The organism is Cognatilysobacter terrigena (genome assembly GCF_004361065.1).
Classification (GTDB): Bacteria; Pseudomonadota; Gammaproteobacteria; order Xanthomonadales; family Xanthomonadaceae; genus Cognatilysobacter; species Cognatilysobacter terrigena.
Genome location: NZ_SELT01000021.1, coordinates 1 through 55,521, shown reverse-complemented (window position 1 = coordinate 55,521; position 55,521 = coordinate 1). Strand labels below are relative to the sequence as shown.

At 67.3% G+C, this 55,521-nt stretch carries 53 protein-coding genes, 4 tRNA genes and 1 pseudogene (1 of these 58 only partly in view); 36 read left to right on the top strand and 22 right to left on the bottom strand.

The features are described 5' to 3' along the window. Positions 1 to 2,499, bottom strand: a pseudogene (gene uvrA, locus EVS83_RS12140) (excinuclease ABC subunit UvrA); its annotated part reaches 445 nt to the left of the window's first position; the annotation flags it as partial. Positions 2,500 to 2,796: 297 nt separating this feature from the next. Between uvrA and rplU the strand changes: the two are divergent. The 3 genes from rplU (at position 2,797) to cgtA (ending at position 4,615) form a co-directional block, all read left to right on the top strand. Further along, positions 2,797 to 3,117 carry a 50S ribosomal protein L21 gene (rplU, locus tag EVS83_RS12135; protein WP_115646485.1) on the top strand — a complete coding sequence of 107 codons (321 nt, stop codon included), beginning with the start codon at positions 2,797 to 2,799 and terminating at the stop codon, positions 3,115 to 3,117. 12 nt (positions 3,118 to 3,129) lie between these two features. Then, positions 3,130 to 3,390, top strand: a complete 261-nt coding sequence (rpmA, locus tag EVS83_RS12130) for a 50S ribosomal protein L27 (RefSeq protein ID WP_133501301.1) — start codon at positions 3,130 to 3,132, stop codon at positions 3,388 to 3,390. A 133-nt stretch (positions 3,391 to 3,523) separates the two neighbouring features. Next, positions 3,524 to 4,615: an Obg family GTPase CgtA gene (cgtA, locus tag EVS83_RS12125; protein ID WP_133501300.1), complete on the top strand. Its 1,092-nt coding sequence runs from the start codon at positions 3,524 to 3,526 to the stop codon at positions 4,613 to 4,615. A gap of 197 nt (positions 4,616 to 4,812) precedes the next feature. On the opposite strand, the gene rpsT is transcribed toward cgtA, so the two are convergent. Beyond that, entirely contained in the window at positions 4,813 to 5,085 is a 273-nt protein-coding gene (gene rpsT / locus EVS83_RS12120; RefSeq protein ID WP_115646483.1) for a 30S ribosomal protein S20, read from the bottom strand. Between the two features lie 134 nt (positions 5,086 to 5,219). Between rpsT and murJ the strand changes: the two genes are divergently transcribed. The 6 genes from murJ to EVS83_RS12090 all read left to right on the top strand — a co-directional run bounded on the left by murJ (position 5,220) and on the right by EVS83_RS12090 (position 12,350). Beyond that, positions 5,220 to 6,830 carry a murein biosynthesis integral membrane protein MurJ gene (murJ, locus tag EVS83_RS12115; protein ID WP_133501299.1) on the top strand — a complete coding sequence of 537 codons (1,611 nt, stop codon included), beginning with the start codon at positions 5,220 to 5,222 and terminating at the stop codon, positions 6,828 to 6,830. A 37-nt stretch (positions 6,831 to 6,867) separates the two neighbouring features. Next, positions 6,868 to 7,818: a bifunctional riboflavin kinase/FAD synthetase gene (locus EVS83_RS15915; RefSeq protein ID WP_133501298.1), complete on the top strand. Its 951-nt coding sequence runs from the start codon at positions 6,868 to 6,870 to the stop codon at positions 7,816 to 7,818. A 75-nt stretch (positions 7,819 to 7,893) separates the two neighbouring features. Continuing rightward, on the top strand, positions 7,894 to 10,689 hold the full coding sequence (gene ileS, locus EVS83_RS12105) for an isoleucine--tRNA ligase (RefSeq protein WP_213083788.1): 2,796 nt from the start codon (positions 7,894 to 7,896) through the stop codon (positions 10,687 to 10,689). A 48-nt stretch (positions 10,690 to 10,737) separates the two neighbouring features. Further along, a complete protein-coding gene (gene lspA / locus EVS83_RS12100) occupies positions 10,738 to 11,247 on the top strand; it encodes a signal peptidase II (RefSeq protein ID WP_133501296.1) in 510 nt (169 codons plus the stop codon). Positions 11,248 to 11,256: 9 nt separating this feature from the next. Further along, positions 11,257 to 12,207, top strand: a complete 951-nt coding sequence (gene ispH, locus EVS83_RS12095; protein ID WP_133501295.1) for a 4-hydroxy-3-methylbut-2-enyl diphosphate reductase — start codon at positions 11,257 to 11,259, stop codon at positions 12,205 to 12,207. Positions 12,208 to 12,274: 67 nt separating this feature from the next. Continuing rightward, positions 12,275 to 12,350 (top strand) — tRNA-Thr (locus tag EVS83_RS12090). A 138-nt stretch (positions 12,351 to 12,488) separates the two neighbouring features. Here the strand turns inward: EVS83_RS12090 and rfbD are convergent. Genes rfbD through EVS83_RS12075 form a run of 3 tightly spaced genes read right to left on the bottom strand, consistent with a single transcriptional unit; the run spans position 12,489 to position 17,156 of the window. Further along, complete coding sequence (gene rfbD / locus EVS83_RS12085; protein WP_133501294.1) at positions 12,489 to 14,672, bottom strand: dTDP-4-dehydrorhamnose reductase; 2,184 nt, start codon at positions 14,670 to 14,672, stop codon at positions 12,489 to 12,491. 19 nt (positions 14,673 to 14,691) lie between these two features. Continuing rightward, entirely contained in the window at positions 14,692 to 15,873 is a 1,182-nt protein-coding gene (glf, locus tag EVS83_RS12080) for a UDP-galactopyranose mutase (protein WP_133501293.1), read from the bottom strand. Between the two features lie 20 nt (positions 15,874 to 15,893). Next, a complete protein-coding gene (locus EVS83_RS12075) occupies positions 15,894 to 17,156 on the bottom strand; it encodes a glycosyltransferase (RefSeq protein WP_166636892.1) in 1,263 nt (420 codons plus the stop codon). 77 nt (positions 17,157 to 17,233) lie between these two features. Between EVS83_RS12075 and EVS83_RS12070 the strand changes: the two genes are divergently transcribed. From EVS83_RS12070 to EVS83_RS12055, 4 genes are read left to right on the top strand one after another with little or no spacing between them, the layout of a single operon-like run. Next, the gene (locus EVS83_RS12070) at positions 17,234 to 19,066 is read left to right on the top strand and encodes a glycoside hydrolase family 2 TIM barrel-domain containing protein (RefSeq protein WP_133501291.1); all 1,833 of its coding nucleotides are present in this window, start codon (positions 17,234 to 17,236) and stop codon (positions 19,064 to 19,066) included. Further along, the gene (gene galT, locus EVS83_RS12065; protein WP_133501290.1) at positions 19,066 to 20,154 is read left to right on the top strand and encodes a galactose-1-phosphate uridylyltransferase; all 1,089 of its coding nucleotides are present in this window, start codon (positions 19,066 to 19,068) and stop codon (positions 20,152 to 20,154) included. The genes EVS83_RS12070 and galT overlap by 1 nt, the downstream gene beginning before the upstream one ends. Then, positions 20,151 to 21,212, top strand: a complete 1,062-nt coding sequence (gene galK, locus EVS83_RS12060) for a galactokinase (RefSeq protein ID WP_133501289.1) — start codon at positions 20,151 to 20,153, stop codon at positions 21,210 to 21,212. Before galT ends, galK begins: the two co-directional genes overlap by 4 nt. Next, entirely contained in the window at positions 21,209 to 22,177 is a 969-nt protein-coding gene (locus tag EVS83_RS12055; RefSeq protein WP_133501288.1) for an aldose 1-epimerase, read from the top strand. The genes galK and EVS83_RS12055 overlap by 4 nt, the downstream gene beginning before the upstream one ends. A 15-nt stretch (positions 22,178 to 22,192) precedes the next feature. Here the strand turns inward: EVS83_RS12055 and EVS83_RS12050 are convergent, their stop codons facing one another. After that, positions 22,193 to 22,393 carry a hypothetical protein gene (locus EVS83_RS12050; RefSeq protein ID WP_133501287.1) on the bottom strand — a complete coding sequence of 67 codons (201 nt, stop codon included), beginning with the start codon at positions 22,391 to 22,393 and terminating at the stop codon, positions 22,193 to 22,195. 148 nt (positions 22,394 to 22,541) lie between these two features. Here EVS83_RS12050 and radA point away from each other — a divergent pair, with 148 nt between their 5' ends. Then, entirely contained in the window at positions 22,542 to 23,948 is a 1,407-nt protein-coding gene (gene radA, locus EVS83_RS12045) for a DNA repair protein RadA (protein WP_133501286.1), read from the top strand. A 63-nt stretch (positions 23,949 to 24,011) separates the two neighbouring features. Here the strand turns inward: radA and EVS83_RS12040 are convergent, their stop codons facing one another. The 6 genes from EVS83_RS12040 to EVS83_RS12015 form a co-directional block, all read right to left on the bottom strand. After that, positions 24,012 to 25,562, bottom strand: a complete 1,551-nt coding sequence (locus tag EVS83_RS12040) for a DHA2 family efflux MFS transporter permease subunit (protein WP_133501285.1) — start codon at positions 25,560 to 25,562, stop codon at positions 24,012 to 24,014. A 27-nt stretch (positions 25,563 to 25,589) separates the two neighbouring features. Further along, positions 25,590 to 25,961 carry a VOC family protein gene (locus tag EVS83_RS12035; RefSeq protein ID WP_133501284.1) on the bottom strand — a complete coding sequence of 124 codons (372 nt, stop codon included), beginning with the start codon at positions 25,959 to 25,961 and terminating at the stop codon, positions 25,590 to 25,592. Then, a complete protein-coding gene (locus EVS83_RS12030; RefSeq protein WP_133501283.1) occupies positions 25,961 to 27,139 on the bottom strand; it encodes an HlyD/EmrA/EmrK family protein in 1,179 nt (392 codons plus the stop codon). Before EVS83_RS12030 ends, EVS83_RS12035 begins: the two co-directional genes overlap by 1 nt. Beyond that, complete coding sequence (locus EVS83_RS12025; RefSeq protein WP_133501282.1) at positions 27,136 to 28,611, bottom strand: efflux transporter outer membrane subunit; 1,476 nt, start codon at positions 28,609 to 28,611, stop codon at positions 27,136 to 27,138. Before EVS83_RS12025 ends, EVS83_RS12030 begins: the two co-directional genes overlap by 4 nt. A gap of 1 nt (position 28,612) precedes the next feature. Continuing rightward, positions 28,613 to 29,065 carry a MarR family winged helix-turn-helix transcriptional regulator gene (locus EVS83_RS12020; protein WP_133501281.1) on the bottom strand — a complete coding sequence of 151 codons (453 nt, stop codon included), beginning with the start codon at positions 29,063 to 29,065 and terminating at the stop codon, positions 28,613 to 28,615. An 89-nt stretch (positions 29,066 to 29,154) separates the two neighbouring features. Then, positions 29,155 to 29,952 carry a cytochrome C assembly family protein gene (locus EVS83_RS12015; protein ID WP_133501280.1) on the bottom strand — a complete coding sequence of 266 codons (798 nt, stop codon included), beginning with the start codon at positions 29,950 to 29,952 and terminating at the stop codon, positions 29,155 to 29,157. An 85-nt stretch (positions 29,953 to 30,037) separates the two neighbouring features. Between EVS83_RS12015 and ffh the strand changes: the two genes are divergently transcribed. From ffh to EVS83_RS11980, 7 genes are all read left to right on the top strand, one after another. Next, positions 30,038 to 31,405: a signal recognition particle protein gene (gene ffh / locus EVS83_RS12010; RefSeq protein WP_133501279.1), complete on the top strand. Its 1,368-nt coding sequence runs from the start codon at positions 30,038 to 30,040 to the stop codon at positions 31,403 to 31,405. A gap of 109 nt (positions 31,406 to 31,514) precedes the next feature. Beyond that, positions 31,515 to 31,772 (top strand): 30S ribosomal protein S16, encoded by a 258-nt coding sequence (rpsP, locus tag EVS83_RS12005; RefSeq protein WP_115646466.1) that lies wholly within the window; start codon positions 31,515 to 31,517, stop codon positions 31,770 to 31,772. Further along, positions 31,772 to 32,323, top strand: a complete 552-nt coding sequence (gene rimM, locus EVS83_RS12000) for a ribosome maturation factor RimM (RefSeq protein WP_133501278.1) — start codon at positions 31,772 to 31,774, stop codon at positions 32,321 to 32,323. Before rpsP ends, rimM begins: the two co-directional genes overlap by 1 nt. Before the next feature lie 69 nt (positions 32,324 to 32,392). Continuing rightward, positions 32,393 to 33,190, top strand: a complete 798-nt coding sequence (gene trmD, locus EVS83_RS11995; RefSeq protein ID WP_133501277.1) for a tRNA (guanosine(37)-N1)-methyltransferase TrmD — start codon at positions 32,393 to 32,395, stop codon at positions 33,188 to 33,190. Between the two features lie 115 nt (positions 33,191 to 33,305). Beyond that, the gene (rplS, locus tag EVS83_RS11990; protein WP_133501276.1) at positions 33,306 to 33,713 is read left to right on the top strand and encodes a 50S ribosomal protein L19; all 408 of its coding nucleotides are present in this window, start codon (positions 33,306 to 33,308) and stop codon (positions 33,711 to 33,713) included. Positions 33,714 to 33,808: 95 nt separating this feature from the next. Next, complete coding sequence (locus EVS83_RS11985; protein WP_133501275.1) at positions 33,809 to 34,558, top strand: Mut7-C RNAse domain-containing protein; 750 nt, start codon at positions 33,809 to 33,811, stop codon at positions 34,556 to 34,558. Continuing rightward, the gene (locus tag EVS83_RS11980; protein ID WP_133501274.1) at positions 34,555 to 34,953 is read left to right on the top strand and encodes an RNA-binding S4 domain-containing protein; all 399 of its coding nucleotides are present in this window, start codon (positions 34,555 to 34,557) and stop codon (positions 34,951 to 34,953) included. The genes EVS83_RS11985 and EVS83_RS11980 overlap by 4 nt, the downstream gene beginning before the upstream one ends. A 40-nt stretch (positions 34,954 to 34,993) precedes the next feature. Here the strand turns inward: EVS83_RS11980 and EVS83_RS11975 are convergent, their stop codons facing one another. Both EVS83_RS11975 and EVS83_RS11970 read right to left on the bottom strand, forming a co-directional pair. Further along, positions 34,994 to 35,641, bottom strand: coding sequence for a DUF937 domain-containing protein (locus EVS83_RS11975; protein ID WP_133501273.1), 648 nt, complete (start codon positions 35,639 to 35,641; stop codon positions 34,994 to 34,996). A gap of 65 nt (positions 35,642 to 35,706) precedes the next feature. Then, positions 35,707 to 35,877 (bottom strand): DUF3606 domain-containing protein, encoded by a 171-nt coding sequence (locus EVS83_RS11970; RefSeq protein WP_133501272.1) that lies wholly within the window; start codon positions 35,875 to 35,877, stop codon positions 35,707 to 35,709. Between the two features lie 123 nt (positions 35,878 to 36,000). Between EVS83_RS11970 and EVS83_RS11965 the strand changes: the two genes are divergently transcribed. Then, a complete protein-coding gene (locus EVS83_RS11965; protein WP_166636891.1) occupies positions 36,001 to 36,633 on the top strand; it encodes a TMEM175 family protein in 633 nt (210 codons plus the stop codon). A gap of 1 nt (position 36,634) precedes the next feature. Here the strand turns inward: EVS83_RS11965 and mutS are convergent, their stop codons facing one another. Next, positions 36,635 to 39,187, bottom strand: a complete 2,553-nt coding sequence (gene mutS, locus EVS83_RS11960) for a DNA mismatch repair protein MutS (RefSeq protein ID WP_133501270.1) — start codon at positions 39,185 to 39,187, stop codon at positions 36,635 to 36,637. Between the two features lie 133 nt (positions 39,188 to 39,320). Between mutS and EVS83_RS11955 the strand changes: the two genes are divergently transcribed. From EVS83_RS11955 to EVS83_RS11915, 9 genes are all read left to right on the top strand, one after another. After that, positions 39,321 to 39,818 carry a CinA family protein gene (locus tag EVS83_RS11955; RefSeq protein WP_133501308.1) on the top strand — a complete coding sequence of 166 codons (498 nt, stop codon included), beginning with the start codon at positions 39,321 to 39,323 and terminating at the stop codon, positions 39,816 to 39,818. A gap of 45 nt (positions 39,819 to 39,863) precedes the next feature. Further along, on the top strand, positions 39,864 to 40,487 hold the full coding sequence (gene lexA / locus EVS83_RS11950) for a transcriptional repressor LexA (protein ID WP_133501269.1): 624 nt from the start codon (positions 39,864 to 39,866) through the stop codon (positions 40,485 to 40,487). Between the two features lie 8 nt (positions 40,488 to 40,495). Further along, a complete protein-coding gene (locus EVS83_RS11945) occupies positions 40,496 to 40,687 on the top strand; it encodes a YegP family protein (protein ID WP_133501268.1) in 192 nt (63 codons plus the stop codon). Positions 40,688 to 40,841: 154 nt separating this feature from the next. Continuing rightward, the gene (gene recA / locus EVS83_RS11940; protein ID WP_133501267.1) at positions 40,842 to 41,870 is read left to right on the top strand and encodes a recombinase RecA; all 1,029 of its coding nucleotides are present in this window, start codon (positions 40,842 to 40,844) and stop codon (positions 41,868 to 41,870) included. A 540-nt stretch (positions 41,871 to 42,410) separates the two neighbouring features. Further along, on the top strand, positions 42,411 to 42,839 hold the full coding sequence (locus EVS83_RS11935; protein ID WP_246022925.1) for a regulatory protein RecX: 429 nt from the start codon (positions 42,411 to 42,413) through the stop codon (positions 42,837 to 42,839). 125 nt (positions 42,840 to 42,964) lie between these two features. Continuing rightward, entirely contained in the window at positions 42,965 to 45,610 is a 2,646-nt protein-coding gene (gene alaS / locus EVS83_RS11930) for an alanine--tRNA ligase (protein WP_133501266.1), read from the top strand. A gap of 116 nt (positions 45,611 to 45,726) precedes the next feature. After that, positions 45,727 to 45,930 carry a carbon storage regulator CsrA gene (gene csrA, locus EVS83_RS11925; RefSeq protein WP_133501265.1) on the top strand — a complete coding sequence of 68 codons (204 nt, stop codon included), beginning with the start codon at positions 45,727 to 45,729 and terminating at the stop codon, positions 45,928 to 45,930. A 67-nt stretch (positions 45,931 to 45,997) separates the two neighbouring features. After that, positions 45,998 to 46,090 (top strand) — tRNA-Ser (locus tag EVS83_RS11920). A gap of 103 nt (positions 46,091 to 46,193) precedes the next feature. Then, a tRNA-Arg gene (locus EVS83_RS11915) sits at positions 46,194 to 46,270 on the top strand. Positions 46,271 to 46,486: 216 nt separating this feature from the next. Here the strand turns inward: EVS83_RS11915 and EVS83_RS11910 are convergent. The 5 genes from EVS83_RS11910 to EVS83_RS11890 form a co-directional block, all read right to left on the bottom strand. Further along, positions 46,487 to 47,323, bottom strand: coding sequence for an alpha/beta hydrolase family protein (locus tag EVS83_RS11910; protein ID WP_133501264.1), 837 nt, complete (start codon positions 47,321 to 47,323; stop codon positions 46,487 to 46,489). Beyond that, complete coding sequence (gene thiD / locus EVS83_RS11905) at positions 47,320 to 48,114, bottom strand: bifunctional hydroxymethylpyrimidine kinase/phosphomethylpyrimidine kinase (RefSeq protein ID WP_133501263.1); 795 nt, start codon at positions 48,112 to 48,114, stop codon at positions 47,320 to 47,322. Before thiD ends, EVS83_RS11910 begins: the two co-directional genes overlap by 4 nt. Continuing rightward, a complete protein-coding gene (locus tag EVS83_RS11900) occupies positions 48,111 to 49,508 on the bottom strand; it encodes a PhoH family protein (RefSeq protein WP_133501262.1) in 1,398 nt (465 codons plus the stop codon). The genes thiD and EVS83_RS11900 overlap by 4 nt, the downstream gene beginning before the upstream one ends. Positions 49,509 to 49,585: 77 nt before the next feature. Beyond that, a complete protein-coding gene (locus tag EVS83_RS11895) occupies positions 49,586 to 50,059 on the bottom strand; it encodes a peroxiredoxin (RefSeq protein WP_133501261.1) in 474 nt (157 codons plus the stop codon). Positions 50,060 to 50,067: 8 nt separating this feature from the next. Then, entirely contained in the window at positions 50,068 to 50,628 is a 561-nt protein-coding gene (locus tag EVS83_RS11890) for a glycine cleavage system transcriptional repressor (protein WP_133501260.1), read from the bottom strand. Between the two features lie 167 nt (positions 50,629 to 50,795). Between EVS83_RS11890 and dapA the strand changes: the two genes are divergently transcribed. Next, a complete protein-coding gene (gene dapA / locus EVS83_RS11885; RefSeq protein ID WP_133501259.1) occupies positions 50,796 to 51,698 on the top strand; it encodes a 4-hydroxy-tetrahydrodipicolinate synthase in 903 nt (300 codons plus the stop codon). 13 nt (positions 51,699 to 51,711) lie between these two features. Further along, the gene (locus EVS83_RS11880) at positions 51,712 to 52,218 is read left to right on the top strand and encodes a hypothetical protein (protein ID WP_133501258.1); all 507 of its coding nucleotides are present in this window, start codon (positions 51,712 to 51,714) and stop codon (positions 52,216 to 52,218) included. A 69-nt stretch (positions 52,219 to 52,287) separates the two neighbouring features. On the opposite strand, the gene fdxA is transcribed toward EVS83_RS11880, so the two are convergent. Both fdxA and EVS83_RS11870 read right to left on the bottom strand, forming a co-directional pair. Continuing rightward, positions 52,288 to 52,611, bottom strand: coding sequence for a ferredoxin FdxA (gene fdxA, locus EVS83_RS11875; RefSeq protein WP_115646432.1), 324 nt, complete (start codon positions 52,609 to 52,611; stop codon positions 52,288 to 52,290). Positions 52,612 to 52,745: 134 nt separating this feature from the next. Continuing rightward, positions 52,746 to 52,821: transfer RNA gene (locus tag EVS83_RS11870), tRNA-Glu, on the bottom strand. A 66-nt stretch (positions 52,822 to 52,887) separates the two neighbouring features. On the opposite strand from EVS83_RS11870, the gene pcnB reads away from it, so the two are divergent. The 3 genes from pcnB to panB form a co-directional block, all read left to right on the top strand. Then, positions 52,888 to 54,234: a polynucleotide adenylyltransferase PcnB gene (gene pcnB / locus EVS83_RS11865; protein ID WP_133501257.1), complete on the top strand. Its 1,347-nt coding sequence runs from the start codon at positions 52,888 to 52,890 to the stop codon at positions 54,232 to 54,234. Next, positions 54,231 to 54,725 carry a 2-amino-4-hydroxy-6-hydroxymethyldihydropteridine diphosphokinase gene (gene folK, locus EVS83_RS11860; protein WP_133501256.1) on the top strand — a complete coding sequence of 165 codons (495 nt, stop codon included), beginning with the start codon at positions 54,231 to 54,233 and terminating at the stop codon, positions 54,723 to 54,725. Before pcnB ends, folK begins: the two co-directional genes overlap by 4 nt. 4 nt (positions 54,726 to 54,729) lie before the next feature. Beyond that, positions 54,730 to 55,521 (top strand): 3-methyl-2-oxobutanoate hydroxymethyltransferase (gene panB / locus EVS83_RS11855; protein ID WP_133501255.1); only part of this gene is annotated, 792 nt, incomplete at its 3' end.

Sequence of the window (55,521 nt, the reverse complement as noted above, 5' to 3'; positions counted from 1 at the left end):
ACCCGATAGCGTCGTCGCCGACTGGCCGAGCTTGATGTAGCTCAGGCCGACGTCCATCAGCGTTTCGAGCTTGCGCGCGATCGATGGGATCGCATCGAACAGGGGCAGGGCATCCTCGACGGTCATCTCGAGCACGTCGTTGATGTTGTAGCCCTTGTAGCGGATCTCGAGCGTCTCGCGGTTGTAGCGCTTGCCGCCGCAGACGTCGCAGGGCACGTACACGTCCGGAAGGAAGTGCATCTCGACCTTGATGAGGCCGTCGCCCTGGCAGGCTTCGCAGCGTCCACCCTTGACGTTGAAGCTGAAACGGCCCGGGGCGTAGCCGCGCGAACGCGCTTCAGGAACCTGCGCGAAGAGCTCGCGCAGCGGCGTGAAAAGACCGGTGTACGTCGCAGGATTCGAGCGCGGCGTGCGCCCGATCGGCGACTGGTCGATGTCGACGACCTTGTCCCACAGCTCGATGTTGTCGTACGTGTCGTAAGGCGACGGCGACATCGCGGCGCCGTTCAACTCGTTCGCCGCGATCGCGTAGAGCGTGTCGTTGATCAGCGTCGACTTGCCGGACCCCGACACACCGGTCACGCACGTCAGCAGCCCGGCGGGAATCTCCAGGTCGACGTTGCGCAGGTTATTTCCCTTCGCGCCCTTGAGCCGGAACATCATCGACTTGTCGGGCTTGTGGCGCGTTGCGGGCACTTCGATCTTCCGCGCACCGCTGAGGAACTGGCCGGTGACGGACGCCGCGTTCGACATCACGTCCTGCGGCGTGCCCTGCGCGACGATCGCGCCGCCGTGCACACCGGCGCCGGGGCCGATGTCCACCACGTAGTCGGCGAGACGGATCGCGTCCTCGTCGTGCTCGACGACGATGACGGTATTGCCGAGTTCGCGCAGGCGCGTGAGCGTGCCGAGCAGGCGTTCGTTATCGCGCTGATGCAAACCGATCGACGGCTCGTCGAGCACGTACATCACGCCGACGAGGCCCGCGCCGATCTGAGACGCGAGACGGATGCGCTGCGCTTCGCCGCCCGACAGCGTGTCGGCCTTGCGTTCGAGCGTCAGGTAATCGAGGCCGACGTCGACCAGGAAGGTCAGGCGCTCGGCGATTTCCTTGACGATCTTGGTCGCGATTTCACCGCGCCAACCGGGGAGGTCGAGCCCGTGGAAGAGGCGCAACGCCTCGTCGATCGGCAGCACGACGATATGCGCGATGTTGTGCTCGCCGACGAAGACGTTGCGCGCGGCACGATTCAATCGCGCGCCACCGCATTCCGAACAGGGGCGGTCGCTGATGTACTTCGAGAGTTCCTCGCGGACGGCCTGCGATTCGGTCTCGCGATAACGCCGTTCCAGGTTCGGGATCACACCCTCGAAGCGGTGCCGGCGCTGGTAGCGGCCGCCCGAATCGTTGATGTAGGTGAAAGTGATCGCCTCGGTGCCGCTGCCGAACAACACCGCGTTCTTGGCCTTGTCCGACAGCTGGTTCCACGGCATGTCCACGTTGAACGTGTAGTGCCGTGCGAGCGACTGCACGAGCTGGAAGTAGTACGTGTTGCGACGATCCCAGCCGCGCACCGCGCCGGCCGACAGCGACAGATCGGGATGCACCACCACGCGGGTCGGATCGAAGAACTGACTGACGCCCAGGCCGTCGCAGGTCGGGCACGCACCGACTGGCGAGTTGAACGAGAACAGGCGCGGCTCGAGCTCCGGGAGCGAGTAATCGCACACCGGGCAGCTGAACTTGGACGAGAACAGCAGCGGCGCGGCCTTCTCGTCGTCGAGCGATTGCACGACCGCCATGCCGTCGCCGAGCTTGATCGCGGTTTCGAACGATTCGGCAAGGCGCTGCTTCAGATCGTCGCGCGGCCGGAAGCGGTCGATCACCGCCTCGATCGTGTGCTTGCTGCGCAGCGGCAGCTTCGGCACCTCATCGATCTCATAGAGCGCGCCGTTGACGCGCACGCGGACGAAACCCTGCGCGCGCAACTGGTCGAAGATCTGCGCATGCTCGCCCTTGCGCTCGCGGATGACCGGCGCCAGCAGCATGTAGCGCTGCTCGGGATCGAGTGCGATCGCCTGGTCGACCATCTGGCTGATCGTCTGCGCCTCCAGCGGGAAGCCGTGATCGGGGCAGCGCGGCACGCCGACGCGCGCGAACAGCAGGCGCAGGTAGTCGTAGATCTCGGTGATCGTGCCGACGGTCGAGCGCGGGTTGTGCGAGGTCGACTTCTGCTCGATCGAGATCGCCGGCGACAGACCCTCGATATGGTCGACGTCCGGCTTCTCCATGACCGAGAGGAACTGCCGCGCGTACGCGGACAGCGACTCCACGTAACGGCGCTGGCCTTCGGCGTAGATCGTGTCGAACGCCAGGGACGACTTGCCCGAGCCGGAGAGCCCGGTAATGACGATCAGCTTGTCGCGCGGCAGGTCGAGGTCGACGTTCTTCAGGTTGTGCGTCCGCGCGCCACGCACGCGGATGAATTCCATCGCCATCAGGGAAAATCTCGGGACAGGGGGACGCCGTGGGACGGCGAACAGGAGAGCGTATCGGGAGCGGAGGTCCCGGACAATTTGGGGCCCGGCGCCTTGACTGGCGCATGACCGGGCGCGGCGTGGCCGACTTTCTGAACAGGGGTAGCGTGACCGGTCGGCGTCTCGCCGGGTGAGACGGGCGTCGCGCGTCCGGCGGGGGAGGTCGGTTGCGGTAACCCGTTGAGTCGCCTAGAATTCCGCTTCTGTCTGCCCTCGACGGCAGTCAGCGACCACAATAACTACAGAGGAAGTCTGGTCATGTACGCAGTACTGGTCACCGGCGGTAAGCAATACCGCGTGATGGAAGGCGAGACGCTCCGCGTCGAGCTGCTCGACGTCGAAGCGGACAGCGAAATCACGTTCGACAACATCCTGATGCTCGGCGGTAGCGACGGCGTCACCCTGGGCGACGCGCTCAAGGGTGCGACGGTCAAGGCCAAGGTCGTCGGCCACGGCCGCCACGACAAGGTCAAGATCGTGAAGTTCCGCCGACGCAAGCACCATCGCAAGCAGATGGGCCACCGTCAGCACTACACCGAAATCCAGATCACCGGCATCGCCGGTGGCAGCAAGAAGTAAGGAGAAGCCGCCATGGCACATAAAAAGGGCGTAGGTTCCACCCGCAACGGCCGCGACTCCAACCCGAAGTACCTCGGCGTGAAGGTGTTCGGCGGCCAGGCCATCGAGGCCGGCAACATCATCGTGCGTCAGCGCGGCACCCAGTTCCACCCGGGTCCGGGCGTGGGCCTCGGCCGCGACCACACGCTGTTCGCGCTCGTCGACGGCAAGGTCGAGTTCTCGGTCAAGGGTCCGGCCAAGCGCCGCACCGTCAGCGTCGTCGACGCCGCCTAAGCGGAGTCCGATGCAGCGACGAGCCCCGCTTCGGCGGGGCTTTTCGTTTGCGGGGACGGCGCATCGCGCGTCGTCCGCCGTCTATCGTTCACAATGCCCGGCCGGCTGCGCGCCGGGCCACGCAGGTCTTTCCATGAAGCTCGTCGACGAAGCCGAAATCCAGGTCATCGCAGGTAATGGCGGCAACGGCTGCGTGGGGTTCCGTCGCGAGAAGTTCATTCCGCTCGGCGGCCCGGACGGCGGCGACGGCGGCGACGGTGGCAGCGTCTGGCTCGTCGCGGACGAGAATCTCAACACGCTCGTCGACTTCCGCCATCAGCGCATGTTCAAAGCGCAGCGCGGCGAGAACGGCATGGGGCGCCAGATGTACGGCAAGGCCGGCGACGACCTGGTCGTGACCGTGCCGGTCGGCACCGTGGTCACGAACGTCGAGACCGACGAAGTCATCGGCGACCTGACGCGCCACGGGCAGCGCCTGCTGGTCGCGCAGGGCGGCAAGGGCGGCCTCGGCAACATGCATTTCAAGAGTTCGGTGAACCGTGCGCCGCGCAAGGCGCTGCCGGGACTGCCGGGTGAGGAGCGCGCGCTCAAGCTCGAACTCAAGCTGCTCGCCGATGTCGGGCTTCTCGGCTTCCCGAACGCAGGCAAGAGCACGTTCATTCGCGCGGTGTCGGCGGCAACGCCGAAGGTCGCCGACTATCCGTTCACCACGCTCTATCCGAACCTGGGCGTGGTCAGTGTCGAGCCGCACCGGAGCTTCGTGATCGCCGACATTCCGGGGCTGATCGAGGGTGCCGCAGAGGGCGCGGGCCTCGGCGCGCAGTTCCTGCGTCATCTGCAGCGCACGCGACTGTTGCTGCACCTCGTCGACATCGCGCCGATGGAAGGCGGCGTCGAAGGCGTGTCGCCGGCGGAGCAGGTTCGCGCGATCGAGCACGAACTCGGCAAGCACGATCAGGAGTTGCTCGAGAAACCGCGTTGGCTCGTGCTCAACAAGGCTGATCTGTTGCTCGACGAGGAGCGCGACGAGCTCGTGCAGTCGATCATCAGCGAACTCGGCTGGACCGATCGTTCGTACGTGGTCTCCGCGATCGGTCGCGAGGGCACATGGCCGATCATGAAGGACGTCATGGCGTTCTTCGATCGCCAGCGCGAGGACGCCCTCGAAGCGGCCCGCGAGGATGCCCATCGGCACGGTGGCGACGCGAGCGCGCCGTCGGCTTGATGCAGGGACGCGCCGTCATGTTGGCTGCGTCTGTATGCGAACCGGCGCTTGCGGCTGCGACATCCGTAAGCGCTGATGCGTCGCGTATCGCGAGCCGTGGTCTCGCATTCGGCCGCGATGCGCATAACGCCGATCGCTTGCTCGAGACACAAAAAAACCCGGCCGGAGCCGGGTTTCTTCGTCACACCGCAGAGGACTCAGGCAGCAGCCTTGAGCGCCTTGATGCGGGCGTTGAGGCGGCTCTTGTGGCGAGCGGCCTTGTTCTTGTGGATCAGGCCACGCGAGCTGAAGCGGTCGAGCAGCGGCTGGGCCTGCGCGAAAGCGGCTTCGGCACCGGCGGCGTCATTGGCGTGAAGGGCCTTGAGGACCTTCTTGACGGACGTGCGGAGCATCGAGCGCTGGCTGGCGTTGCGCATGTTGCGCACGATCGTCTGCTTGGCGCGCTTCTTGGCGGACTTGATGTTGGCCACGGCGGTTTCCTGGAAGTCTTGATGGAGCGGCTGTCCGGGAGACAGCACGTTAGGGAGGGAAAGGTGGGGACAGCTAGACCGGAAAGTATGGCGGTTTCAATGGGTTGCGTCAACGCGGCGTGGAGGCGGGTGGCATGAGCAAGCCCCGCATGCTCCGCGGACTGCTGTCGTTCAGCAGCATGACGATGGTCAGCCGCGTCTTCGGTCTGGTACGCGACATCACGATCAGCTCCGTGTTCGGCGTCTCGGCCGCCACCGACGCCTTCATGATCGCGTTCCGGGTCCCCAACTTCATGCGCCGGCTGTTTGCCGAGGGCTCGTTCTCCACGGCGTTCGTCCCGGTCTTCACCGAGTTCAAGGAGAAGCGGACCCACGCCGAGCTGAAAGAGCTGACGTCCCGAGTCGCCGGCACGCTCGCCGGCGTCCTGATGCTGATCACCGCGCTCGGGCTGATCTTCACGCCGCAGGTGGCCTGGCTTTTCAACCTCGGCGAGTCGGGGATAGCGCCCGGCAAGTATCAGCTCACGATCGACCTCCTGCGCCTGACGTTCCCCTTCATCCTGTTCGTTTCGCTGACGGCGTTGGCGGGCGGGGCGCTGAACGCCTTCCACCGGTTCGGCATGCCGGCGCTGACGCCGGTCATCCTCAACCTCTGCATGATCGCCGCGGCCCTGTGGGTGGCGCCGCATCTGGAGGTGCCGATCATGGCGCTCGGCTGGGCCGTGCTGTTCGCCGGCATCCTCCAGCTGCTGTTCCAGTTGCCCGCGCTGGCCAAACTCGACCTGCTCGTCCTGCCGCGATGGGGCTGGTCCCACCCGGGCGTGCGCAAGGTGATGACGCTGATGGTGCCGACGCTGTTCGGCGCATCGGTTGCGCAGATCAACCTGCTCTTCGACACGGTCGTCGCGGCGCGGCTCTACGTAGGTTCGCAGACGTGGCTGTCGCTGGCTGACCGCTTCCTCGAACTTCCACTCGGCGTGTTCGGCGTCGCGCTGGGGACGGTGATCCTGCCGTCGCTGTCGGCGCACCACGTCCGTGACGATCGCGCCGGGTTCTCGAAGGCGTTCGACTGGGGCCTGCGCACCACGCTGCTGATCTCCGTGCCGGCTGCGGTCGGCCTCATGTTGCTGTCGAAAGCGCTGGTCGCCACGGTGTTCCAGCACGGGCATTTCCAAGCGTCGGACAGCGCAATGACAGCCATGTCGGTCTTCGGCCTGAGCTTCGGGCTGCCGTCGTTCGCGCTGCTCAAGATCGTCCTGCCGGCGTTTTACGCGCGGCAGGATACGAAGACGCCGGTCCGGGCGGGCGTCGCGGCGTTGATCGCCAACATGGTCTTCAGCGCGATCCTGATCGCGGTCCTCTATTCGATGTGGGCAACGCCTGCCGCTCGCAGTGCCGGCTTCGTTAACGCGCTGGCGCACACTCGCGGCCTGCACCTAGCGCTGGGCCTCGCGAGCACCGCGGCGAGCTATCTCACCCTCGGTCTGCTGTGGTTCTGGCTGCGCCGTTCGGGCGCCTACGACCGCCAGCCCGGCTGGTCGTCATTCGTCGTCCGAATCGCCCTCGCATGCGGTGTGATGGCCGCTGCGGTCGCGCTGGGCCTGTATCTCATGCCCGAGTTCACCGTCGCTCCGGCCCGCGTTCGCGTCGTCAACCTCCTCGTGCTCGTGTGCGCGGGCGGTTTGACGTACGTGCTGGCGCTGCTCGCGCTCGGCTTCCGGCCGCGCGATTTCCGTGAACACTGAGCGGGGTGTGGGTGAGCGGCTGGCTATACTTCGGCGGATGAGCAGGCTGTTCCGAGACGTCGACCGCGGGGTGCTGATCCCGCAGGGAAGCGTGGTCTGCATCGGCGCATTCGACGGCCTGCACCTGGGGCATCAGGCGCTGGTGCGCCGCGCCGTTTCGCGCGCGCGCGAACTCGGCCTGCCGGCCGTCGCAGTGACGTTCGATCCGCTGCCGCGCGAGTTCTTCGCGCGTGACGTTGCGCCGGCGCGCCTGATGTCGACGCGTTCGCGCATCGACGCGCTGTACGCGCAGGGCGTCGATGCCGTCCTCCTGCTGCGCTTCGACGCGCGCCTGAGCGGCATGTCGCCGGACGAATTCGTCGAGCGCGTGCTCGCCGAGGCGTTGCGCGCGCGCGAGGTCTGGGTCGGCCCGGATTTCCGCTTCGGCCGCTCGCGCGCCGGGGACCTCGCCGTCCTGAGTGAGATTGGCGCCCGCTTCGGCCTCGACGCGCACTCGATCGAGCCGATCGACGCCGCGGGCTCGCGCGCGTCCAGCACCCGCATCCGCGACGCGCTGGCGGAAGGTCGGTTCGACGCCGCGGCCGACTCGCTCGGTCGCCCGTACCTGATCGAGGGCCGCGTCGTCCGTGGCAAGCAGCTCGGCCGCACGCTCGGCTATCCGACGGCGAACCTCCGCCTGCCGCAGGGCCGGCCGGCGCTTTCCGGCATTTTCGCCACCCGCGTGCATGGCCTCGGCGCCACGCCGCTCGCCTCCGTGTCCAGCCTTGGCACGCGCCCCCCGGTCGGCGGAGTTGAGCCGCTGCTGGAAACCCATATCTTTGATTTCGATGCGGACCTCTACACGCGCCGCATCGGCATCGAATTCGTCGCCAAACTGCGCGACGAGCTCAAGTTCGACGGACTTCCCGCCCTGGTCGCGCAGATGGATCGCGACGCAGCCCAGGCGCGCGAGATCCTGTCGCCCACGCATACCCGACGGACCGCCTGACCCGTGACCGACCGCGACACCCCCGAAGCCAACCCGTACAAGGCCACGCTGCATCTGCCGGCGACGGACTTCCCCATGCGCGGCGACCTGCCCAAGCGCGAGCCGCAGACGCTCGCGCGCTGGGAGTCGGAGAACCTGTATGCGCGAATCCGCGAGCAGGTCGGCGGTCGCGACAAGTCCTTCGTACTGCACGACGGCCCGCCGTACGCGAACGGCGTGATCCACATCGGCCACGCGGTCAACAAGGTGCTGAAGGACGTCGTCGTGAAGTCGCGCCTGCTCGACGGCTACGACGCGCCGTACGTGCCGGGTTGGGATTGCCACGGCCTGCCGATCGAAGTCGCCGTCGAGAAGAAGCACGGCAAGGTGGGCGACAAGCTCGACGCCGCGCAGTTCCGCCAGAAGTGCCGCGAATACGCCGCCGAGCAGATCGATCTGCAGCGTCGCGACTTCAAGCGCCTCGGCGTGCTCGGCGACTGGGACAAGCCGTATCGAACGATGGATTTCCGCTACGAGGCGGACATGCTGCGTTCGCTCGCGAAGATCGTCGAGCGCGGTCATCTGGTGCGTGGCGCGAAGCCGGTGCATTGGTGCTTCGATTGCGGCTCGGCGCTCGCCGAAGCCGAGATCGAATACACGGACAAGAAGTCGCCGGCGATCGACGTCGCGTATCTCGCGCGTGATCCGCAGGCGCTCGCGCGCGTGTTCGGGGTCGATGTCGCGCCCGGCACCGAAGTCGCCGTGCCGATCTGGACGACCACGCCGTGGACGCTGCCGGCATCGCTCGCGGTGTCGATCGGTCCGGACCTCGAGTATTCGCTGGTCGAAGGGCCGGTCGGACCGAACGGGCCACGCTTGCTGGTGATCGCAAGCGCGCTCGTGGAGCGCGCGCTCAAGCGGTATGGCGTCGAGGACGTGCGCGTGCTCGGCACGTCGGTGGGCGCGCCGATGGAAGGGATGGTGCTTGCACATCCGTTCTACACGCGCGACATCCCGCTGCTGCTCGGCGATCACGTGTCGGCGGAAGACGGTACGGGCGCGGTGCACACGGCGCCGGGCCACGGCCAGGAAGACTTCGCGGTCAGCCAGAAGTACGGCCTCATCGACAAGTACAGCGCGGCGGAAATGAATCCCGTCGACGCGCGCGGTCGCTACCTGCCGGGCACGCCGGCTGCGGGGCGGAACGAGATCGCGGGCGTGCATCTCTGGAAGGCGAACGACCTGATCGTCGATGCCGTGCGCGACGCCGGCCTGCTGCTGGCGGCACACGTCGTCGAGCACAGCTATCCGCACTGCTGGCGCCACAAGACGCCGGTGGTGTTCCGTGCCACGCCGCAGTGGTTCATCTCGATGGAGCAGGCGAACCTGCGTCGCGATGCGCTCGAGGCGATCAAGAGCGTCGGCTGGTTCCCGGACTGGGGCGAGGCGCGCATCGCCGGCATGATCGAAGGACGTCCCGACTGGTGCATCAGCCGCCAGCGCACATGGGGCGTGCCGATCGCGCTGTTCGTGAATCGCCAGACGCATGAGCCGCATCCGCGCTCGGCAGAGCTGATGCGTGAAGTCGCGAAGCGCGTGGAAGCCGCGGGCGTCGACGCGTGGTACGACTGCGACGCCACGGAACTCCTTGGCGCCGATGCCGCGGACTACGAGAAGGTCACCGACATCCTCGACGTCTGGTTCGACTCCGGCGTCACCCACGAGTGCGTGCTCGCGCAGCGCCCGGAAGACGGGCTGCACAAGCCGGCCGATCTTTATCTCGAAGGCTCCGACCAGCATCGCGGCTGGTTCCAGTCGTCGCTGCTGACCGGCGTCGCGATGGATGGTGCTGCGCCGTACAAGCAGGTCCTGACGCATGGCTTTACCGTCGATGCGCAGGGCAAGAAGATGTCGAAGTCGATCGGCAACACGGTCGAGCCGCAGAAGGTCATCGACCAGATGGGCGCCGACGTGCTGCGCCTGTGGATCGCGTCGACGGACTATCGCGGCGAGATCGCGGTGTCGGACGAGATCCTCAAGCGTTCGGGCGACGTGTACCGCCGTCTGCGCAACACCGCGCGCTTCCTGCTCGCGAACCTCGACGGGTTCGATCCGGCGACGCATGTGCAGCCGCTCGCGTCGATGGTCGCGCTCGACCAGTGGATCGTGCATCGCGCGTACGAGCTCCAGCAGAAGCTCGCGGCCGCGTACACGCGCTACGACTTCGCCGAAGTGGTGCAGTCGCTCGCGAACTTCTGCAGCGTGGACCTCGGCTCGCTGTATCTCGACGTCACCAAGGACCGCGTCTACACGATGCCGGAAGATTCGGCGGGTCGACGCTCGGCGCAGACCGCGATGTATCACATCGCCGAAGCCTTCGTTCGCTGGATCGCGCCCGTCCTGACGTTCACCGCGGACGAGATGTGGCGCTTCCTGCCGGCCGTCACGCCCACCGGCGCCCGTGCGGGCAATGTCCTGTTCGCCACGTGGTACGACGGCCTGGCGCCGCTGCCGGCGGATGCGCCGATCGATGTCGCGCGCTTCGATCGACTGCTCGCGCTGCGCGAGCAGGTGAGCCGTACGCTGGAGCCGATGCGTGCTGCGGGTGAGATCGGCGCGGCATTGGAAGCGGAAATCGCCGTCGCGGCGACGCCGGAGGATGCGGGCTGGTTGCGCGAGCTGCAGGACGAGCTGCGCTTCCTCTTCATCAGCGGCGACGTCACGGTGGGCGAGGGCAGCGGGGACGTCACGGCACGCAAGTCCGACAAGCCCAAGTGCGCGCGTTGCTGGCATTACCGTGCGGACGTCGGATCGGTGCTCGCGCACCCGACCATCTGCGCGCGCTGCGCCGGCAACGTCGACGGGCAGGCCGAAATCCGCCGCTGGTTCTGATCGCGGTCACCGCCGCTGCACGCCGCGCTGCGGCCGAACGGAGTTCCGATGCGTCATCGCACCAACTCCAACGCGCTCGCCTGGCTGCTGCTGTCGGCCGCGATCATCGGCGTCGACCAGTGGTCCAAGGCATGGGTGCTGCGCGCGCTGCCGGAATACACCGCCGTGCCGGTCGTGCCCGGCTTCTGGAACTGGTTCCGCACCTACAACGAAGGCGCGGCGTTCAGCTTCCTCAGTGATGCCGGCGGCTGGCAGAAGTACCTGTTCATGCTCCTCGCGGTGGGTATCAGCGTCGGCCTGACGGTCGCGCTGGCCCGGATGCCGCGTGCGGCGTGGAAGACGGCCGTGCCGTATGCGCTGATCATCGGCGGCGCGATCGGCAACGTGATCGACCGGCTGCTGCACGGCCACGTCGTGGATTTCATCCAGTGGTACGCCGGCCGCTACTACTGGCCCTCGTTCAACGTGGCGGACGCGGCCATCTGCGTGGGCGTCGCCGGGATCCTGCTGGCGGGCCTGTTGCCCGCGCGTCAGGCGCGGCAGGGGCTCGGGCGGTAGCATTCGCGCATGGACATCCTCCTCGCCAACCCGCGCGGCTTCTGCGCGGGCGTCGACCGCGCCATCGAGATCGTCAAGCGCGCGATCGAACTGCTCGGTGCGCCGATCTACGTGCGCCACGAGGTGGTGCACAACCGCTTCGTCGTCGACGACCTCCGCCAGCGCGGCGCGATCTTCGTCGAGGAACTCGATGAGGTTCCCGACGGCGCGACGGTGATCTTCAGCGCCCACGGCGTGTCGAAGGCAGTGCGTGCCGAAGCCGACCGTCGCGGCCTGCGCGTGTTCGACGCGACGTGCCCGCTGGTGACGAAGGTGCACCTTGAGGTCTCGCGCCATTGCCGCGCGGGCCGCGACGTGGTGCTGATCGGCCACGAAGGCCACCCTGAAGTCGAAGGCACGATGGGGCAGTGGCTGCGCGAAGGCGCGACCGGCAGCATCTATCTCGTCGAGGACGAGGAGGACGTCGCACACCTCGACGTCGCGCAGCCCGACAACCTCGCGTACACGACGCAGACGACGCTCTCCGTCGACGACACGCGTGCCGTCATCGACGCGTTGCGTGCGAAGTTCCCGGCCATCCAGGGCCCGCGCAACGACGACATCTGCTATGCCACGCAGAACCGGCAGGACGCGGTGCGCGAGCTGGCGGAGCGCTGCGACCTAGTGCTCGTCGTCGGCTCGGTAAACAGTTCGAATTCGAACCGGCTGCGCGAACTGGCGGAGCGGCAGGGAGTCGAGGCCTACCTCATCGACGGTGCCGCCGAGATCGACCCGCGCTGGGTCGAGGGCAAGCGCGCCATCGGCGTGACGGCCGGCGCCTCCGCACCGGACGTGCTGGTGCGCGGCGTGATCGACCGCCTACGCGAGCTCGGTGCGTCCGGCGTGCGCGAGCTCGACGGCGAGCCCGAGAGCATGGTCTTCGCGCTGCCGAAGGCGCTGCGGCTCCAGCTCGTCGACTGAACGTCGGCGTTGACCCGCCCGGCACGGCCGCCTAGAATTCCACGCCTTGCCGCCCCGCGCGGCAATCGCCGGAATAGCTCAGTTGGTAGAGCGGCGCATTCGTAATGCGTAGGTCGTAGGTTCGATTCCTATTTCCGGCACCAACTTCAAGGCCTGCAGTGCATCGCGCTGCAGGCCTTTTCTTTTGGCATTTCGCGCCAGTGGTCGCTAGCGGACCGCCCACCTGACTTCAGGGCGCTTTCCGCGCACCGTCGCTCCGTGCGTGGCGCCCGGTCTGACGCCTACTGCAGCGTCGAATCCCGCACGTACCGACCGAGCGCGTCGTCCAGGCTGGGGAGCGGAAACGCGCGGCGGCTGCTCAATGCGCTGTAACGAGGGCGACGCGCCGGCAGCTGCGCGTGCTGGTCGCGGATGATCTCGAGTCGGCTCGCGTCGACGCCCGCAAACTCGGCCGCGCGTAGGGCGAGATCCGCCCAGGTGATCTCGCCTTCGTTGGTCAGATGCCAGATGCCGGACTCGCGATCGATCAGCAGATCGATGCAGGCATGCACGAGGTCGGGCACGTAGGTCGGCGACACCGTCACATCACCGGCGGCGTGGAACGCGTCCCCGCGTCGAAGTGCACCGAGCGCGACTGTAATGAAGTTGTGGGCGTCCCACGGGCCGAAGAACGAACTCGTGCGCACGACGAGCGCGTCCGGATTCGCGTCGAGCACGAGCTTCTCTGCACGCGCCTTGCTCTCGCCGTAGACATTGAGCGGGCGCGTCGAATCGGTTTCGACGTACGGGGAATCACGCTCGCCATCGAACACAAGGTCGGACGAGAACGTCACCAGGCGCAACGCGTGCCGCTCGCACGCGGCGGCGAGGTTCGCTGGACCGAGGGTGTTCTCGCGGAAGCAGCGTTCGGCATCGTGTTCGGCGTCATCGACGCGCACGTAGCCCGCCGCGTTGATGATGGCCCATGGCTTGTGCAGGTCGATCGCGCGCTCGATGGAGTCGGGATCGCCGATATCCATCTCCGCGCGGCTCAGCACGCGGCAGCGGAGATCGCGTTCCGCGCAGATTCGCGCGAAGGCGCGACCAAGCGTGCCCGTCGCGCCGGTGATGAGGATCGGCGCGCGGTTCGCGCCGGTGTCGGGTCGCGTGGGAAACACGAGGCCTCGCACGCTGACCGGGCGCGCGAAGAAGCGGTCGTCGCGCTGCCACCAACCCTTGCCCGCAAGTACCGGATGCGGCGGAACGGCGCCGGCCGACAGGTCGCGCATCAGGTGAGCGACAGCCGTCGGGCGTGGCGTTCCACTGCGCACGTCGAATGCACCCGACTCGTAGTAGTCGCGCACATCGGTGAGCAGGCAGTTCCAGTCGTACAGGCCGAGCATGCCCCAGACCGTGACGCCGCGAACGTCGATACCCTCATCGATGCACTCTTCGCAGGCACGCCAGATCTCTGCGAGCCAGCGCAGCTGGTCCTCGCGACGCGCATCGATGTGCGCTTCCGTCACCGCGATGGGCAACCCGAAACGCGCCCAGCACTCCTTGAGCAGCGGCTTGATGCCACCGGTCGGTGACGCGAGCACACGCGCCGCTTCGACGTCGGCGTAGCGGTGCACGCCGTTCCCGCCGCGATGGTGTTCGGGATACGCGTCGATGTCGTCGTCGAGGAATCGCTCGCTGGTGATGTAGTGGTTGACGCCCATGACGTCCGGCGCGCGCGTGTTGTCGCGGAACCAGAGGATTTCATCGGGCGTCGCCTTGCAGCGCTCGATGAGCCACTTCCACAGGTAGTGCGAGCGGTCGACGCGGCCGCAGATCAGGTCCCAACCGAGCCACCGCAGCTCGTTGTTGAAGTAGGCCTGGTAGTCGAGCAGTGGCGTGCTGTAGGTCTTGCCGAGGTCGTCCGTCTGCACGAGCTTCGCCGACGGATTAACGGCCTCGATCGCGCGCATCGCGAGGATCACGCCGCGGCACTCGTTGAACAGGCAGTCCTTGAACGTCTTCTCGTCGCGGCCGTGCGGATACCAGAGGCCATACAGGCCCGAGAAGCGTGCGGTCGTCAGCGGCTCATTGACGGGCGTCCAGTCTTCGACCCACGGATAGCGTTCGGCAACGGCGCGCGCGTATGCCGCGAGTTTCTCCGGAAATGCCGGATCCACCAGGCTGGTATCGATCGGACCGCTGCCGTGATGCACGAGTCCGACGATGGGCCGAACTTTCAATTCGCGCAGGCGCGCGAGGCGCTCGTCGGGCCGGCTCCAGTCGGCGGAGGCCAGCCCGAACGGCGCGATCTCTTCCCACAGCACCGGATAGCGGATCGCACGGATCCCCAGCGACGCGAAGCGGTCGAGGTCGTCCGGGCGATCCCAGTGCGCGTTGCGTCCCAGCTGCTCGATGTAGCGGTCACCCACGCGGTTGACCGTACATTCGACGCCACCCCACAACTCCAGACCACCCTTCGACCGCATCGTCACCGCCTTCAACCCATCAACGCTTCGCAGCGATCAGCGGCGCCGGGTTCGACTGCACGTGCGCAGCGATGAGCTCGACCGGCGCACGCTCGACGTCCGCACCCATCTTGTCGAGGATGTAGTCGACCGCCTTGAGCGCCGCGCCCACGCACTGGTCCATGTTGTAGTAGCGGTACTGCGCGAGGCGGCCGACGAACGTGACGTTCTCTTCCTGCTCGGCGAGCGCTTCGTACTTCTTGAACAGCAGCTCGTTCTCCGGACGCGGCACCGGATAGTACGGGTCGCCCTCGGCCGTCGGGAACTCGCGCACGAGCGACGTGCCCCGATGCTGCTGGCCGGTGAGATGCTTGAACTCGGTGGTGCGCGTGTAGTCGTAATCGTTCGGGAAATTCACCGTGCCGACCGACTGGTACCACTCGGTGTCCGCCAGATGCTCGTGTTCGAAGCGCAGCGAGCGGTAGGGCAGCTTGCCGTAGCAGTGCGCGTAGAACGCATCGATCGGGCCGGTATAGACGATATGCGTCGCCTCGACGCGATCGCGCATTTCGAAGAAGTCCACGCCGAGTTCGACCTTGATCGACGGATGGTCGAGCATGCGCTCGAACATCTTGGTATAGCCCTCGGCCGGCATCTTCTGGAACTTGTCGGTGAAGTAGCGATCGTCGCGGTTGGTGCGCGTCGGCACGCGCGCGGCGACGGATGCATTGAGCTCCGACGGATCCAGGCCCCACTGCTTACGGGTGTAGCCGCGGAAGAACTTCTCGTAGAGGTCCTGGCCGACGGCGTTGATCACCACGTCCTCGGACGTGCGGATCTTGTCGCGTGGCTCGCGGACGGAATCGTAGAAGCCCTGTATCGTGTCCTCGTCGAGATCGAGGCCGTAGAGGGCGTTGACCGTGTCGATGTTGATCGGAATGGGAACGAGCTTCTCGTCGACCTTCGCGAGCACGCGGTGCTCGTACGGGCGCCACTGGGTGAACTGCGAAAGATATTCGGCGATGCGGTCCGCGTTCGTGTGGAAGATGTGCGGGCCGTACGGGTGGATCAGGATGCCGTGCGCATCGGTGCGGTCGTAGGCATTGCCGCCGATATGGTCGCGCTTGTCGATGACGAGCACTTCATAGCCGCGTTCGGCGAGTTCACGGGCCACCACTGCGCCCGAGAACCCGGCACCTACGATCAGAACATCGGTCTTCATGTTTGAGTTGCTCCTTGGATTCAGGCTGCGGCCTGGGTCGGGACCGCGGACCACACGGCCTGCTGCACGTCGTTGCGCATGGACTCGACGGTGGCGTCCCATGACGAGCCCGCGGCGCGCTCGATGCCCTGCGCGATCAGGTTCGCGTTCGGCTCCCGCCACGCACGATCGACCGCATCGAGGAACTCGTCCTGCGAATAGGCGACGTCCACGATCGGCGTGAAGTTGCGCACGACGTCCGCCACCGCGGTCGATACGATCGGCTTGCCACCCGCCATGTATTCGAGCGTCTTGGTCGGATTGATGTACTTCGTCGCCTCGTTGAGCGCGAAGGGCATCAGGCAGACGTCGAAGCCCTTCACGATCGCCGGAAGGTCTTCGTAGCGCTGCTGGCCGAGCCAGTGGATGTTCGCCTGCTTCGGCAGATCGTTCGGGTCGACCTTCGCGAGCGGGCCGGCCATCACGATCGATGCGTCCGGGAAGCGATCGGCCAGCGCGCTGATCAGTTCGTAGTCGAGACGTTCGTCGATCACGCCGAAGTAGCCGAACCGCGGGCCCGGCGCCGCGGCAACCGCAGCCGGAATTTCGGTCTTCTCGTCGCGCGCCTTGGAGTAATGCTCGACGTCGACGCCGCAACCGTAGACGTGCACGTTGTCGTGGTGCTTCGACTTCGCGTCGAAGAGCTGGTAGCCGCCAGTGAACACGACATCGGCATTCGACATGACGAAGCGCTCGCGGTCGGCGATGTCCGGCGGCGCGAAGCGGAAATTGGCAAGCTCGTCCATGCAGTCGTACACGACACCCGCTGCGCCGAACTGGCCCATGTAGCCCGGCGCGGGCATGGGGGAATAGAACCAGTGCACCGGCGATTCGAAGCGACCGGCGAGCAGCGGATGCGTGCGCAGCGCCTCCTTGATCTGCGGCAGGAAGATCTCGGCATCCTTATCGGCATTGACCGCGAGGTGCTGCGGGATCTGCGGAACGATGCGCACGAGGTTCGGATAGGGCTCGTCGATCGCGAGGTGCGGTTCGCCTTCGGCGATCACGGGGTCTTCGATGAAGAGCACGCGGTGGTTCTTCGCGAGCCGCGAAAAGATCTGCTGCGGGCGCTGCCACACGAAATCCCATCGCAGATGGCAGTGCACGATGATCGGGAAGTCGTCGCGCCCATCGCGCAACGCGCCAGCGACCGCCGCGGAAGCGGCATTGGACGCCGTGGCGTGAACATCCGTGATCGTTGCGGCCGAGTCTTCGATGCCCGACGTATACCGTTCCTTTGACATGGCGCTCTCGCTGAATTGGTTAGACATTAGGTTCCGGTGAACGACTTCCCGACCACAGATAGCCCGGAGGCCGATCGATGACTCCACTTGCCGACGCAGCGCAGTTCTGCGACGACGAGGCGTATCCCCGCCCGCAGCTGCGACGCGCGCATTGGCAGTCGCTCGACGGACCGTGGCGCTTCGTCTTCGACGACGAGAAGCAGTACGCCCACCCGCGAGACATCGAACAATGGCCGTTGCAGATCGTCGTGCCGTTTCCGATCGAATCGAAACGCAGCGGCATCGGAGATCGCGGGTTTCACAAAGCTTGCTGGTATCAGCGTGATTTCGACGTAGAGAGCGACGGCGACTCACGCGTGATCCTTCATTTCGGTGCAATCGATTACGCCGCGAAGGTGTGGGTGAACGATCACTACGTCGCGAGCCACGAAGGCGGCCATACGCCGTTCAACGCGGATGTCACCGAGGCGCTGAATGCTTCAGGCCCGAACGTGGTCACTGTTTACGTCGAGGACGATCCGCACGAGCTCAATAAACCCCGCGGAAAACAGGACTGGCAGCTCGAGCCGCATTCGATCTGGTATCCGCGCACGACCGGCATCTGGCAGACCGTCTGGCTCGAGCGTGTCGCGCGCACGCATATCCAGAAGATCCGCTGGACGCCGCATGTCGAAGGATTCGCACTGACGTTCGAAGCGCGCGTCAATGGCGACGCCGACGGTACGTCGATCGAAGTGCAGATCCGTCATCGCGGCAAGCTGCTGGCGGATGATCGTTACCTGGTGATCGACGGCGAGGTCGACCGTCGCATCATCCTGTCCGATCCCGGCATCGACGACTTCCGCAACGAGCTGCTGTGGAGCCCGCAGAAACCGACGCTGCTCGACGCGACGATCCGGCTCAAGCGTGGCGACACCGTGCTCGACGAAGTCCGTTCTTACACGGCGCTGCGGTCGGTCGGCACGTTGCGCGACCGCTTCATGCTCAACGGTCGGCCGTTCCTGTTGAAGCTGGTGCTCGACCAGGGCTACTGGACGGACACGCTGCTTGCCGCGCCGGACGACGCCGCGCTCCGTCGCGATGTCGAGCTCGCAAAGGCGATGGGCTTCAACGGCGTGCGCAAGCACCAGAAGATCGAAAACCCCCGCTATCTCTATTGGGCCGATCGCCTTGGACTGCTCGTCTGGGAAGAGATGCCGTCGTGCTATCGCTTCACGCGCACCGCGATCAAGCGGCTTGTGCGTGAATGGGCGGAGGCCATCGAACGCGATTTCAGCCACCCCTGCATCATCACGTGGGTGCCGTTCAACGAATCCTGGGGCGTGCCCGAACTCACGTCCGTGGGTGCGCACCAGCATGCCGTGGCCGCGCTGTACCACCTGACGAAGACGCTCGATCCCACGCGTCCCGTCATCGGTAACGACGGCTGGGAAAGCAGTGCGACCGACATCATCGGCATCCACGACTACGACGCGAACGTCGACCACATCCGCCAGCGCTACGGTCCCGAAGTCAGCACCGAGCAACTGTTCGACCGGCGGCGCCCTGGCGGACGCATCCTCACGCTGGATGGCTTTCCGCATCGCGGCCAGCCCATCGTGCTTACGGAATTCGGCGGCATCGCGTTCGATACGCGCAAGCTTGCGCCGCAGCCCGAATCGCCGCACGAAAGCGAGGTCTGGGGTTATTCGGTCGCCGGTGCCGCCGACGAATTCGCGCGCAAGTTCTCCGACCTGATCGAGGCCGTCACGTACACCGCGCTCTTCAGTGGGTACTGCTATACCCAGTTCGCCGACACGTTCCAGGAAGCGAACGGCCTGTTGACGGAGGACCGCGTGCCGAAGATCCCGCTCGAGCAGATCCGCAAGGCGGTCGAGATGTCTCGCACGCATATCCAGGGCGCCGCGTGATGCACGTGCTCGAGCTCACCAAGCCGGACGGTCGCTCGCTCACGCTCTATGCGCGCGAGCCGATCGGCGAGGTCGGCGAAGCGCCGAGTCCGTTCCGCGATCCGCTCGGGCGCAGCCCGCACCTGCGCCGGCATCCGCTGCGCGACGAATGGATCACCTACGCGGCATACCGGCAGGACCGCACCTTCCTGCCGCCACCCGAGTACAACCCGCTCGCAGTGACGACCGATCCCGAGGCGCCGACGGAACTGCCGGTCGGTGCGTGGGACGTCGCGGTGTTCGACAACCGCTTCCCGTCGCTGAGCCTCGGCGCGGACGAAGTGCCGGCGTCCGTCGTCGATACCGCGCCCGGTATAGGCAAGTGTGAAGTGGTGGTGTTCACGCAGGACCGGCTGTCGTCGCTCGGCCGCCTGCCGCTGTCGCATGTCGAGTTGCTGCTGCAGGTCTGGGCGGATCGCACCGCACGGCTCGCGGCGCGCGACGACATCGCCTACGTGCTGCCGTTCGAGAATCGCGGCGCGGAAGTCGGGGTGACGCTGCATCATCCGCACGGTCAGATCTACGCGTATCCGTCGGTGCCGCCGGTGCCGGCGCGCATGCAGCAGGTCGCGGAGGCGTATCACGCGCGTACCGGCCGCGGCGTGTTGCAGGATCACATCGCGAAGGAACTCGACGACGGCGCCCGCATCGTCTATCGCGGCGAGCATGCGGTCGCGTTCGTACCCGCTGCGGCACGCTATCCCTATGAAGTGTGGGTCGCGACGATCGAGCCGGTCGCGACCTTCTGCGATCTCGACGACGCACAACGCGCCGATCTGGCGCGCGCACTGAAGACGGTCCTGATGAAGTACGACGCGCTGTGGGACCGGCCATTTCCCTACCTGATGGCGTGGTACCAGGCGCCCGTCGACGGCCGTCCGCATCCCGAATCCCACCTGCACGCCGAGTTCTATCCGCCGTACCGCACGCGCGACCGGCTGAAGTACCTCGCGGGCACGGAACTCGCGGCGGGCTGGTTCGCGATGGACGCGCTACCGGAAGACAAGGCGCGCGAGTTGCAGCAGATCGACGTGGATATCGACGCATGAGTTTCGAAAACATCTTCGGTTTTCCGCCGGCTGTGACTGCGTCCGCGCCCGGTCGCGTCAACCTGCTCGGCGAGCACACGGACTACAACGACGGCTACGTATTGCCGACGGCGATCCCGCAGAAGACGACCGTGTCGATGCGTCCGAACAGCGGTGGCGAGTTCGTGGTGCACGCCGCAGACCTCGCAAGCGAGTCGCGCTTCGAGCGCGAAGCAAAGCCCGGCGATCATTTCGCCGCCTACGTCTACGGTTGCATTCGCGGCGCCATGGCCACGGGCGCGGAGATCCCGTACCTCGACATCTACGTGGAGTCCGACGTACCGATGGGCGTCGGCCTGTCGTCCAGCGCCGCGCTCGAAGTCGCCACGCTGCGTGCGCTACGCGAACTGCTGAAACTTGATCTGGACGACGTGCGCATCGCGCAGATGGCGCAACGGGCGGAGATCGACTTCGCGGGCGTCAACTGCGGAATCATGGACCAGATGGCGTCGAGCCTCGCCGATCCGAAGCAGATGCTGTTTCTCGACACGCGCACGTTGGAACGTCGACTGGTGCCACGCCCGCCGAGTACCGAGGTGCTGGTGGTCGATTCCGGCCTGAGCCGCTCGCTCGCGACGAGCGCGTACAACGAGCGACGTCACGAGTGCGAGCGGGCGTCGGCGTCGCTGGGCGTGGCCGCGCTTCGCGACATCGGCGACGTTTCGCGCGTCGAGTCGTTGGATGAACCCATGCGTCGCCGCGCACGCCATGTCGTCAGCGAGAACGCCCGCGTGCTGCGCGCAGTGGCGGGCGTGGACGCACGCGAGTTCGGGGAGTTGATGAACGCATCGCACGCGAGTCTGCGCGACGACTACGAAGTCTCGGTGCCGGAGCTCGATCGGCTCGTCGAGCTGCTGCAGCAGCAGCCCGATGTCTACGGTGCCCGCCTCACGGGAGCGGGCTTCGGGGGTGCCTGCGTGGCGTTGTGTCGCGAAGGCACGGCGGCAGGGGTTGGGCGTGACGTCGTCGACCAGTACGGTTCGAAGGGCAGGGTGCTCGTGCCGGAGGCGACCTCATGACCACGCACGAGACGCCGCAAACGGGCGCTGTGAGCGCGACGCCGCAGGCCCAGTCGGTGCGCACCCATACTTTGGCCGCGGGCGAGCTGCTTGCGGTGTTCCGTCCCGAGCAGGGCATGATCTGCACGTCGCTCAAGCATCGCGGGCAGGAAATCCTGCGACGCCTCGACGAGATGGATGAGGCGCTCGCGACCGGCATGTCGATCGGCATTCCGCTCAACTATCCGTATGCGAACCGCATCCGCGGCACGTCGTACGAGTTCGACGGCGAGCGCGTCGAGCTCGACAAGGCGTCGCCGTGGATCATGAAGGACTGGAACGACACGATCATCCACGGCGTGCCCTGGCCGAAGTTGGCGTGGCAGGTGGAAGAGGTGACGGACCGCCGGCTCCGCAGCCGCCTGAAGTGGAATCGCCCCGAGCTGCTGCAGGTGTTTCCGTTCGAGCACGAGGTCGAGATGACGGCGACGCTCGACGGCCTCGGCCTCACGATCGAAACGGCCGTGCTCGCCAATGCGGGCGGGCGCGTGCCGGTGAGCTTCGGCTTCCATCCGTACTTCGGCATTCCCGGAATCCGCCGCGCACAGTGGGAGCTGACCTTGCCGGCGATGGACGGGATCATCCTCGACGAACTGCTGCTGCCGGTCGGCGAACGCACGCACCTGCCGCCGTACGACGACCGCCTCGCCGATCTCGACTTCGATCACGGCTTCGCGTTCGTGTCGCCCGGTGCAACGATGTCGATCACCGGCAACGGCCGACGGGTCAGCGTCGATTTCCTCGAGAACTTCCGCTACGCGCAGATCTACGCGCCGTCGACGCACGACTACATCTCGCTGGAGCCGATGACGGCGCCGGCCGATGCGTTGCGGTCGCACGAGGACCTGCCGGTGGTCGAGCCGGGCGGCCGATTCGCGGCGACCTTCCGGCTGCGCGTCGAAGCGACGGAAAACGCGCTGCACTAGGCAGTGCGTCGGGCATCAGGGCGTGCCGGATTCCGGTGCGCGGCTCGGGTCGTCCTTGGCGCGACCGTCGTCCTCGGAGGAGGAACGCACGCTGCGCTGATCCTGCGTGCGCCGGTCGCCGCCGCGATCGAGCAGGTCGCGCCGCTGGTTGTCGTTGACGCCCGCAAGGCCCTGGCCGCGGTTCTTGCCGGTGTCGTGCTCGTCGCGATCGGTCATGGCGTTCTCCTCGATGAGAAGCCAAACGGAGACGGCGCGGTGTGCGGCGGATTTCAGCGGCCGCGCCCGGCGCCGCATCGGAATCGCGCGAAACGTCTTAGCGGCTGCGACCTGACCCGTTTACCCTTCCGCGATACGGGAGGGTTCGATGATCGGGAAGTCCGGAAAATCCAGCGCGCGCCGCGCGACGGCCTACGTCTGCAGCGACTGCGGCTCCGAGCACAGCAAGTGGCAGGGGCAGTGCACCGACTGCGGCCGCTGGAACACGCTGAGCGAGATCGCGCTGGAATCGGCGATGCCCGAGAAGTCCGGCGTCGCGCAGAGCCGTCGCAGCGGCTGGGCCGGCAAGGTCGATCCACCGGCGATCACGGCGCTGAAGGACGTCACCGTCTCCGAGGAATCGCGCGAGACCACGCACATCGGCGAACTCGATCGCGTGCTGGGCGGCGGCCTCGTGCACGGCTCGGTCGTGCTCGTCGGTGGCGATCCCGGCATCGGCAAGTCCACGTTGCTTCTGCAGGCCGTCACGCAGATGGCGCAGACCATGCCGGGTCTGTACGTCACCGGCGAAGAGTCGCTGACGCAGGTCGCAGGGCGCGCGGTGCGACTGGGCCTGCCGCTCGAAGGCGTGCACGCGCTCGCGGAAACGTGCATCGAACGCATCCTCGAACAGGCCGCGCCGATGGGACCGCGCCTGATCGTCGCCGACTCGATCCAGACGCTGTGGACGGAAACGCTCACGGCCGCGCCGGGTTCGGTCAGCCAGGTGCGCGAGAGCGCCGCACGGCTCGTGCGCTACGCGAAGGAGACGGGCACGGCGGTGTTCCTCGTCGGGCACGTCACGAAGGAAGGCGGCATCGCCGGTCCGCGCGTGCTCGAGCACATGGTCGACGCCGTTCTGTATTTCGAAGGCGAGTCGGGCAGCCGCTTCCGCGTGCTGCGCGCCTTCAAGAACCGCTTCGGTGCGGTGAACGAACTCGGCGTGTTCGCGATGGGCGACAAAGGCCTGCGCGAAGTGCCGAACCCGTCGGCGATCTTTCTCTCCGGACACCGTGGCCCGCAGCCGGGCAGCTGCGTGATGGTCACGCGCGAAGGCACGCGGCCGCTGATGGTCGAGGTGCAGGCGCTGGTCGACCATTCGCCGCTGTCGAATCCGCGTCGCGTTGCCGTCGGCATGGAAGGCAATCGACTGGCGATGCTGCTGGCGGTGCTGCATCGCCATGGCGGCGTGGCGGTCGGCGACCAGGACGTCTTCGTCAACGTCGTCGGCGGTATTCGCGTGCAGGAGACGGCGGTCGACCTGCCGTTGCTGCTCGCGGTGCTGTCGTCGCTGCGCGATCGACCGCTCGGCGAGCAGACCGTGGCGTTCGGCGAAGTCGGTCTCTCTGGCGAGATCCGCCCGGTGCCGAACGGCGAGGAGCGTTTGAAAGAAGCGGCGACGCACGGGTTCAAGCGCGCGATCGTGCCGAAGGCGAACGCGCCGAAGTCCGGCAAGGTCGCCGGGATGGACGTGATCGCGGTCGAGCGACTGGCGGACGCACTCGAGCACGCCTGAGGCGAAACCCGCACACCCGAATGCAAAGAAGCCGGCGCAACGCCGGCTTCTTCGTTTGCGTCGTCAGTGGCCCCCAGCGGCGGCCGGTCCGGCCTTCGCCGTGAACGGCGGCTTGGCGATCCACACGAACAGGATCACGACGAGGAAGATGATGCCGAGCACGTGGAAGATCTCGTTGAAGCCGATCTGCACCGCTTGCTGCGAAATCATGCGCTCGAGCACAACCGCACCGCGCTGGATGTCGCCTTGGCCGAGTTGCTGCGCCGTCTGCTGGATCGCTGGATCGTAGGCGTCGATCGCTTCGGTCAGATGCGCATGGTGGATCGTGCCGCGCTGGTTCCAGGCCCACGTCGTCAGCGATGCCGCGAAGCTGCCGCCGAGTGTTCGCATGAACGTCGCGAGGCCCGAACCAGCCGCGATCTCATGCGGTTCCAGGTCCGACAGCAGGATCGTGAGCACCGGCATGAAGAACAGCGCGACGCCCAGGCCCTGCCACAGCTGCACCATTGCGACGCGCTGGAAGTCGACGTCGAGGTTGAAGCCGGAGCGGATGAAGCTGGTCGTCGCCATCACCACGAACGCGAAGCTCGCGAGGATGCGCAGGTCGAATCGCGATGCGTACTTGCCCACGAACGGCGTCAGGATCACCGGCAGCACGCCGATCGGCGCACTCGCGAAACCCGCCCAGATTGCGGTGTAGCCGAGGTTGCGCTGCAGCCACAGCGGCACCAGTAGGCCGACGCTGAAGAACGCCGCGTACGCCATCACCATGGCGGCCGTGCCCGCGCTGAAATTGCGGTGGCGGAACAGGCGCAGGTTGACGATCGGATCCTTGTCGGTGAGTTCCCAGATCACGAACACGGCGAGCGAAATCGCAGCGACGATCGCGAGGATCACGATGCGCGTCGAGTTGAACCAGTCCTCGTCGTTGCCGAGGTCGAGCAGCGTCTGTAGTGCGCCGACGCCGAGCACCAGTGTCGCGAGACCGATGTAGTCCATCTTCGGCTTCTCGAGGCGCTCCGGCCGGCCCTTCAACTGACGGCCGACGACGAAGCTCGAGAAAATGCCGATCGGCACGTTGATGAAGAAGATCCACTGCCAGCTGTAGTTGTCGGTGATCCAGCCGCCGAGGATCGGGCCCGCAATAGGCGCGACGACGGTCACCATCGCCAGCAGTGCGATGGCTTGCCCACGCTTTTGCGGTGGGTAGATCGACAGCAGCAGCGCCTGCGTCACCGGGTACATCGGGCCGCAGACGAAGCCCTGCAGCGCGCGCGCCACCACGAGGAAGCCCATCGAGTTCGCTAGGCCGCAGAGCAGCGACGCGACGACGAACGCGAGCGTCGCCAACGTGAACAGGCGCAGCTCGCCGAAACGGCGCGTCAGGTAGCCGGTGAGCGGCAACGCAATCGCGTTGCTCACCGCGAACGACGTGATGACCCACGTCGCCTGGTTCGAACTCGCGCCGAGGTTGCCGGCGATGGTGGGCAGCGACACGTTGGCGATCGTCGTGTCGAGCACCTGCATGAACGACGCGAGCGCGAGGCCCAGCGTCGTCAGCGCCATGTTCGGCGGACGGAAGCCAGCAGCGGGGGCGGGAGCGGCAGCGGCCATGGAGCCTTCGGTTACGTGGACGGCGGTTCAGTCGAACTGCCGGAAGACGATGCAGACGTCGGTGGGATCCCGCAGCGCGACTTCGCGCGCGCCCCACGGCTGAAGCCTCACGTCGGGAAGGTTGGGATGGAGCAGGTCGGGTCGACGCGCCCCGATGTCGGCGTGCAGCGCATCGATCGCATCGGTCTCGATGGCGAGTTCCGGGCGATCCTTCGCTGCGAACTCGGCACTCGCGACGATGTACGCCTTCGCGCCGAACCGCTCGACGACCGCGAGATCGTCATCGCGATACTTCACCTCGAACCCGAGGGCGTCGACGAAGAGGTCGAGGCCCTCGGCAAGCGTGTCGAAGAACACCTTCGGCACGAGGGTGAAGCGCGTCGGCGCGACGTCCGGCATCAGCCGCGGCCTGCAAGGTTCTCGCGGATCACCTGGTCGATGCGGTCCTGCGCCGCGTGCATCTGGCGCTCGTACGCCGACGTCGTGAACAGCGGCTTCTGCGGCGGCGCAGCGGCGAGCACGGCGCCCGACTGGTCGTGCAGGTCGACATCGGCGCTCATCGACAGGCCGATGCGCAGCGGATGCTTGACCAGCTGGTCGCGCGGGACTTCCACGCGCACCGGCACGCGCTGCACGATCTTGATCCAGTTGCCGCTCGCGTTCTGCGCGGGCAGCAGCGAGAACGCGCTACCGGTGCCGAGGCCGAGGCTCACGAGGCGACCCTTGAACGTCACGTCCTTGCCGTACAGATCGGAATGCAGCTCGACCGGCTGGCCGATGCGCATCTTCGCGAGCTGCGTTTCCTTGAAGTTCGCTTCGACCCACACCTGTTCGAGCGGGATCACCGTCATCAGCGTCTGGCCCGGCTGCACGCGCTGGCCCAGCTGCACGGTGCGCTTGGCGACGTAGCCGGTGACCGGTGCGACGATCGCGCCGCGCTGCATCGCGAGATACGCCTGTCGCACCTGCGCAGCGGCGGCCTGCACCTGCGGCTGGTTGCGCACGGTCGTGGCGTCCACCAGTGCCTGGTTGCGCGACAGGTTGCCGCGCGACGTCGCGAGCGCGGCTTCGGCGGCGGCGAGGTCGTCGCGTGCATGCGCGAGTTCTTCGGCCGACACGGCGCCAGTGGCGACGAGCCCGTTACGACGCGCGACGTCCGCACGCAGCTTGGCGACCTGCGCCTCGCGTGCACGGATTTCCGCCTGCGACGAACTCACGCTGCTGTACAGGCCGCGCACGGTGCGCACGGTGTTCGCGAGGTTGGCGATCGACTGCTCGTATGCGACCTGCGCATCCGTCGCGTCGAGCTGCACCAGCACCTGGCCGGCTTCGACGCGCATGCCGTCGTCGGCGGTGATGCCGGTGACGGTGCCGACGGTCTGCGGCGTGATCGTGACGATGTTGCCCTGCACGTAGGCGTCGTCGGTGTCTTCGTGCCAGCGCCCGACGAGGAAGTGGTAGAGCAGCCAGGCGATGCCGCCGATCACGACGACGAGCGCGAGGATGATCAACGCACGGCGACGCTTGCTGCTGCCCTTCGCCGGTGCGGGTTCTGCGGTAGTGGTAGGTGTGCTCATCGGGCGGCGGTCGCGGAATCGGAGATGGAATCGGAAGAGGGCGCGGTCAGTGCGAGCCCGCCACCCAGCGCCTGGTCGAGATCGACCACGGCGAGGAGGCGTTGCGCGCGCAGCGCGGCGAGTTGCTGGTCGAGCTGCAGCAGCGGACGTTGTGCATTGAGCACGTCGATCTGCGTCGACAGCCCGGCCTTGTAACGCGTGTTGGCGAGCGACAGCGCGGCCTGCGCGGCGTCACGGGCCTGGCGCACCGACGCGATCTGCGCGTCGAGCGCGCGGGCGTTGTCGAGCGCATCGGCGACTTCGCGCATGCCGCCGACGAGCGTGCCGTTGTACGCGGCGACGGCGAGGTCGTAGTCGGCATCGGACTTCGCGAGGTTGGAACGCAGGCGTCCACCGTCGAAGATCGGCAGCGAAACCGCGGGACCGCCCTGCGTCAGCAATGCATTGGTCGAGAACAGATCGCCGAGGCTGACCGCAGCAAGTCCGACCAGCGCCGACAGGTTCACCGACGGATAGAACTGCGTCTTCGCGGCGCGGATGTTGCGGCTCGCGGCCTCCGCACGCCAACGCGCGGCGACGACATCGGGGCGCGCACCGAGCAGATCACTCGGGATGACGCTCGGGATGCCGGGCGACGGTGCGACGAGCAGCTTCGGACGCGTGATCGCATCGCCACGATCCGGGCCCTTGCCGAGCAACGCAGCGATCGCGTGCTTCGCGGTGTCGATCTGTTGTTGTGCGGCTTCGGCCTGCTGATCCGCGGATGCGACCAGCGTTTCGGCGTTGCGCAGCTGCATCTGGTTGTCGATGCCCGCCTTGACGCGCTGGCGGCCGAGGCCGAGCAGCTTCTGTGAGCGCGACTTCTCGTTGTGCGCGACGTCGAGCGCGTCGTAGGCCTGCGCGAGGCCGACGTAAGCGCGTGTGATGTTCGATGCGAGCGTCAGGCGCGCGGATTGCGCTTCGACGTCCTGCGCACGCAGCTGGCCGACGGCGGCTTCGTAACGCGCGCGATCGCCACCCCAAAGATCGGGCGCCCACTTGATGTTGAGACCGAGCAGGATCACGCCGGTGTAGTGCCCGCCGAGCGGATCGGGCGCGACCGTCGTCGGAATCTGCAGGCCGGAGTACTGCGCGGTCGCACCGACGGTCGGCTTGCGCGCGGCATCGGCGAGGCCCGCCTGCGCGGCGGCCTGGAGAACGCGTGCGTCGGCCGCAGCGAGACTCGGTTGCCCGGCGAGCGCTTCGTCGACGAGCGCGTCGAGCTGGGGATCGCCGAACGCGCGCCACCAGTCACGGGCGAGCGGCGCGGAGATGCGCGCGTCGGCCAGCGTCTTCGACGCAGCCACCGCGTTCGCATCCATCGGACGCTCCTGCGGTTCCAGCCCGTGCATGCTGGCACAGCCCGCGAGTGCGAGCGCGAGGAACAACGGTGCGAGGCGCCGGGTCTGCGGCGCGACGGAACGTGGGGTCATGTCAGTCGAGATCCGAAGAAAGGTTGTCGCGGACGCGAACCAGCAGGTTCATGAGATGCGCCTGTTCCGCATCGTCCAGACCCTGCATGGCGCGCGCGTGTACACGGCGGCCGATGTCGCTAACGGCTTGCCACATCTCGCGACCGCTGTCGGTCAGGTCGATATGGAGAGCGCGGCGATCCTGCGGGTCGACGACGCGGGCGACGAGACCCTGCGCCTCAAGCTTGTCCAGTAGGCGTGTCATGGCACCGGGATGCAGCTGCGCCGCACGGGCGAGCTCGCTGACGCCAGCACGCCCATCGTTACCGAGTGTCTTGAGCGTGATGTACTGGCTGAAGGTCAGCTCGTGGCCGGCATCCGCCAGCTCGCGCTCGGCGCGCGCCCACATCGCGTCGCGGACCTGCCGGAACATCAGTCCCAGCGAGGAGCCGTTGCAGGGTGGGTGGTTCGTCATGGCGGCGCACTTTAGGTGCCCGCGCAATAGTTGTCAATGCAAATATTGCGTCGACGAGTAGTTACCCAGCGTTCCGCATCCGGAACGATTCAGACGACCGAGCGGAGGATCAGTTCGAGGACTGCCTTGCTGCCGAAATAGGCCAGCACCAGCAGGGCCATGGCCGCGAGCGTCCAGCGGACGGCCTTCGCCCCACGCCAGCCGTAGCGACGACGGCCGTAGAGCAGGGCGCCGAACGCGAGCCAGGACAGCAGGCTCAGCACCGTCTTGTGCACGAGGTGCTGGGCGAACAGGTTCTGCACGAACAGCACGCCGGTGAGCAGCGTCGCCGTCAGAAGCGCGAATCCGACCGCGATCGTTCGGAACATCAGCGATTCGAGCTGGATCAGCGGCGGCAGCGCACGTCGCCAGCCGTGGAATTCGCGGCGGCGCAGCGCGCGTTCCTGCGCCCACAGCGTCACGGCGAGAAGCGCGGCGACGGCGAGCGTCGCGTAGGCCAGCAATGCGAGCGCCGCATGCAGCTGCTGCTGCCAATCGAGCGCCATCGACATCGAGTGGCCGTAAGCTCGATACGCGACGAGCAGCGCGGCCGCGAGCGGTAGCGCGACGATCGCGAGCGCGGCGACCCGCTCGCGACGTGCGACGAACGTCGTCATCGCCGCCATGCCCAGCCCGACCAGCGAGAGCGCGGCGAAGAAGTGCAGGTCCGGCCCGCGCACCTCGGTCCACGCGACGATGTGCGTGGCCGCGTGCAGGGCGAGCGCGAGCGCCGACGGCACGCGCCAGCCGTCCGCCGGCGACGACGGATCGACGCGCAGCGCCGCGGCGAGCATGCCGGTGGCGACGAGGTAGAGGAGGACGGAGGCGATCACGAGCGCGAGCGTCATGCTTTGAAGTGTCGCACAGCCGTTCGGCGGGCCGCAGGCGTGCGCCCGCTATACTTCGCGACCGTTTTTCGCGTCGGCACCGTCCATGTTCGAGTCCCTCTCCCAGCGTCTTTCCGGCACGATCGAGCGCCTGCGCGGCCGCGGTCGCCTGACCGAGGAGAACATCCGCGAGTCGCTGCGCGAAGTGCGCATCGCGCTGCTCGAGGCGGACGTGGCGCTGCCGGTGGTGCAGGGTCTGATCGAGCGCATCAAGGTGCGCGCGGTCGGTCAGGAAGTGCTGAAGTCGCTGACGCCCGGCCAAGCGCTGATCAAGGTCGTGCGCGACGAGATGTCGGCGGTGATGGGCGCGCAGGCGTCCGACCTCAATCTCAACGTGCCGGCGCCGGCGGTCATTCTGATGGCCGGCCTGCAGGGCGCGGGCAAGACGACCACCGTCGGCAAGCTCGCCAAGCATCTCAAGGAAAAGCGCAAGAAGAAGGTGATGGTGGTGTCGGCCGACGTCTATCGTCCGGCCGCGATCGAACAGCTGCGCCAGCTCGCGCAGCAGGTCGACGTGATCTTCTTCCCGTCCGATCCGTCGCAGAAGCCCGAAGCGATCGTGCGCGCGGCGATCGACGATGCGCGCAAGTCGTACGTCGACGTGCTGATCGTCGACACCGCAGGTCGCCTCGCCATCGACGAAGCGATGATGGCGGAGATCAAGACGCTGCACGGCGCGGTCACTCCGGTCGAAACGCTGTTCGTCGTCGACTCGATGACAGGCCAGGACGCCGCGGTCACCGCGAAGGCCTTCGCGGAAGCGCTGCCGCTCACCGGCGTCGTGCTGACGAAGACGGACGGCGACGCGCGCGGTGGTGCGGCGCTCTCGGTGCGTTACATCACCGGACGCCCGATCAAGTTCATCGGTACCGGCGAGAAGCCTGAAGGCCTCGACGTCTTCCATCCGGACCGCATCGCCAGCCGCATCCTCGACATGGGCGACGTCCTGTCGCTGGTCGAGCAGGTCGAAGCGCAGGTCGACAAGGACAAGGCGGCCAAGCTCGCCGAGAAGGTCGTCAAGGGCAAGAAATTCGACCTCAACGACATGCGCGACCAGCTCGAGCAGATGCAGAACATGGGCGGCCTGCACGGACTCATGGACAAGCTGCCCGGCATCGGCCAGGTGCCCGCGCACCTCAAGGACCAGATCACCGGCAAGGAAGTGCCGCGGATGATCGCGATCATCAATTCGATGACGAAGAAGGAGCGTCGCAATCCCGCGCTTCTGAACGGCTCGCGCCGCGCGCGCATCGCCAAGGGCGCGGGGCTGACCCCGGCCGACGTCAACAAGGTGATGAAGCAGTACCAGCAGATGGAAAAAATGATGTCGAAGCTGGCCGGCGGCGGCATGAAGGGGCTCATGCGCGGCATGAAGGGCATGATGGGCGGGCGCGGCGGGATGCCGTTCCGTTGAGCCCCACCTCACGGCCGCTTGGGCGGCCGGGTTTACCCTGACGCAGGCTTCACGCTAAAATCGTCGGCTTACCCTGCCATTCCGGCAGCTGGGCAACACCGAGAAACCAATGGTCAAGATCCGCCTGACGCGTGGCGGCGCCAAGAAGCGCCCCTTCTACCACATCATCGTCACCGACAGCCGCAGCGCCCGCGACGGCCGCAACATCGAGCGCGTCGGTTACTACAACCCGGTCGCTTCGGGTAACGACAAGCCGGTCGAACTCAACGTCGAGCGCATCCAGCACTGGATCGGCCACGGCGCGCAGATGACCGACAAGGTCGCCGACCTCTACAAGGCGGCGGTCAAGGCGCAGGCCGCGGCCTGATGTCCTCGCCCGTGCCTGGCGCGGGCGGTAGCAGCACGAACAACCCGGGGCGCCGCATCCTTGTTGGAAGGGTGGTCGGCGCCTTCGGCGTTCGTGGGGAAGTGAAACTCGAGAGCTGGACCGAGCCGCGCTCGGCGCTCTTCGGCTACCGGCCCTGGATCCTGCGCGACGCTCGCGGCGTCGAGCGCGAGCTGATGGGCGTGCGCGGTCGGATCGTCGGCAAGAGCCTCGCCGCCGAGATTCCGGGCGTCGAGGATCGGGACGCCGCCGAGGCCATGCGCGGCACCGAGGTCTACGTCCCGCGGTCCGCGCTGCCCAAGGCGGCGGAGGGCGAGTTCTACTGGGCCGACCTCGAAGGCCTCGAGGTGGTCAATGTCGAGGGACAGGCGATGGGTCGGGTCTCGCACCTGTTCTCCACCGGCGCGAACGACGTGCTGGTCACCCGCGACGGCGACCGGGAATGGATGATCCCGTTCGTGCGTCCGCAGTTCGTCACCGCGATCGATTTGGACGCGGGCCGCATCACGGTCGACTGGGACCCGGATTTCTAGTTCTGCCGCGCGGATCCGGGCATTTGCGCCGCAATCCGCGCCACCGACGCTACCACGAGCCGTTCCGCCATGCGCATCGACGTCGTCAGCCTGTTCCCCGAATTCGTCGCGCAGTGCGCGGCGTTCGGCGTGGTCGGGCGGGCGGTCGAGCGCGGCCTGCTGTCGATCCACGGCACCAATCCGCGCGACCACGCCGAAGGCAACTACCGTCGTGTCGACGATCGCCCATTCGGCGGCGGCCCCGGCATGGTGATGCTGATCGACCCGCTGCGTCGTGCGATCGAGGCCGCGAGGTCGGCGGCCGAAGGCCCGGTACGGGTGGTCTACATGAGCCCGCAGGGGCGGCGCCTCGATCAGGAGACGGTTCGCCGTCTGGCGGCCGAGCCGCGCCTGATCCTGCTCTGCGGCCGCTACGAAGGCATCGACGAACGCCTGACCCGGGCGGAGGTCGACGAGGAAATCTCCATCGGCGACTACGTGCTGTCGGGTGGGGAGCTGGCCGCCGCGGTCGTCATCGATGCGATCGCCCGTCTTCAGGACGGCGCGCTCAACGACGCCGAATCCGCGGTGCAGGACAGCTTCGAGGACGGCCTGCTGGATTGCCCGCACTTCACCCGGCCCGTCGAGCACGAGCTGGGCGCCGTCCCGGAGATCCTGCTGTCGGGCGACCACGCGAAAATCGCCCGGTGGCGGCGGATGCAGTCGCTGGGCCGGACCGCCGAGCGCCGGCCCGACCTCCTCAAGGGACGGGAGCTATCCAAGGCGGACGCGGCGCTGCTTCGGCAGTACCGTGAAGCGTCGATGTCGACGCCGGAAACCGTGGCCGACGCCACGGAGCCGGCCGCCGCCGGTCCGGAAACCGGCTAACCCCTAGTCACGCAAGGAAAAATCCCGCTAGAATTGCGGGCTTCGCTCCACCGATGCCGGCACGCGGGTCCACGCGCACTCGCGGCTCTACAACGACACCAACAGGCCCAAGCCAATGAACAAGCCGTCCCTCAATACGCTGCTCCAGAATTTCGAAGCCGAGCAGATCACCCGCAAGCTTCCCGACTTCAGCCAGGGCGACACCGTCGTCGTCAACGTGAAGGTCAAGGAAGGCAACCGCGAGCGCGTCCAGGCGTACGAAGGCGTGGTCATCGGCATCAAGAGCGCCGGCCTGAACTCGTCGTTCACGGTCCGCAAGATTTCGCACGGCTTCGGCGTCGAGCGCGTGTTCCAGACGCACTCCGCCACGATCGACTCGGTCGAAGTGAAGCGTCGCGGCAAGGTGCGCGCGGGCAAGCTGTACTACCTGCGTGGCCTCGAGGGCAAGAAGGCGCGTATCAAGGAAGATCTGGCCGCTTACGCCAAGGCGAAGGCCGCTGCCGCTGCTGCCTCGCAGCAGTAATCGCGCAGCGCTTCGTGCGACGGCCGCCTTCGGGCGGCCGTTTGCATTTGAGCGTCTGTATCGGCTGTCGACGCGGGACGTTGCAGCCTGACGCCATGCGTGATGTCGATCGTCCGAAATGCCGGATGCGCGTGCACGGACGGCTCGCGCGGTTCGTCGCCTGGGATCGCCGCGATCGCAGCTTCGAGCTCGCATTCGATGGAACACCGGCGATCAAGGATCCGATCGAGTCGACCGGTGTTCCGCACACCGAGGTCGGTGGCCTGCTGGTCGATGGTGCGAGCACGACGATGGCGCAGCGCGTGCGCGGTGGCGAGTCCGTCGACGTTTGGCCGCTGGATCGGCAATCGGCCGGCACGCCGCCGCGATTCGTGCTCGACGTGCATCTGGGACGCCTCGCGAGCTATCTGCGGTTGCTCGGCATCGACACCGCGTGGCGCAACGATGCGGACGATGACGCGCTCGTCGCGACGTCGAACACCGAGCGCCGCACGCTTCTGACGCGCGACGTCGCGTTGCTCAAGCAAAGCGACGTCGACGCTGGCGCGTTCGTCTACGCGATGCAGCCGCTGGAGCAGCTGGTCGAGATCGAGGCGCGTTTCGCGTTGGCGCCGTGGTTCGCGGCGCTCAGCCGCTGCTCGCATTGCAATTCCCGGGTCGAGCCCGCAGATCCGGAGCAACTGGGCGACGCCGTGCCGCCGCGCGCACGGGCGAGCGCCACGTCCTTCAGCCGATGCACAGGGTGCGGACGTGCCTACTGGCTCGGCAGTCACGCACCGCGATTGTTCGACCGCCTGGCCCGCGCCGGCATTCATCTTCCATCGATCCGTACCGACGACGCATGACCGACATCATCCCGACCGTTCGACTCGATCAGTGGCTCTGGGCCGCGCGCTTCTTCCGTACGCGTTCGCTCGCGAAGCAGGCGATCGAGACCGGGCGAGTCGAGATCGATGGCCAGCGCGCGAAGGCATCGCGCGGCGTTCGCGTGGGCGATCGACTGGGCGTCACGCGGGGCGAGGAGCGTTTCGACGTCGACGTGCTGGGGCTCAGTACGGAGCGCGGCGCCGCGCCGATCGCGCAGCTGCTGTATGCGGAGACGGACGAGTCGAAGCAGCGTCGCGAGCAGGCGCGTGCAGAGCGGACCGCGATGCGGGACGGCTATCGGGCGCCCGAACAGCGCCCCGACAAACGCGCACGCCGCCTGATCCGCGCACTCGGCGACATCGACGCCACCTGATCGTGATGCGCGAGTTCGAAACGGCTCGCGTAAATGCCGATCAGATCCGCGGGCGCGGACTGCGCATCTCTGCCGTCTGTACCGGCAGCGCGCTGGCGTCGCCCGACGTGAAGTCCTGCAGGTCGACGTCACCATCGTGGTCGCGGTCCAGGAACGACAGCAAACCTTGATGCGTTTCGCCGCTGCTGCGAAGCGAGTCGACTTCCTGCGAAAGCGCGGTCCGAAGACCTTCGGGTGAGGCCTGCGGCGTCGAGGCGCCGTCGGCGGCCTGCGGCGTGAATAGGCGACGGGCCACGTAGGCCATGACGACGGGAGCCAGGACGCGAAGGAGCGTCGATGCGCGATCACTGTCGAGCCCGGTCGCATTGCCTACCGCGCTGGCCGCCGTGGTGCTGTGGTCGCCAAGCAGATGCCCGAGGATCGCGCCGCCGGCGCCGCCGCCCGCGAGCGCGGTGCCGAGCGCATTGGCGGGGTCGACGCCCCGATGATCGAAGTCGAGCGCGGAAAGCAGCGCCTCGGCGCCATCGGGTCCGCGCGCGTTGCGGTGCATCGCACCGAACAGCACGGGAAGCGCGGTGGCCGCGGCCTGCAGCGCGCCTGCGGAGGAGAGGCCGAGGCGATCGCCGAGCTGGCGGGCCGGCGTGCCGCGGAGCTGGTCGAGAAGGTCGTCGTAGAGCGGGCCGTTCATGGGCGTTCTCCGGAGCGGACAGGCAAAGTCAGCCACGCGATCGATTCACGCGCCGTGACGGCCGCTCAGCGCACCTGCGACAGGTGCATCCGCACGTTCGTCACGTCAACGCCGACCGCGCTCACCGCCTCGCGCAGCGTGTCGGCATCGGCGTCGAGTTCGTCGCACCAGTACGCGAGTTCCTGCTCGTCGTTGACGTTGACGCGCGCTTCGTCGTTCGGGATTCGATGGCTCATGGGCGGCTCCGTGGAGAGGCATAGTCGAGCACTGCGCGTGTCGACACCCGGCCAACGCGTCGCGACACCCGCCTCTTGCCGCACCGCCGAAGGATCGAAACAATGCGGCGAAAGGGGGAATCCATGAGCCAGACGACCGACCACGCGCTCGAACGCACGGTCTTCTTTTCCGACGCCGTATTCGCCATCGCGATCACGTTGCTGGTGATCGAGGTGCACGTGCCTCACGTCGAGCGTGCTGGCGGCGACATGGCGTTCTGGTATGCGCTCGGCCACTTGATGCCGAATCTCGTCGGCTTCTTCGTGAGCTTCAGCGTGATCGGCGCGTTCTGGATGGGCCACCACCGCGCGTTCTCGCTGGCGTCGCGCTACTCGCCGCGCATTCTCGGGTGGAACCTGACGCTGCTGGGCGCGATCGCGTTCATGCCGTTCCTCACCGCGTTCATGGCGGAGTACGCCGGCGCGCGCGTCCCGGCGTCGTTGTACTGGGGCTGGATGCTGGTCACCGCGCTGCTCAACCTGCGCGTCAACACGATTGCCGTCGGGCCCGACATGCGCGGGCCGGACACGACGCCGGACGACGTGCGCTACATCCGCGGGCGCGGCCTCAGCACGATCTGCGCGTCGATCGTCGCGCTGGCGATCGCGCAGTTCGCGCCGTTCTTCGGCCCGCTCGGCATGCTGACGCTGCCCGTGTTCCGCCGCGTGTTCTGCCGTCCGGGTGCGGCGTCGATCGCCACGTCGCCCGCGGGCTGATTCAGACCAGTGACCGCAGGCGGTAGAGCGCTTCGAGCGCCTGCTTCGGCGTCAATTCGTCCGGATCGATGCCGGCCAGCGCTTCGAGTGCGGCCGATGAGGGCGCAAACAGGCTGAATTGCTGCGGCGATTCGAGCGTCGATGCGGTCATCGGGGCGCGGGCGTCGTCGGGTCGCTGCTGCTCGAGTTCCGCGAGGCGAGCGCGCGCCTGTGCGACCACCGTCTTCGGCAGACCCGCGAGCGCGGCAACCTGCAGGCCGAAGCTGCGATCCGCGGGGCCGTCTTTCACCGCGTGCATGAAGACGAGCTTGTCGCCGTGCTCGACCGCATCGAGGTGCACATTCGCGATGCCGCTGCCCGGCTCGGCGAGACGGGTCAGTTCGAAGTAGTGCGTCGCGAACAGCGTGTAGGCGCGGTTGCTCTGCGCGAGATGGCGAGCGCAGGCCTCCGCGAGCGCGAGGCCGTCGTAGGTCGACGTTCCGCGTCCGATTTCGTCCATCAGCACGAGCGAGCGGTCGGTGGCGTGGTGGAGGATGTAGCTCGTCTCCGCCATCTCCACCATGAACGTCGATTGGCCGCGTGCAAGGTCGTCGCCAGCGCCGATGCGCGTAAGGATGCGGTCGATCGGTCCGATCACTGCCTTTGACGCGGGCACGAAGCTGCCGATGTGCGCGAGCAGCACGATCAGCGCGTTCTGCCGCATGTACGTCGACTTGCCGCCCATGTTCGGGCCGGTGATGACGAGCATGCGGCGACCGACGTGGTCGGGCGCGCAGTCGAGAATCAGGTCGTTCGGCTCGAACGGGGCGTCGCGCACCGCTTCGACGACCGGATGGCGACCGCGCTCGATGCGGATACCCGGGTGCTCGGCAAGTTCCGGCTGCGACCAGTCCAGCGCTTGCGCGCGCTCGGCGAATGCGGCGAGAACGTCGAGTTCGGCGAGCGCAGCGGCGCAGCGCTTGAGCGGCTCGAGCTGCTCATTCAGCACGTCGAGCATCTGCTCGTACAGCAGGCGCTCGCGCGACAGCGAACGCTCGCGCGCGGACAGCACCTTGTCCTCGAACTGCTTCAGCTCTTCGGTGATGTAGCGCTCCGCGCCGGTCAGGGTCTGGCGTCGCGTGTAGTGCGTCGGTGCGCGGCCGGCTTGGCCCTTGCTGATCTCGATGTAATAACCGTGGACACGGTTGTAGCCGACTTTGAGCGTCGGAATGCCGGTCGCCTCGCGCTCGCGCGCTTCGAGGTCGATCAGGAACTGATCCGCGTTCGTCGACAGCCGACGCAGTTCGTCGAGCTCGGCGTCGTAGCCTTCCGCGAACACGCCGCCGTCGCGTGCGAGAACCGGCGGCTGCGGGACGATTGCCTCGGCGAGGTGCGCGGCAATCGCGTCGTGCTCGCCGAGTTCATCACGCAGCGCCTGCAGACGCGGTGCGTCGAGAGGTGCGAGGAGTTCGCGAAGCGCGGGCGCCATGGCGAGGGCGTCGCGGAGTGTCGACAGGTCGCGTGGACGCGCGCTGCGCAGGGCGACGCGCGCGAGGATGCGTTCGACGTCGCCGACTGCGCGCAGGTGCTCGCACAGGTCGTCGCCGACGCGGCTGTCGATCAGCGTCGCCACGGCGTTGTGCCGGAGACGCAGCACCTCGCGATCGCGCAACGGACGATGCAGCCAGCGGCGAAGCAGGCGACCGCCCATCGGCGTCACCGTCGAATCCAGCACGCCGAGCAGCGTGTGGCGCGTATCGCCGTCGACGCGGGTATCGAGTTCGAGATGGCGGCGCGTCGCCGCGTTCATCGCGATCGCGCCGTCGCCGGACTCGACCGCGATCGATGTCAGGTGCGGCAGTCGCTGCTTCTGCGTCTCTTCGACGTAGCCGAGCAGCGCAGCCGCAGCGGCGATCGCGAGCGGACGATCGTCGATGCCGAAGCCGGTGAGGTCGTGCAGGTCGAAGAAGCGCAGCAGCTGGCGACGGCCGCTGTCGAGGTCGAACAGCCACGGCGCACGGCGGCGCAGTCCGGTGCGCGTGGCCACGCAGGCGGGCAGGGGATCTTCGTCGGGATACAGCACTTCGGCGGGATCGAGCCGCGCGATCTCCGCTTCGAGCTGGTCTTCGTTGCCGACCTCGTTGCAGAGGAAGCGGCCCGCGGCGAGATCGGCCCACGCCAGGCCCCAGCCGTTCTTTCCGCGCGCGACCGCGAGCAGCAGCGTGTCGCGGCGCTGGTCGAGCAGCGCTTCGTCGGTGACGGTGCCGGGCGTCACGATGCGGACTACCTTGCGTTCGACGATGCCCTTGGCGAGCGCCGGATCGCCGATCTGCTCGCAGATGGCGACCGATTCGCCGAGTGCGACGAGGCGTGCGAGATAGCCTTCCGCCGAATGGTGCGGCACACCGGCCATCGGGATCGGCTGTCCGGCAGACGAGCCGCGCTGCGTCAGGGTGATATCGAGCAGCCGCGCCGCCTTGCGCGCGTCGTCGTAGAACAGCTCGTAGAAGTCGCCCATCCGGAAGAACAGCAGCACGTCCGGATGCTCCGCCTTGGCCGCGAAGAACTGGCGCATGAGCGGGGTATGGGCGTCGGCGGAAGCGCCGTCGGCGCGGACGGAAGACACGGGCGTCAGGACGATGTGCGAAGCGGGCGCAGGCGCCGGCGGGGCGACAGTATGCCGCGCGGCCGCCGTCCATAATGGCCGCATGCACAGCCCCACCGACGACGACCTCCGCCGCCTCGGCGAAACCCTCGCCACTGCGGCGATCGACCGCCGCCTGACCGTGGTGACCGCCGAAAGCTGCACCGGCGGGTGGATCGCAAAGACGTTGACCGATCTCGCCGGTTCGTCGGCGTGGTTCGACTGCGGCATGGTCGTCTACAGCTACGAGGCCAAGCAGGCGATGCTCGGGGTCAACCCGCACACGCTCGAGGAGCACGGCGCTGTGAGCCGGGAGACGGTGGTCGAGATGGTCTCCGGCGCGCTGGTGCACTCGGCGGCGACGCTCGCCGTAGCGGTGACCGGCATTGCCGGGCCCACGGGCGGGACCGCCGACAAGCCGGTCGGCACCGTGTGGATCGCCTGGAAGCGCCGCGGGGGCTATCCCCACGCGTCCATCCACCACTTCGAAGGCGACCGCGAGGCAGTACGCCGGCAGACGGTGGCGGCCGCCCTGGGCGGGTTGATCGAGCTCGCCAGCTGACGAACGGTCTTGCGAGCGGCGGCGCGGTTAGTAGTATTGCTACTAATGAACCTCACCGACACCCAGCAGGCGATCCTCGAAATGATCGCCGAGCGCATCGAGGCCGACGGCGTCCCGCCGTCCCAGACGGAGATCGCCCAGGTCTTCGGTTTCAGCAGCGTCCGGGCGGCCCAGTACCACCTGCAGGCCCTCGAGCAGGCCGGTGCGATCCGCCGGGTGCCGGGGCAGGCACGGGGCATTCGCCTCGTCGCGACGCCGAACCGGCCGGCCGCCAACGCCTCCGACATGCTGCACCTGCCGGTGCTCGGCCAGGTCGCGGCGGGTCTGCCGATCGGTGCCGACATCGGCTCGGACGACATGGTGCTGCTCGACAAGAACCTGTTCGCGCCGTCGCCCGACTACCTGTTGCGGGTCAAGGGCGATTCGATGCGCGACGAGGGCATCTTCGACGGCGACCTGATCGGCGTGCACCGCACGAACGAAGCGCGCTCCGGGCAGATCGTCGTCGCGCGTATCGATGACGCGATCACGGTGAAGCTTCTGAAGATCGCGAAGGACCGCATCCGCCTGCTGCCGCGCAATCCCGACTTCGATCCGATCGAAGTGATGCCCGATCAGGACTTCTCCATCGAAGGCCTGTACTGCGGCCTCGTGCGTCCGAACCGGTGAGGTGTCCGATGAAGTTCGAAATCTACAGCTCCAGCCCGTCGTTGCTCGCGTTCCAGTGGCGTTGGCGTCTCGTCGCGGAGAACGGCGAAGTCATTGCCGACAGTTCGGAAGGCTACGTCAGCAAGTACGACTGCGAATACGCGATCGGCCTCGTCAAGGCGACGACGCCGACGACGCCGGTCGTCGAGGCGTTCGACTGATCGCGCGGCAAATTCCTACGGCCGCTGCACGCCTCATCCGATCGTCGCGCGTTGCCGCTCATCGCACAGTTCAGGTGCGGATGTCACTGTCTCAGCCCCTGCGATATCCGCCCCACACAATCTCACTACACCAATGAACACCAGGAACCCGTCAATGGATGAGAACAAGAAGCGCGCACTTGCAGCGGCTCTCGGCCAGATCGAGAAGCAGTTCGGCAAGGGCTCGGTCATGCGCATGGGCGACCGCGCCGTGGAAGCCGTGGAAATCGTCGGCACGGGTTCGCTGATGCTCGATATCGCGCTCGGCATCGGCGGCCTGCCGCGCGGCCGCGTGGTCGAAATCTATGGCCCGGAGTCGTCGGGCAAGACCACGCTCACGCTGCAGGCGATCGCCGAGTGCCAGAAGAAGGGCGGCACCGCGGCCTTCATCGACGCCGAGCACGCGCTCGATCCGATCTACGCGGCGAAGCTGGGCGTCAATGTCGACGACCTGCTGCTCTCGCAGCCGGACACCGGCGAACAGGCGCTCGAAATCGCCGACATGCTCGTGCGCTCGAACGCGGTCGACATGGTCGTCGTCGACTCGGTCGCCGCGCTGACGCCGAAGGCCGAAATCGAAGGCGAGATGGGCGATCAGCTGCCGGGTCTGCAGGCCCGACTGATGTCGCAGGCGCTGCGCAAGCTCACCGGCAACATCAAGCGTTCGAACACGCTGGTGATCTTCATCAACCAGCTGCGCATGAAGATCGGCATCATGATGCCGGGCCAGAGCCCCGAAACCACCACCGGTGGTAACGCGCTGAAGTTCTACGCGTCGGTCCGTCTCGACATCCGTCGTATCGGTTCGATCAAGAAGGGCGACGAGATCATCGGCAACCAGACCCGCATCAAGGTCGTCAAGAACAAGCTGGCGCCTCCGTTCAAGCAGGTCGTCACCGAGATCCTGTACGGCGAAGGCATTTCGCGCGAGGGCGAGCTGATCGACATGGGCGTCGACGCCAAGCTCGTCGAGAAGTCGGGCGCGTGGTACAGCTGCGACGGCGAGCGCATCGGGCAGGGCAAGGAAAACGCCCGCCAGTTCCTCAAGGAGAACCCGGCGATGGCGACGAAGCTCGAAGCCGCTCTCCGCGAGAAGTTCGTGCCGCAGGAAATCAACCCGGCCGAAGCCGAGGCGGACGCGTAATCGGCGGAAATGGCACGGTCACGACCTCCACGTGATCGCGATGCGGCCCCGGGTGATGAGCCCGGGGCCGAGTCGTTTTCGCGCGACGGTGGGCGGGAGCGGCAGGGCATCGTCCGGCTCTCGGATCTTGTCGCGAATATGGCGGTGGATGCGCCTCGCCGTGAGGTGCACGATTCCGTAAACGCATGGGCGCCGCCAGAGAATTGGGAGGGAGCGGCGGACATCGCGTGCGAAGACCGGAGCCGCCGCCACACGCGTGACACGTCGCCGACCTGTTCAGATGGCCGCGCTCGTCGCACCGCGACGACACGCCACACGGCCGAGCAGGCTCGACCGCGCACCGCTCCTATGAACCAAGAGCATTTCGACAGGCCGCACGGCGCGCCGGCAGGCGTCCGCGATGACTCCAATGCGTCCGATCGATCGATCGACGATCCGTCGTTAGCATCGACCGACGACGGCCCCGCCTACGAAAGCCTCTTCGGCCCCGCAAGCGACACCACCCGCAAACCGCGTCGTGAGCGCAAACCCGCCACCGCCTTGCAACGCGCACTCGGCCTGCTGACGCGCCGCGAGCATTCCCGCAAGGAACTGACCCGCAAGCTCGTATCGCGAGGCGTGGACGCGGCCGAGGTCGAAACGGCTGTCGGCAAGCTCATTGACGCCGGCTGGCAGGACGACCGCCGCTTCGCCGAGAGCCTCGTCCGCAGCCGAGCCTCGAGCGGCTACGGCCCGCTGCACATCCGCGCCGAGCTCGGCACGCACGATCTGTCGGCGGAAATCCGCCAGGCCGCGCTCGATGATTTCGAGGGTGACTGGACCGAGATCGCCCGCGACCTCGTCGCCCGGCGCTTCGGTCGCATCGAAGACGCCCGCACCCGAGAGCGCAAGGCGTCCGACTACCTGATCCGACGCGGGTTCCCGGGCGACATCGTCCGCGCCGCCGTACGGTTCACGACCGAAGACTGACCGGTCCATTCGCGTCCGCATCGGACGCCGCCCCGCCTGCTACTCTTCAGGGTTCTCCCAGTGCCTGTTGGCCGCCCTCCGGCGGCCATCGGCTGCACGGTCTCCTTTTCGACGCGCGCCTCCGCATGAAAACCACGTCCGAAATCCGCAGCGATTTCATCGAATTCTTCCGCAGCAAGGGCCACACGATCGTTCCGTCGGCCCCGCTCGTGCCCGCCAACGACCCGACGCTGCTGTTCACCAACTCGGGCATGGTGCAGTTCAAGAACGTGTTCCTCGGCAGCGAAAAGCCGGGCTACGTGCGCGCGGCCGACGTGCAGCGCTGCCTGCGCGCCGGCGGCAAGCACAACGACCTCGACCAGGTCGGCTACACCGCGCGCCACCACACGTTCTTCGAGATGCTCGGCAACTGGTCGTTCGGCGATTACTTCAAGAAGGAAGCCATCGCCTGGGCGTGGGAGCTGCTGACGCAGGTCTGGAAGCTGCCGCCGGAGCGCCTGCTCGTCACCGTCTATCACACCGACGACGAAGCCTTCGACATCTGGCACAACGACATCGGCCTGCCGCCCGAGCGCATCGTGCGCATCGGCGACAACAAGGGCGCGCCGTTCGCGTCGGACAACTTCTGGCAGATGGCCGACACCGGCCCCTGCGGCCCGTGCACCGAGATCTTCTACGACCATGGCCCCGACGTGCCGGGCGGTCCTCCGGGTTCGCCGGACGAAGACGGCGATCGCTACATCGAGATCTGGAACAACGTCTTCATGCAGTTCGACCGCCAGCCCAACGGCACGCTCGTGCCGCTGCCGGCGCCGTGCGTCGATACCGGCATGGGCCTCGAACGCATCGCGGCGGTGCTGCAGCACGCGCACAGCAACTACGAGATCGACCTGTTCGTGCGCCTCATCCGCGAAGCCGCGGCCGCGACCGGCACGTCGGACCTCGAGAACAAGTCGCTGCGCGTGATTGCCGACCACATCCGCGCGTGCTCGTTCCTGATCGTCGACGGCGTGCTGCCGTCGAACGAAGGTCGCGGCTACGTGCTCCGCCGCATCATCCGCCGCGCGCTGCGCCACGGCTGGAAGCTCGGCCAGAAGGGCCCGTTCTTCCACAAGCTCGTCGCGCCGCTCGCCGAGCTGATGGGCGACGCCTACCCGGAACTGCCGGCGAAGCGTGAACTCGTCGAGCGCGCGCTTCTGGGCGAGGAAGAGCGCTTCGCCGAGACGCTCGAATCCGGCATGCGTATCTTCGACGACGTCGCCGCGCGCTCAAAGGGCGTGATCCCGGGCGTCGAAGCCTTCCGTCTCTACGACACCTACGGCTTCCCGGTCGACCTCACGGCCGACATCGCGCGCGAGCGCGGCCTCACCGTCGACATGGACGGCTTCGAAGCCGCGATGAACCAGCAGCGCGAGACCGCGCGCGCGTCGGGCAAGTTCGGCAATGCGACCACGCTGCCGGCCGAACTCGCCGCGCAACTGCCGGCGACGCAGTTCCTCGGCTACGACAAGCTCGTCGACGGCGGCCTCGAAGTCGTCGCGATCCTCAAGGACGGGCGTCCGGTCGATTCGATCGAAGCGGGCGACGAAGCCGTCGTCATCCTCGATCGAACGCCGTTCTACGCCGAGAGTGGCGGCCAGGTCGGCGATGCGGGCGAGCTCGACGAGAAGGGCACGCGCTTCGTGGTGCGCGACACGCTGAAGTTCGCCGGCCAGTTCCATGGCCACCTCGGCACGCTTCAGTCTGGGCGTCTTTCGCGCGGCGATCATCTGATGGGTTCGGTCGACGGCGCGCGTCGCGCGGCGACGGTGCTCAATCATTCCGCGACGCATCTTCTCCACGCAGCGCTGCGCCGTCTGCTCGGCGAGCACGTGCAGCAGAAGGGTTCGCTCGTCGCTCCGGATCGGCTGCGTTTCGACTTCTCGCACTTCGAGCCGGTCACGGCCGATCAGCTCGCGGAGATCGAGCGTCAGGTCAACGCCGAGATCCGTGCGAATCACGGCGTCGACGTGCACCACATGGGCATGCAGGAAGCGATCGACTTCGGTGCGCTCGCGCTGTTCGGCGAGAAGTACGGCGATCGCGTGCGCGTGCTGCGCATGGGCGAAGCGTCGACGGAACTCTGCGGCGGCACGCACGTGTCGCGCACGGGCGACATCGGTCTCTTCAAGATCCTTTCGGAAGGCGGCGTCTCCGCGGGCGTGCGCCGCATCGAGGCGGTGACGGGGCAGGGCGCGCTCGATTACGTGGCCTCCGAGCTGCAGCGTCTCGACGAGGCGGCGCGCCTCGTCGGCTCGCCGCGTAGCGAAGTGTCGGACAAGGTGCGTTCGCTGCTCGACCGCCAGCGTCGCCTCGAGCGCGAGCTCGAATCGTTGAAGGCCAAGGCCGCGTCCGGTGCCACGGCGGACCTCGCCGGGGCGGCGATCGACGTCGATGGCATCAAGGTCGTCACGGCCCGTCTGGAAGGCTTCGACGCCAAGGCACTGCGCGATGCCGTCGATCGCCTCAAGCAACAGCTGGTCGATGCCGTTGTTGTTCTTGCGGGCGTGCAAGACGGCAAGGCGTCGCTCGTGGCGGGTGTGGGCGGGCGTGCGCTCGGACCGGTGAAGGCGGGTGATCTGCTTGGGCAGGTCGCGCGTCAGATCAACGGCAAGGGCGGCGGTCGACCGGACATGGCGCAGGGCGGTGGCGATGACGGCCCGGCGCTGCAGTCCGCGTTGGCCGGCGTCGCCGAGCTGGTGAAAGAACGTAGCGCCGCTGCGGGAGTGTGAACCGCTTCCTTGCGGCATGAAATGGCCGCTCGCTACCATGGCGGGCGTTTGTGTCCAAATATCGTGCGCGGCAGAGGCCGCGCGCCCGGCGGAGATGCCGGATCAAGGAGGTCGTAATGCTCATCCTGACGCGTCGCGTCGGCGAAACCCTGATGATCGGCGACTCGGTGTCCGTCACCGTGCTCGGCGTGAAGGGGAATCAGGTGCGGATCGGTATCACTGCACCGAAGGACGTCGCGGTTCACCGCGAAGAGATCTACCAGCGAATCCAGCGTGGCGGCGACGCGCGCGAAGAATCGAACGACGGCACGCAGGGCTGACGATTGCCGCAATGCGGTCGGGGCGTTAACATCCCCGGCCTCGCAGCGACTGTTGCGAGCACTACCCGGAGACGTGCCCGAGAGGCCGAAGGGGCTCCCCTGCTAAGGGAGTATGGGGTCAAAAGCTCCATCGAGGGTTCGAATCCCTCCGTCTCCGCCAGTTGTACCGCCGCGCATGCGGCATCGATCGCGGGAAACATCGGCGATCACCACCGAAAAAGCGTTGACGAGCAGTCGATCGAACGTCATAATTTTTCGACTACGCGCCCGTAGCTCAGCTGGATAGAGCACCAGGCTACGAACTTGGGGGTCGGAGGTTCGAATCCTTCCGGGCGCGCCAAACAACGAAGAGACCGACGGGAAACCGTCGGTCTTTTTGTTTGTGCGTTTGGTTACGCCGTGCGCGCGCCAAGTGCGTCGGAATGACGCGTTTTCGCAGCAACGTTTCGTCTCGCGCCGATGGCACGGCAATCAGCGTCCGCGTCGGTTGGCAGGTCGTTACGTCTGGCGCGCGAGCGACTGCGCCTACGGCGCAACCGCGACTCGGTCTGTCGCGCTAGAGACGACCGGCCAGCGCGTCCGCGACAGCACCCGGCGTCTTCATCCACGCGAAATGATCGTCGTGCGTGCCGAGCGTCGACGCATCCAGCAGCGCGACGTCCACCTTCTCCGGCCGCATCTTGCCGATCAGATAGTCCAGCGACGAACGCGGCGCCAGCAAGTCGTGCGCGAACAGCACGCCGCGCACGAGCGACGTCACTGTTGCAAGGTGCGGTTCGATGTCGCCCACGTGCGGTGCCACGTAGCGCCCGCTGAGCCCCGTGCGCGACCAGTCGCGGATCACCCCGCGCGCTTCCGTTCCGCCGAAACCGATGCGGCGGCCGGGGAGGGCACCGAACGTCCGTGCGAGACCGTGGAGTAGCCGATAGGCGAGCGGCAAGCCGAAACGCAGCGGGCGCGGAAACACGCGCCAATAAGGCGAACCGCTGGCGACCAGCCAGAGTTCGTCGGCCTTCGCATCCGTCAGCGCCTGCGTACAGCTCGCAAGCTGGCCGCCCAGGCTGTGGCCACCGATGACGTGCATCCGTCCGAACGTCGACCGCGCGAGGTGGAGCGTGGCGGGGACGTCGACCCGCAACAACTCGCGATACGCCCAGTCCGCCGTGCGCGATGCACGCAGCGAGCTGCTACCGAAGCCGCGCCATTCATGCACAACCGTCGCGACGCCGCGCGCCGCAAGTTCACGCGCGAACGGCTCATAGCTGCGTGCCGGTACGCCGAGCGCCGGCAACCATACGAGGCAGCGATCGACGCATTCGCCGCGAACGACCAGCGCTTCCCAGCGATGCCCGTCCGCCGCGGTCACCGGCGTCCAGCGCACGTCGATCGTCATTGCGCGGCGCCGAAGTGGTCGATGACCGTGACGTCGCTACGCCCCGGCCGATAGCCCAATGCGAGCCCACGGTGGACGTAGTCGGTCGCGCGTCTGCAGGCGGTGGCGAGCGAATGACCGACGGCGAGACCAGCGGCGATCGCCGACGCCAGCGTGCAACCGGTGCCATGGGCGCGAACGTCGAGACGCGCGTGTTCGAAACGTTCGACGCGTCCACCGGGCATGGCGAGCGTGTCGATCACGGGGCCATCGCCGCGCAGGTGTCCGCCCTTGAGCAGCACGCCGCGTGCACCGCGCGCGATCAGCCGCTGCGCAGCGTCGAGCGCGTCGTCGGCGTCGATGATGTGGCGCGCGAGCAGCACTTCGGCTTCCGGCACGTTCGGCGTAATGACGGCGGCGATGGGCAGCAGACGGTCGAGCAACGCGCTTACGGCGGACGGATCCAGGAGTGATGCACCGGACGTCGCGACCATCACCGGGTCGACGACGATCGGGACCGGGTGATGGCGCTCGAGCGCATCGGCGACGGCGTGGATGACGTCCGTGTTCGCCAGCATCCCGAGCTTCACCGCGGCGATGTCGAAGTCGGCGAAGCAGGCGTCGATCTGTTCCGCGATGAACGCGGGTTCCGTGACGGCGACGCCCGTGACACCGCGCGTGTTCTGCGCGGTGAGCGCGGCGATCGCGCTCAGGCCGTGCACGCGATGCGCGGCGAACGTCTTGAGGTCGGCCTGGATGCCGGCGCCGCCGCCGGAATCCGAGCCGGCGATCGTCAGAACCGAAACCGTCACAGCACGTCGGACGCGAAGTCGGCCAGGCGCGACCGCTCGCCACGGCGCAGCGTGATGTGCGCGCTATGCGGCCAGGACTTGAAGCGATCGACGACGTAGGTCAGGCCGGACGTCGTCTCGGTGAGATACGGCGTGTCGATCTGCTCGAGGTTGCCGAGGCAGACGATCTTCGTGCCGGGGCCGGCGCGCGTGATCAGTGTCTTCATCTGCTTGGGTGTGAGGTTCTGCGCTTCATCGAGGATCACGTAGCGCGACAGGAACGTGCGACCGCGCATGAAGTTCATCGAGCGGATCTTGATGCGCGATGCGAGCAGGTCATTCGTCGCGGCGCGGCCCCAGCTGCCACCTTCCTGGTTGCTCGTCAGCACTTCCAGGTTGTCGGTGAGGGCGCCCATCCACGGCGTCATCTTTTCTTCCTCGGTGCCGGGCAGGAAGCCGATGTCCTCGCCGACGCTCACCGTCGCGCGCGTCATGATGATTTCGCGATAGATCTGCTGGTCCATCGTTTGCGCGAGGCCTGCGGCGAGCGCGAGCAGCGTCTTGCCCGTGCCGGCCGTGCCGAGCAGCGAGACGAAATCGATCTCGGGATTCATCAACGCATTGAGCGCGAAGTTCTGTTCGCGGTTGCGTGCATGGATGCCCCACACGGCGTGTTGCGGGGTGCGGAAGTCGTCGACGATCTGCAGGCGCACGCGCTGCTCGTCGACATCGACGACGCGCAGCTCCGCGTCCTCGTCGCCCGGCAGGTGCAGGAACTGGTTGGCGTACCAGTCGTCGCCCTCGACCCGCGCGACTTCGTAGTACGTACGGCCGCGCTCGGTCCACGAACGCATGCCCTTGCCGTGCGTCGACCAGAAATCCTCCGGCAGCGCGGTCACGCCGGTGTAGAGCAGGTCGAGATCCGACAGCGCGCGGTCGTTCTCGTAGTCCTCCGAAATCAGGCCGGCGATCGCGGCCTTGATGCGGAGGTTGATGTCCTTGGAAACCAGGACGACTTCGACGCCGGGCTCCCGCGTCTGCAGGGCTTCGACGGCGCCGAGGATCGCGTTGTCGGGAATGACGGCGCCGAAGCGGGGCGTGATCTCGTCCTGCTGGGTCTGGAAGCGCAGGCGGCCGATGCTCTGCGCGCCGCGAAGGTTGAGGCCTTCGGGCTGGACCAGCGGAATCCCCGCCGTCAGCGCTTCGTGGCCGTGCGACTGGATCAGCTCGTTGAGGTAGCGGCTCGCCTGGCGGGCGTTACGGCTGGCTTCGGAGGTGCCCTTCTTGCCCCGGTCCAGCTCCTCGATGACCGTCATCGGGAGGTAGACGTCGTGCTCCTCGAACCTGAACAACGCGGTCGGGTCGTGCATCAGGACGTTGGTGTCCAGCACGTAGATCCGCTTGCCTGCCGTCATCTGCCGCTCCGTGATGCGCGCCGGTCGCGCGCGGACGGCCCCACATTAGCGCCCGTCGGGTGACGGTTGGAAGCAGGTCAGGCGGACTGGAGTTCGCGGAGCGTGGCGAGCACCGCGTCGGCGTGGCCGGGCACCTTCACCGGGCGCCAGACATGGACGACGCGGCCGTCCGGGTCGATCAGGAACGTGCTGCGTTCGATGCCGACGTACTCGCGGCCGTAGAGCTTCTTGGGCTTGATGACGTCGAACGCATCGCAGAGCGCGCCGTCGGTATCGCTGGCGAGATCGAAGCGGAAGCCCTGCTTGGCGCAGAAGTTCTTGTGCGACTTGAGCGAGTCGCGCGACACGCCGATGACCGTGGCCTTGGCGCGTTCGAAGTCCTTGAGCAGCGCGTTGAAGTCGAGGCCTTCGGTCGTGCAGCCCGGCGTGCTGTCCTTCGGATAGAAGTAGAGCACCAGCCAACGCCCGCGATAGTCAGCCAGCGTGCGTGTCGCGTCGCTGGACAGCGCGAGCGGAAGATCCGGAACGATGTCGCCGACGTCGATCGCCATGTCGTGCCTCAGAACTTCATCGGATCCATGATCGCGTCGAGGTTCAGGTGGTCGCAGAACTCGAGGAAATCGTCGCGCAGCGCCGCGATGTGCATGCTCGACGGCACGCCGATCGTGAGCTGCGCCGAGAACATGTCGGCGCCGGTTTGCATGGCGCGATAGCGCGAGCAGTGCAGCGTCTCGATCGTGATGCCCTGGCGGTCGAAGAAGTCGGCGAGCTGGAAGAGGATGCCGGCCTTGTCGGCGGCGACGACTTCCACGACGTACGGCAACAGGCTCGACTGCACCGGCTTGGGCCCGGTGCGGTACCACACGAGCTTCAGGCCTTCTTCGCGTTCCAGGCGGGTCAGCATTGCTTCGAGCTTGGCGACGGCATCCCACGAGCCGACGGCGAGCGCGGTGACCGAGACGTCCCGGCCTACCGTCGACAGGCGCGCGTCGACCATGTTGCAACCGCTGTCGGCGATCCGCCGCGTGACCATGAGCAACGGCGAGGCCGGATGCGTCGTGTACGCATTGATCAGCAGGTAGTTTTCGTTCGGCGACGGCCGGGCGGCGTTGTCGGTCAAGGCGGGCGCCTGCGCTGAGGAGGGAGAGGCCCGGCGGAAATGCGGGCTGAAGGCCGCGATCCGCGGTCGGACAGGATACTTGCCGCCGGTTTTTCGCCGCAAGTAACATCCGGGCGGCGCATACTGCGCGTCCCCACCGACTATTCCGCGCTCCGCGGAGGCTCTCCTTGCGACTGAGCGGCAGCATTACCGCGCTGGCCACGCCCTTCGACGCGTCCGGCGAACTCGATCTCGACGCCTGGCAGCGGCTGCTCCGCACGCAGCTCGACGCCGGCACCCAGGGCATCGTCGTCGCCGGCTCGACCGGCGAGGCCGCCGCGCTGCTCGATCCGGAGTACGACCTGTTGCTGCGCACCGCGGTGGAAACCGTGGGTGGCCGCATCCCGGTGCTCGCTGGCACGGGGCAGTCGAATACGCTGAAGACGATCGAAACGACGCGCCGCGCGGCCGCGCTGGGTGCGGACGCCGCGCTCGTCGTCACGCCGCCCTATGTCCGCCCGACGCAGGCGGGGCTGGTCGCGCATTACCGCGCGGTCGCGAACGACGCCGCGTTGCCGGTCGTGCTCTACAACGTGCCGGGTCGTACCGGTTGCGACATGCTGCCGGAGACGGTCGCCGAGCTCGCCGGCCATCCGCGCATCATCGGTATCAAGGAAGCCAAGAGCGAGCCGGAGCGCATGACCGTGCTGCTCGCCTTGCGCGACGACAACTTTGCCGTGCTCAGCGGCGACGATCCCACTGCCGCACGCGCCATGCTGCAGGGCGCGGACGGCGTGATTTCCGTCGTGTCGAACATCGTCCCTGGCATGTTCCGTCGCCTCTGCGACGCCGCGCGTTCTCGCGACGCGCGCACGAACGACATCGATGCGCAGCTCGCCGCGCTCTACGACTTCATCGGCGTCGAGCCCAATCCGATTCCGGTCAAGGCGATCCTTTCGCGCCTCGGCATCGGCCACGGGCTGCGTCTGCCGTTGACCGATCTTTCCGCATCGCATGCCGACGCCGCGACCCGTTTCGCTGGCGTCGTCCAGCAGCTCGAAACCGCTTGCCGCGACGCCGTCGCGGCCTGAACCCGGAGCCTTCATGTCCAAGCTGTCCTTCATTGCCCGCACGTCGCTGCTGGCCGTCGTGATCGTCGCCACCGCCTCGGGCTGCAGCTGGTTCCACCGCGGCGGCAGCAAGCTCTACGCCGGCTCGCCGGAATCGCGTCCGCTCGAAGTCCCGCCGGATCTCGATACGAGCGCAGCCGCGCCAGCGTCGGCGACTGCGAGCGGCGTGACCGCGTCGGGTGCGCAGCAGGCCGCCGCGCAGTCCTCGTCGCTCGGGTTCACCGTGCAGGGCGCGAAGGACGAGGTGTACGCGCGCGTCGGTACGGCGCTCGGCGGTATCGCGGGCCTGACCGTCGCCAATCGCGCGCCGCTGATCGGCGCCTACGACGTCAACTACAGCGGCTCGAACTTCCTCGTGCGCGTCGCTGCGGGCACCGGTGGCGACACGTACGTGTCGGCCGTCGATCCGCGTGGTCTGCCGGCGACGGGCGAAGCCGCGCGTCGCCTGGTCGACGCACTGAAGACCGCGCTCTCGCGCTGATTCGCGATCGCCGGAAACGAAACGGGCGCCTTCGAGGCGCCCGTTTTCTTTTGAAGCTTCGACGCTGCGTCAGCGTTCGAGCATCGGCAGCTTGTTCGGCACGCCTTCCCAGTCCTTCGCATCGGGCAGCCCATCCTTGCGCGCGGTGATCGCAGGCCACGCCTTCGACAGTTCGGCGTTGAGCGCAGTGAAGTGCTCCTGGCCTGCAGGCACGTCGTCTTCCGGATAGATCGCGTTGATCGGGCATTCCGGCTCGCATAGCGTGCAGTCGATGCACTCGTCCGGATCGATCACGAGGAAGTTCGGGCCTTCACGGAAACAATCGACCGGACACACCTCGACACAGTCGGTGTACTTGCACTTGATGCAGTTCTCGGTGACGACGAAGGGCATGGCGATGTCTTCCGTGGGACGCGGCTGATCTTACGCGGCTTGGCGTGCTTGGCCAGAAACGAAACAACCCGCGCATCGCTGCACGGGTTGCCGGTGTTGCCTGTCGCAATGATCACGCTGCGCCGGGCCGTGTATGGCGCTCCCTACGGGATTCGAACCCGTGTTTTAGCCTTGAGAGGGCCACGTCCTAGGCCTCTAGACGAAGGGAGCAGGGAATGCGCTGGAAGCTCCGTCCAGCGCGGCGTGTAGTATAGGCGGGCTCACTGTCCCGCGGCAATGGGCCTGCCTTCCACTTCGCGGCGCCGCCCGCTGATGACCGACGATTCCGACGCCGCCCTGACGATCATTCCGCGCGACGCGCACAATGTGTCGCGCCGCGACATCAGCCCCAATGCGCTGCGCGTGTTGTACCGGCTGCGCGAGTCGGGCTTTGGCGCGTATCTCGTCGGCGGCGCGGTGCGCGATCTGCTCATCGGCGGCCACCCGAAGGACTTCGACGTCGCGACCGACGCCACGCCCGAGCAGGTGCGCGGCCTGTTCCGCAACTGCCGCCTGATCGGCCGGCGTTTCCGCCTTGCGCACGTCGTGTTCGGCCGCGAGATCATCGAGGTCGCCACGTTCCGCGCGAACCAGCCGGTCGACGACGACGTCGAGGCGCACGAGGTCGAGCAGGTCGTGCGCGACAACATCTTCGGCTCGATCGAGGAAGACGCGGTGCGTCGCGACTTCACCGCGAACGCGCTGTACTACTCGATCGAGGATTTCTCGATCCGCGACTACGTCGGCGGCTTCGAGGACGTGCAGGCGCGCGTGCTGAAGCTCATCGGCGATCCCGAGCGTCGTTACCGCGAAGACCCGGTGCGCATGCTGCGTGCCGTGCGTCTGTCGGCCAAGCTCGACTTCACGATCGATGCCGCGACCGCCGAACCGATTCCGCGTCTTGCATCGCTGCTGCGCGAAGCCGCGCCGGCGCGACTGTTCGAGGAGTGCCTGAAGCTGTTCCTGTCCGGCCATGCCGTGCAGAGCTTCCTCGGTTTGGAAACCCATGAGCTGCTGCCGGTACTGTTCCCGGAAGCCGCGGCTGCGTTGCGCTCGAATCGCAGCGGCGCGCTCCGTCGCATGGTGCTGAAGGGGCTTGCGGACACCGATGCGCGCGTCGCGGCCGATGAGCCGGTGTCGCCGTCGTTCCTGTTCGCGCTGCTGATGTGGCCGGCGTACTGCCGCGCGCTTGCGCGTCTGCAGGCCGACGGCGTGAACGCGCCAGAAGCGCAGCAGCGCGCGGCCGATCGCGTGACGCTTCACCAGATGGACGTCATCGCACTGCCGCGTCGTTTCTCGCTGCCGATGCAGGAGATCTGGCTGCTGCAGACGCGCTTCTCGCAACGCCAGCGTCGTCGTGTCTTCCGCCTGCTGTCGCACCCGCGCTTTCGCGCCGCGTACGACTTCCTCGTGCTGCGACTCACCGCGTCGGACGAGCACCGTGGCGACGTCGAGTTCTGGCGCGAAGCGCAGCATCACCCGGACGCAGCCGTCGAAAGCGCCGAGGCAGCGGCGCCCGACGCCGAGACCTCCGAGCGCCCGCGACGCCGCCGCCGTCGCCGTCGCGCGGGCGGCGCGGAGTGAACGTGCCGGTCGAGGCCTACATCGGCCTCGGCGCGAACATCGGCGACGCCGCGACCGCCATCGAGCGCGCCTTCGAGTGCCTCGATGGGCACGACGGCCTGCGCCTGACGGCGCGCTCGACCCTGTACCGGACGCCCGCCTGGGGCGTCACCGGGCAGCCCGACTTCATCAACGCGGTCGCCAAGGTCGACACGACCCTGGCGCCGCAACAGCTGCTCGACGTGCTGCTGACCATCGAGCGCGACGCCGGGCGTGACCGTCGCACCGCGGAGCGCTGGGGACCGCGCGTGCTCGACCTCGACCTGCTGCTCTACGGCGACGCGGTAATCGACGAGCCCGGCCTGCACGTGCCGCATCCGCACCTCCATGAGCGCGCCTTCGTGCTGGTGCCGCTCGCCGAGATCGCGCCTGCGGTCGTCATACCCGGCCATGGGCCGGTCGCAGCGTTGCGCGGGCGCGTGGCGACCGGTGACATCGAGGCGCTACGCTAGGCCCATGTACGCAAACGCCGCCGGCGACACGACGTCGCCCGTCACCCTCCCGCAGCTGCTGCAGGCGCGCCACGAAGGCCGCCGGCTGACGATGCTCACCTGCTACGACGCCGGCTTCGCCCGCGCGATCGATGCCGCGGGCGTCGACATGGTGCTGGTCGGCGATTCCCTCGGCATGGTGGTGCAGGGGCGGCGCAGCACGATCCCCGTGTCGGTGGGCGCGATCGAGTACCACGTGGGCTGCGTTGCGCGCGGGCTGCGTCGCGCGTTCCTCATTGCCGACATGCCGTTCCAGTCGGATGCGACGAACGACGTAGCCCTCGACGCCGCGACCAGGTTCCTGCAGGCCGGCGCGTCGATGGTCAAGATCGAAGGCGCGGGCTTCAAACTCGATGTCATCCGCCATCTCGTCGAACGCGAGATCCCGGTGTGCGCGCACCTCGGGCTGACGCCGCAGTCGGTGCTGCGCCTCGGTGGGTACAAGGTGCAAGGGCGCGACGACGAGGCAGCGGAACGCCTGCTTGCCGATGCGCGCGCGGTGGAAGCCGCCGGTGCGACGTTGCTCGTTCTCGAGTGCGTGCCGAGCGCGCTCGCGGCGCGCATCACGGATGCCGTGGCGATTCCCACGATCGGTATCGGCGCCGGCCCGGATTGCACCGGCCAGGTGCTGGTCATGCACGACATGCTCGGCTTGCGTCATGGCCGTTCGCCGCGTTTCGTGAAGGATTTCCTCGCGACTGGCGGGAGCATCTCGGGTGCATTCGAAGCTTATGTGCGCGAAGTGCGCGACGGCACA

Coding starts and splice junctions, on each gene's coding strand:
- ispH (WP_133501295.1), top strand. CDS start 11,257: ATGGACATCCTCCTCGCCAACCCGCGCGGCTTCTGCGCGGGCGTCGAC.
- EVS83_RS11945 (WP_133501268.1), top strand. CDS start 40,496: ATGAAGTTCGAAATCTACAGCTCCAGCCCGTCGTTGCTCGCGTTCCAG.
- EVS83_RS11965 (WP_166636891.1), top strand. CDS start 36,001: ATGAGCCAGACGACCGACCACGCGCTCGAACGCACGGTCTTCTTTTCC.
- rplS (WP_133501276.1), top strand. CDS start 33,306: ATGAACAAGCCGTCCCTCAATACGCTGCTCCAGAATTTCGAAGCCGAG.
- recA (WP_133501267.1), top strand. CDS start 40,842: ATGGATGAGAACAAGAAGCGCGCACTTGCAGCGGCTCTCGGCCAGATC.
- EVS83_RS11970 (WP_133501272.1), bottom strand. CDS start 35,877: ATGAGCCATCGAATCCCGAACGACGAAGCGCGCGTCAACGTCAACGAC.
- rplU (WP_115646485.1), top strand. CDS start 2,797: ATGTACGCAGTACTGGTCACCGGCGGTAAGCAATACCGCGTGATGGAA.
- glf (WP_133501293.1), bottom strand. CDS start 15,873: ATGAAGACCGATGTTCTGATCGTAGGTGCCGGGTTCTCGGGCGCAGTG.
- lspA (WP_133501296.1), top strand. CDS start 10,738: ATGCGTCATCGCACCAACTCCAACGCGCTCGCCTGGCTGCTGCTGTCG.
- fdxA (WP_115646432.1), bottom strand. CDS start 52,611: ATGCCCTTCGTCGTCACCGAGAACTGCATCAAGTGCAAGTACACCGAC.
- EVS83_RS12040 (WP_133501285.1), bottom strand. CDS start 25,562: ATGGCCGCTGCCGCTCCCGCCCCCGCTGCTGGCTTCCGTCCGCCGAAC.
- pcnB (WP_133501257.1), top strand. CDS start 52,888: ATGGGCCTGCCTTCCACTTCGCGGCGCCGCCCGCTGATGACCGACGAT.
- EVS83_RS12030 (WP_133501283.1), bottom strand. CDS start 27,139: ATGAGCACACCTACCACTACCGCAGAACCCGCACCGGCGAAGGGCAGC.
- EVS83_RS12070 (WP_133501291.1), top strand. CDS start 17,234: ATGACTCCACTTGCCGACGCAGCGCAGTTCTGCGACGACGAGGCGTAT.
- galT (WP_133501290.1), top strand. CDS start 19,066: ATGCACGTGCTCGAGCTCACCAAGCCGGACGGTCGCTCGCTCACGCTC.
- EVS83_RS11955 (WP_133501308.1), top strand. CDS start 39,321: ATGCACAGCCCCACCGACGACGACCTCCGCCGCCTCGGCGAAACCCTC.
- ffh (WP_133501279.1), top strand. CDS start 30,038: ATGTTCGAGTCCCTCTCCCAGCGTCTTTCCGGCACGATCGAGCGCCTG.
- EVS83_RS11880 (WP_133501258.1), top strand. CDS start 51,712: ATGTCCAAGCTGTCCTTCATTGCCCGCACGTCGCTGCTGGCCGTCGTG.
- cgtA (WP_133501300.1), top strand. CDS start 3,524: ATGAAGCTCGTCGACGAAGCCGAAATCCAGGTCATCGCAGGTAATGGC.
- radA (WP_133501286.1), top strand. CDS start 22,542: ATGATCGGGAAGTCCGGAAAATCCAGCGCGCGCCGCGCGACGGCCTAC.
- EVS83_RS12055 (WP_133501288.1), top strand. CDS start 21,209: ATGACCACGCACGAGACGCCGCAAACGGGCGCTGTGAGCGCGACGCCG.
- EVS83_RS11910 (WP_133501264.1), bottom strand. CDS start 47,323: ATGACGATCGACGTGCGCTGGACGCCGGTGACCGCGGCGGACGGGCAT.
- rimM (WP_133501278.1), top strand. CDS start 31,772: ATGTCCTCGCCCGTGCCTGGCGCGGGCGGTAGCAGCACGAACAACCCG.
- rpmA (WP_133501301.1), top strand. CDS start 3,130: ATGGCACATAAAAAGGGCGTAGGTTCCACCCGCAACGGCCGCGACTCC.
- EVS83_RS11900 (WP_133501262.1), bottom strand. CDS start 49,508: ATGACGGCAGGCAAGCGGATCTACGTGCTGGACACCAACGTCCTGATG.
- rfbD (WP_133501294.1), bottom strand. CDS start 14,672: ATGCGGTCGAAGGGTGGTCTGGAGTTGTGGGGTGGCGTCGAATGTACG.
- EVS83_RS15915 (WP_133501298.1), top strand. CDS start 6,868: ATGAGCAGGCTGTTCCGAGACGTCGACCGCGGGGTGCTGATCCCGCAG.
- lexA (WP_133501269.1), top strand. CDS start 39,864: ATGAACCTCACCGACACCCAGCAGGCGATCCTCGAAATGATCGCCGAG.
- alaS (WP_133501266.1), top strand. CDS start 42,965: ATGAAAACCACGTCCGAAATCCGCAGCGATTTCATCGAATTCTTCCGC.
- EVS83_RS12025 (WP_133501282.1), bottom strand. CDS start 28,611: ATGACCCCACGTTCCGTCGCGCCGCAGACCCGGCGCCTCGCACCGTTG.
- EVS83_RS11985 (WP_133501275.1), top strand. CDS start 33,809: ATGCGTGATGTCGATCGTCCGAAATGCCGGATGCGCGTGCACGGACGG.
- murJ (WP_133501299.1), top strand. CDS start 5,220: ATGAGCAAGCCCCGCATGCTCCGCGGACTGCTGTCGTTCAGCAGCATG.
- EVS83_RS12020 (WP_133501281.1), bottom strand. CDS start 29,065: ATGACGAACCACCCACCCTGCAACGGCTCCTCGCTGGGACTGATGTTC.
- mutS (WP_133501270.1), bottom strand. CDS start 39,187: ATGCGCCAGTTCTTCGCGGCCAAGGCGGAGCATCCGGACGTGCTGCTG.
- ileS (WP_213083788.1), top strand. CDS start 7,894: ATGCGCGGCGACCTGCCCAAGCGCGAGCCGCAGACGCTCGCGCGCTGG.
- trmD (WP_133501277.1), top strand. CDS start 32,393: ATGCGCATCGACGTCGTCAGCCTGTTCCCCGAATTCGTCGCGCAGTGC.
- EVS83_RS11895 (WP_133501261.1), bottom strand. CDS start 50,059: ATGGCGATCGACGTCGGCGACATCGTTCCGGATCTTCCGCTCGCGCTG.
- EVS83_RS12050 (WP_133501287.1), bottom strand. CDS start 22,393: ATGACCGATCGCGACGAGCACGACACCGGCAAGAACCGCGGCCAGGGC.
- csrA (WP_133501265.1), top strand. CDS start 45,727: ATGCTCATCCTGACGCGTCGCGTCGGCGAAACCCTGATGATCGGCGAC.
- EVS83_RS12035 (WP_133501284.1), bottom strand. CDS start 25,961: ATGCCGGACGTCGCGCCGACGCGCTTCACCCTCGTGCCGAAGGTGTTC.
- rpsP (WP_115646466.1), top strand. CDS start 31,515: ATGGTCAAGATCCGCCTGACGCGTGGCGGCGCCAAGAAGCGCCCCTTC.
- EVS83_RS11975 (WP_133501273.1), bottom strand. CDS start 35,641: ATGAACGGCCCGCTCTACGACGACCTTCTCGACCAGCTCCGCGGCACG.
- EVS83_RS11980 (WP_133501274.1), top strand. CDS start 34,555: ATGACCGACATCATCCCGACCGTTCGACTCGATCAGTGGCTCTGGGCC.
- EVS83_RS12015 (WP_133501280.1), bottom strand. CDS start 29,952: ATGACGCTCGCGCTCGTGATCGCCTCCGTCCTCCTCTACCTCGTCGCC.
- galK (WP_133501289.1), top strand. CDS start 20,151: ATGAGTTTCGAAAACATCTTCGGTTTTCCGCCGGCTGTGACTGCGTCC.
- EVS83_RS12075 (WP_166636892.1), bottom strand. CDS start 17,156: ATGTCAAAGGAACGGTATACGTCGGGCATCGAAGACTCGGCCGCAACG.